This window comes from Chitinophaga hostae (assembly GCF_018224885.1).
In the GTDB taxonomy this organism is placed as follows: domain Bacteria; phylum Bacteroidota; class Bacteroidia; order Chitinophagales; family Chitinophagaceae; genus Chitinophaga; species Chitinophaga hostae.
In genome coordinates this window covers 115,343-159,266 of the sequence record NZ_JAGTXB010000022.1, presented here as the reverse complement: position 1 = coordinate 159,266, position 43,924 = coordinate 115,343, and the positions used below count along the sequence as shown (strand labels likewise).

The following is a 43,924-nucleotide window of genomic DNA, read 5'->3' as shown; positions in this document are numbered from 1 at the left end:
TTCACTTCTCCCGAAAGGAAAAATTCAGCAGAAAAAACATTTAAAAAATTTCTTTAGTAGAAAAAGATTCTCTTATATTTGCACTCCGAAAAACGGGGTAACCGTTAGGAAACGGTGGTTGTAGCTCAGTTGGTTAGAGCATCAGATTGTGGTTCTGAGGGTCGAGGGTTCGAAACCCTTCAATCACCCAAACGTAAAAAAGGCTTCTGTAAAAGGAAGCCTTTTTTGTTTTGTAAACTGCGCTGTTTAGTGGTATCTGGCTTTTTTATTCTAAATTAGTATATCGAAAAAAGAACCAACATCATGAGACCATTAACAGAAATAGAAAAGAGGGCACAGCTGGCGGTACAAAAAGTTCGGGCTGAAAGCCTAAGTAGTGGTAAGACGTTTATGATATATGATAAGGATCTCCCCGATGGAAAATACTATATGGAGTATCCTGATGGTTCTGTGAAAATTGTTACCCCTTCACAGAAGCTCAAAGATTTCATCGTAGAAAAGGTGTTAACCCGCAGGCAGGCCGATCTGGTTAGAGACGGACTTAACGCTCAATTTATATAATGCCTGTTTTATATATCATCGCAGGCTCAAATGGAGCAGGCAAATCTTCCGCTGGTCCATATTTGTTTCCACAGAGCCTTATAGAAAAACATCCTCCCTTTGATGGCGATAAATTGAAATCCCTCAAACAACTTGAATTTCGTAAACAGGTTGGTGGCTCCTATAAAGAGGCCGGCCGGTTAGCTGATGATTACGTGGATCAGGCCTTTGAAGCACAATACAAATCGGCTCTTGAACAAAAGCAGGAACGAGCATTTCTCACTTATAAATGAACTTCTTATAATTGATACCTCGCAAAAAATACCCATCCATCTCGCTACCGGAAATAATAAACAAATAACTTTACACCTCCCTCCTGCTGAAATGCCCGCCTGGTTTACACAATACCTCCCTGATATTTATCACCGCGGACTCACCAACTAGCCCGGAAATAAAAACGATTTACTTATTGCCCTTCAATTTTCTACATTTGCAATAACCTGAAAATCAATAACGCATAATGATATTTTTTCTCCCCCTCATTGCTGCCATCGTTGGCTGGTTACTCAACAGTCTCGCCGTCGCTTTACTCTTTCGTCCGTATACCCCGGTGAGGCTGGGCTTCTTCACCATTCAGGGCATATTTCCAAAAAGACAGGCACAACTGGCCAACAACCTCGGCGCCCTTGTTGGCAAACAGTTATTTTCTTTCGATGATATCAAATCCAAACTGACGGATCCCGAGAAAATTAAAAATATCATTCCGCTGGTAGAAGCACACCTCGATACTTTTCTACGCGAGAAACTCCCCAAAGCAATGCCTGTACTCTCCATGTTTATCGGCGACAGTATCGTAAACCAGATAAAAACACACCTGGTAGCCGAACTGGATACCCTCTTCCCTTTAATGATCGGACAATACCTCGATAACGTACAACAGGAGCTGGACCTGGAAAAAATTGTTTCTCAAAAAATCGCCGGTATCTCTTCAGATAAACTGGAAGCTATTACCAATAACCTGTTAGGCAAAGAACTGCAGGGCTTCAGATTACTGGGCGCCATCAGCGGCTTAATCACCGGGCTAATAGCCATGGGCATCTCTTTCTTATAACAGGATCACATACTTTTTCAGATCAGCCCTGGCAGCTGAAAGACAACTCTGTTAACTACTGTTAAAACCGCATCTTTGTTAACTACTGTTAAGACCTCTTAGCGGCGTTTTTTGCAATTTCCTGCGGACAATCATTCCGCTCATCACAATGTCAAACCATTCATACCAGCACCCCGATACATTTGTCCTTATCTGAGAAGAAAGTCCGGATTAAAATCAATAAGGATGAAAAAAAGTTACGCCGTACTTGTTGGTATACTTTTGTGGCAGATAAGCGCCTTTGCACAGGCGCCCAAATCTTCTGCACCCCAACAGGGACAAGGACAACAAGGAAGAGCAAATATGCCGCAGATCGGGCACTTATACGGTAAACTGGTGGACGCCAAAACCGGTAAACCCATTGAATATGCTTCCGTTACGATACTGAAACAACGGGACTCGTCCCTGGTAACCGGGATGCTAACTAAGCCCAATGGCGACTTCAGCCTGGAAAATCTTCCGTTTGGCCCCATGATCCTCCGTGTGAATTTCATGGGATATACCAGCATGCAGAAAAAAGTTACCATCACTCCCCAAACAACTGACCAAGACCTCGGTAATATAAAAATGACGCAGAATGTAAAAACCCTGCAGCGTGTGGAAGTAACCGGGCAAAAGAGCGCTTTTGCTATGGGCATAGATAAAAAAGTTTTTAACGTCGACAGAAATCTCAGCAGCGTAGGCGGTACCGCACAGGATGTGCTCAAAAGTGTTCCGGCTGTAAACGTAGACCTGGATGGTAATGTAACCGTTCGCAACGCTTCTCCCAATATTTTTGTAGATGGTAAACCCTCTACGCTTACACTGGATCAGATACCTGCAGATGCCATTGAAAGCATAGAACTGGTAACCAATCCTTCCGCCAAATACGATGCAGAAGGAATGTCAGGAATACTGAATATCGTATTGAAGAAAAATCGTAAAGCCGGCTTCAATGGTTCAGTGAATGCAGGTATAGGCACTGGTAATAAATACAACGGCGGTGGTAACATCAATATACGACAGGGTAAATTCAATGTATTTGCCAATTACAATATCAACGCCAACCGCAACTGGGCCGATGGTACCACCAACCGGAGCAACTATCGCAACGGCGCTGCAGCAGATACCAACTACCTCTTCCAGAACAGCAACAGTACCAGTAAACCGCTGTTCCAGTTCGGTCGATTTGGCGTAGACTATATGCTGGATAACAGGAACACGATCTCTGTGGCTCAAAACATAGTGGCAGGTGATTTCAAAAATACGGAAGATCTGCGCAGTACCTTCTCCGATAAAAATCACAACATAACAGGTATCAGTGATCGCTTAAATAATAATAATTTCAGCTTCCGCAACTATACTACCACACTGGGTTTCAAGCATACCTTTGCACAACCCAACAAGGAATGGACGGCAGACATCAACTATAACAGCAGCTCCAACAACCGCAATGGCGACTACCTCACACAGGCGCAAAGTCCTTTTGAAAAACCGCTGGGACAGGCACTATTGCAGAACAACACCACCTCCGGCAAAACAACTTTCATGACCTTCCAAACGGATTATACCAATCCGATCGGAAAGAACGGAAAGCTGGAACTCGGCGCCAAAGCTACTGTACGCAAATACACCAGCGTGTACAATGTGTTTGATAAAGATACCACCAGTGGTCTGTTTATCCCTAATCCGCAATTGTCTAATAACTATAAATACAACGAAGAAATTTATGCAGGCTACGTCAATTTTGCCAACACCATCGGCAACTTTGGCTACCAGGCAGGTTTGCGTGTAGAGCAATATGTATATGCAGGAGAAAATGAAGGCGCCAAATACAAACCCACCAAAGCGGTACCCGGCCTGTTTCCCAGCCTGTTCCTATCACAGAAATTAAAAAACGACCAGGAACTGCAGCTGAACTATACGCGTCGTGTAAACAGACCTAATTTCTTTCAGCTGATTCCTTACCGCGATTACAGCGATCCGCAAAATCAGCGTGAAGGGAATCCTAACCTTAAACCGGAATATACCAACAGCTTTGAGTTTTCTTATGTAAAGAACTGGGGCAACAGCAATTTCCTGGGAAGCCTTTATTTCAGGAATACCAATAACATGATTTCTACCATCAGCACGCCTATTGGCGCAGATACCCTGCTCACCCAGTATATCAACGCCAACCGGAGCAACTCCTACGGTGCAGAGCTGACCATGAAAAATCAAATCGTAAAGGGGTGGGATCTTACCAGTAACGTAAACCTGTATCAAACAGATATGAAGGTAAACGCCAACGGGCAAAACTTTGATAACAATGGCTTTAGCTGGTTTGCAAAAATAAATTCAGAAACAAAGCTCCCGGCTAATTTCACATTGCAGGTGAATGCCACTTACCAGGCGCCTACCATTGCATTGCCCTCGTCTGGCGGTGGTGGCGGACGCGGCGGTGGCGGCGGTGGATTCAATCAGATCCCTTCATCTGCACAAGGTACCATCAAAGGTTTCAGTACTGTAGATGTAGCAGTAAAAAAAGATTTTCTCAAAAACAAAGCAGCTTCGGTTACACTCAGTTTATCGGATATCTTTAATACAAGACAATACGAGCTAAACCAGTCATCGCCTGAGTTTGCACAGGATTATATCCGCAAACGCGAATCACGCATACTCAAACTGAACTTCGCTTATCGCTTTGGTAAGTTTGATGCATCATTGTTTAAAAGAAAAAAGAAAGACCAGGGTAACGACTCACAGATGGGCGACCCCATGCAGAATTTCTAAAACATATTAAAGAGGGTGAATGCAAACCACAGGCCGGTTAGTAGTGCTACAGCACTCTGCCGGCCATGTTTTTGTAGCTACCACTCATCATAATTAGTAAACGTTTTAGTCAACGCCTATTACTTTTATACCGTTGTTGTATCATTAATAAAGTTGCTAAATCCACGCATGCGAAGTTTTCTATTGCTCATGTTCGTGTTGTTTGTTGCGTCGTATAACGTCAACGCACAAACGACAATTCCCACTGCCTTGAAGGTCACGGGTAAAGTAGCAGACGTTGCTACCGGTAAACCGATCGAATATGCTTCCGTAGTATTGCTCAAACAGGCAGACTCCACTATGGTAACCGGCGCTTATACTACGCCTGCCGGCGGCTTCACACTTAATAATGTTGTTCCGGGTATTTATGTTTTACGCATCACCTTCATGGGGTATGAAAAACTGGAGAAAGCGATCCGTGTCGTAGCAGGAAAGAATACCTTCGCGGGCACAATGCGCCTGAACCCCGCGGGCAAAGTGCTGAATGCGGTGGAAATAAAAGCGGAAAAGCCCGCATTTTCCATGCAGATAGACCGGCAGGTATTTGACGCCGGGAATATGATCAACGCAGAAGGCGGCACGGGAACGGATATGCTAAAAAATATTCCCAGCGTAGATGTGGACATCGATGATAACATCACCCTCCGTGGCAAAAGCGTTACTATTTATGTAGATGGCAAACCCTCTCCTTTCGGCGACGCCAAAACCGCGCTGCAAATGATTCCCGCAGAAAGCATTGATCGCGTGGAAGTGATCAATAACCCTTCTGCTAAATTCGAAGCGAACGGCAGCGGCGGTATCATCAACATCGTCCTGAAAAAAGATAAGGCCATCGGTTATAACGTGATGTTTAACGCAGGCGGCGCTACGCGTGGTGAGGCCAACGGAAGCCTCAATGCCAGTTTGCGCATGAAACGCTTTAACTTTTTCGGGAACTACAATGGCCGCTATGAAAATTTAAGCGGCAGCGGCCTAAGCTCGCGCCATAACCTGGTAGCCGACAGCAGCAATACTTCCTACTTCTCACAGGCCAGCAAAAATGAAAATCATAACAGCAATAACGGTGGGCGTTTTGGGTTCGATTATTTCATGGATGATCACAACACCTTCACCATTTCACAAGGCCTGAACTTCAACCAAAGCGATAATGAAGACAACATTCTGCTGAATTACCTGGATGTAAAAAAAGATACATTACGCTACGGCAACCGTAGTAACAGCAGTAACAACCATAACAATAACGTTAATACCAACCTTAGTTACAAGCATACTTTCGGTAAAGAAAACCAGGAACTAACCGCCTATGTAAGCTACAGCGGTAACAAAGCCAACAATAACAGCGATTATAATACCCAATATTACTACACCGGTGTAGACACGCTGCCCAATGCCAATAAACAAAGCAATACCAGTAAAAACAGCAACCGCTTCTGGAATATGCAGTCGGACTTTACTTCTCCCTTTGGTAAGAAAGGAAAAGTGGAAGCCGGTGTTAAAGCCACATTGCGGCATATCGACAATAACTATATTGCCTCCCTCTTCGATTGGTCGGTGAAAGACTATACCATAAGTCCTATCCTCTCGAACCAGTACAATTATGAAGAAGATATTTACGGCGCATATATTAACGTTGCAAACGCCATCGGCAATCTTGGTTACCAGGTGGGTGTGCGCGCGGAACAATCTTACCTGAAAGGGTACTCTGTTACCCGTGATACCACGGTAAACAACCGCTTCTTCAACCTGTTTCCCAGCGTATTCCTGAAGTATAATATGCCTAAAAACCAGAACCAGAGCCTGGTATTTAACTATTCTACCCGGATCGACCGGCCCAATTTTGACCAGTTGCTGCCGTATATCAACAACTCCGATCCACAAAACATCCGTACCGGTAACCCGGAACTGCAACCCGCGCTGTCGCATAAATTTGAGGTCAGCTATTCTGTCTATTACCCGAAAACAAATAATTACCTGAGCACCAGCACGTACTATGCTCAAACCAACGATAACATTGACCGTATCAGCACACTGGATACCGTTTCCGGGGTAACCACCACCCGGCCTATGAACCTGGCAACCCAGCAAAACATAGGCGGCAACCTGTCTTACAGCCTCAATCTGACCAAATGGTGGAAGGTATGGGCCAACCTGAACCTGGAGTACAATAAACTCACCAGCATCACGGTAAACAACGAAAACTTCAGTTACGGGTTAAACGGTAATACCCAATTTCGTTTACCCGGCAGGTTTAGTGTGGAACTGGGGGGGCATTTCCGCTCTCCCCGTATACAGCCCCAGGGAACCTTTAAGGCCATGAATGGCATGGACCTGGGCATACGCAAGGAGTTCCTGAAAACCAGGGCGCTGGTAGTGGCCGTGAATGTTGCGGATATCCTGAATACCCAGCAGTTCAGCTCACATTATGAAACAGGTACCTTCATACAGGACTATGACCGTAAAAGAGCCACCCGCTTCATCCGGCTGAATGTGCGGTACCGGTTTGGCAAAATGGATCCAAATCTGTTTAAGAAAAAGAAACCACAGCCAGACGAAGAAGAGAAAAAAGAAGAGGAGAAGAAAGAAGAAGAGAAACCGAAGGAAAACGGGAGACTATGATCTATTTCTTCCCCGCCAGCATGGGCACAAAGGAAAAATTATCGAACAGCTCCTGTTCACTTTCTGTATCGCTGGTTTTAGTAATACGAAGCATGCGCTGTACCTCCTGTCCGCCTACCGGGATCACCATTTTACCGCCAATCTTCATCTGCTGCACGAGCTTTTCCGGGATATACGGGGCCGCAGCAGTTACCAGCACCTTATCAAAAGGGGCATAGGTAGATAATCCCTCGTAGCCGTCGCCATAAAACAGGCGAAGATTAGGATACTGGGACTTAAAAGGAAAGGATTTGAACAGGTCAAACAGCTTGCGTTGCCGTTCTATGGTAAAAACATTGGCTTTCAGTTCCGCCAGCACACAGGCCTGGTAGCCGCTGCCGGTACCTATTTCCAGTACTTTTTCGTAAGGCTTTATTTCCAGCAGCTGGGTTTGATAGGCCACCGTATACGGCTGTGAGATAGTTTGCCCTTCCGCTATGGGAAAGGCCCTGTCGTCGTAGGCAATACTTTCAAAAGCCGTGTCAAGGAAAAAATGCCGGGGAATATTGCCGATAGCCGACAGTACGCTTTCGTCTGTAATACCTTTCTGACGGATACCATCAACTAGCTGTTTACGTAATCCTTTTTGTTTATAAGTATCTTCATACCGCCTCATGGCCGCAAAATTAACCATTACAGGCGATTTTCAATGTATTTTGAAATGTGTAATTTCCCACATTCATTTTTTTATTTTTACTTTACAATCCATTTTAGCATTTACGGCATACAAAAAAAGTACCATGGATATAAATATTCAAACAAAAGTTTCGCAGTGGCTCAACGGTAATTTCGACGCTGAAACCGTGGCCACACTGAAAAAAATGCAGGAAGGTAACCCCGACGAACTTAACGATGCCTTTTACCGTAACCTCGAATTTGGCACCGGTGGTCTCCGGGGCATTATGGGCGTAGGTACCAACCGCATGAATAAATATACCCTTGGTATGGCTACCCAGGGCTTTGCCAATTATCTTAAAAAGACCTTTATCGGTGAAATTAAGGTGGCAATTGCGCACGACAGCCGTAACAATGCCCGTTTTTTTGCAGAAACCGTGGCCAATGTATTTGCAGCCAACGACATTAAGGTATTTCTTTTTGAAAGTCTGCGCCCTACGCCGGAACTGTCTTTCACCATCCGTCACCTCCAGTGCCATGGCGGCGTGGTACTTACCGCCTCCCATAATCCGAAGGAATACAATGGCTACAAGGCTTACTGGAACGATGGCGCCCAGCTGGTGCCCCCGCACGACAGCAATGTAATCCGTGAAGTGGAAAATATCGCTTCCCCGGACGACGTGAAGTGGACCGGCGGCGAAAGTAATATCACCCTCATCGGAAAAGAAGTGGACGCCGCCTACCAGAAAGAGCTGGTAAGCCTGTCTATCCACCCCGAAGTCATCAAACAGCAACATGATCTTAAAATAGTATATACGCCCATCCACGGCACCGGTATTACCCAGGTGCCTGCGGTACTGGAGCAGTACGGCTTTACCAATGTGCACATTGTACAGGAGCAGGCTACACCGGATGGCAACTTCCCAACCGTAGTATATCCTAACCCGGAAGAGTCCGAAGCCATGAGCCTGGGTCTTAAAAAGGCAAAGGAACTGGATGCCGATATCCTGCTGGGTACCGATCCGGACGCTGATCGTGTAGGCATTGCCGTAAAAGACCTGAAGGGAGAATGGATACTGCTGAATGGTAACCAAACCGGTGTACTGTTATTTAACTACATCGTGGAAGCCCGCAAAAACAAGGGACTGGCCAAACCAAACGATTATATCGCCAAAACAGTGGTTACTTCCGACCTGATTGATGTATTTGCCGCCAAAAACAATATTACCTGCTATAACGTACTCACCGGGTTTAAATGGATTGCAGACCTGATCCGCCGTAAAGAACCACAGGAAAACTTTATCTGCGGCGGGGAAGAATCCTATGGCTACATGATCGGCAACAACATCCGTGATAAAGATGCCATCTCCTCTGTAGCCATGATCTGCGAAATGGCCGCCTTTGCACGCAGCCAGGGCAAATCCCTGTTCGAGCAGCTGATCGACATTTATGTTCGCTACGGCTACTATAAGGAAAGCCTGATCTCCATTACCAAGAAAGGAATGAGAGGAGCAGAAGAAATTGCTGATATGATGCGCGGCTACCGCGAAAATCCGCCGGCCACCATCAATGGTTCTCCTGTTGTAACTTTGTACGATTACCAGCTGCAGCAGATCAGGGATATCAAAACCGGCGACACCCAGGCACTCGATCTTCCCAAATCCAACGTATTACAGTTTGTACTGGCAGATGGCAGCAAAATATCCGCCCGTCCTTCCGGTACCGAGCCTAAAATCAAGTTCTACTTCAGCGTTAACGCTCCATTAAAGAGCCCAGCCGATTATGATAAGGTAACCGCCGAACTGGATCAGAAAATAAATGGCATTATCCAGGATATGAAATTGAAGTAAAGAATTACGAATTGCGAATTACGGATTTGTGAGAAGATGGTAAACGCGAACATCCCCCACAAATCCGTAATCCGTAATTCGCAATTCGTAATTCTTTACTTCCCCCCACATGAAGAAACCATTCCTCACCCTGCTCCTTTTGCTGCAGCCCTGCTGTGGCATGGCACAAAAAAAAGTGCCTTTTTTCTCTATTCCGGATACTACCGTCAACTCACATGTATGGCTGCTCACCGGCACCACAGCTGCATTATATGGCGCCAGTCTGGCCGCCCTCAATACGGCCTGGTATAAAGGCTATCCCAGAACAGGCTTTCATTTTTTTAATGATATAGGAGAATGGAAGCAGATGGATAAAGCCGGACATATTTTCAGCGCCTATTTTATTGGTAAATACAGCCGGGAAATGTGGCGCTGGTCAGGACTTCCCCGTAAAAAACAAATATGGATAGGTGGTCTGAGTGGTTTTGCCTACCAATCTGTAGTGGAAGTATTGGATGGCTACTCTTCGGAGTGGGGATTTTCCTGGAGCGATATGGGCGCCAATGCCATCGGCTCGGCCCTGCTCATCAGCCAGGAACTGGCCTGGAACGAACAACGTATTCAACTGAAATTTTCTGCCCATCCCCAGCATTACGATGATCCGGTACTACAGGAAAAAGCCGACCAGCTTTTCGGCACTACCTTCTGGGAAAGAACGCTTAAAAATTATAATGGACAAACCTACTGGCTATCGGTAAACCCTTACTCTTTCAATAAAAACAGCCGTTTCCCCAAATGGCTCAACATCGCAGTGGGATACGGCGCACAAGGCATGGTAGGAGGCCGGGATAATACCTGGACCGATTCACATGGCATAGACCACGACTACAATCAACTCCGGCGGGTACGTCAATTCTACCTCTCCCCCGATATAGATTTCACGCGGATACCTACACGAAAAAAAGGGATAAGAGTATTGTTCCAGGTATTAAATATGGTGAAATTTCCGGCGCCCACGCTGGAAATCAGTTCAAAGGGCCGCGTGGTACTGCACCCGGTATATTTCTAATGAAGTTACTCGAAGTAAGCGGAAATGATCTCCTCTCCGTTCATCTCTACCAATACCATATCCTGTAAGGTAGTAGCCAGCGAATAACCAACAAAATCGACCGACAACGGGAAAGATTTATGCTTACGGTCCACCAACACGGCTGTCTGGATTTTTTTGGGAAGGAATTTCAGGAGCGGTTTCAGCGCATACAGCATGGTGCGGCCGGAGTTGGCAACATCATCTACTACCACAATTACCTTATCATTGAAGTCAATGTCTTCAGAAACAGCTACGTCACCGGGATGCTGTTTATCCAGCCGCAGCTCTATGATATGGGTTTTCAGGGGAGATATCTGTTCCAGTATAGCTGCAATCTTATGGGCGATGATCACGCCACGGTCCCAGATGCCGGCTAAAATAATATCAGTGCCATCGCTGTTCAGCTCATAGATTTCATAAGCGATGCGTTCAATTTTCTTTTGAATGATATCCTGTGTAAGAATGATGTTCCTGCTTTCCATGCCAGCAAAAATAAGAAATTCTTCCGGAGCGGAAAGCTAAAAGACAAAGGCTAAAAGCTAAAAGCTGAAACAATACTGCTCCCATCTAAAAAAGCCCTAAATTAGGGAGTCAAATCTGAGATAATGCGAATTGTACAAGAACTATTATTTGTAATCCTATTTGGGGCAGCGGTATATCTTTTTGCCCAAAAGGCAGGCCGGATAAGGAAAAACATCCTGTTGGGAAGGGACAAAGACCTCAGTGACCATCCTGACAGGCGTTGGAAAAACCTCCTGCTGCTGGCTTTCGGCCAGAAAAAAATGTTCCGTAATCCACTGGTAGCCGTACTGCACTTTTTTGTTTATGCCGGATTTCTGATCATCAACCTGGAAATCCTGGAAATTATCCTGGACGGTATCCTCGGCACACATCGTTTATTCGTTCCCGTATTGGGCAGCTTATACCCGGTACTCATCGGTTTATTTGAAGTATTGGCTGTACTGGTCATCACCGGTTGCGCCATATTCCTGGTACGCAGAAATATTTTAAAGTTGAAACGCTTTATCAGTAAAGATCTTGATGGTTGGCCGCGGTCAGATGCCAACTATATCCTGATTACGGAAATTGTACTGATGGGATTATTTCTTACCATGAACACTGCCGACCAGGTACTGCAGGCAAGAGGCGTTGCCCACTACCTTCCTACCGGCCCATTCTGGATTTCAGGGATGCTCTCCCCGCTGCTCAGCGGCCTGTCCGACGGTTCACTGGAAGCAGTGGAGCGCGGTTGCTGGTGGCTGCACATCGCCGGCGTGCTGGCTTTCCTCAACTACCTGCCTTATTCCAAACACCTGCATATTATCCTGGCCTTTCCAAACGCCTACTTTGCCAGCCTGGAGCCCAAAGGAGAAATGGAAAATATGCCGGCCGTACAACATGAGGTACAACTGATGTTGCAACCTGAACTGGCAGCCAATGCACCGGCCGCCGATGCCATGCCTAAGTTTGGCGCCAAAGACGTGATGGACCTTACCTGGAAAAACCTGCTGGATGCCTATAGCTGTACAGAATGCGGCCGCTGCAGCGCCGCCTGTCCGGCTAACATCACCGGCAAACTCCTGTCGCCCCGCAAAATTATGATGGATACCCGCGACCGCCTCGAAGAAGTGGGTCGCAATATTAAAGCCAACGGCAGCTTTACCGACGATCAGAAAACATTATTGCGTGATTATATCTCGGAAGAAGAATTACGCGCCTGCACCACCTGTAACGCCTGCGTAGAGGAATGCCCGGTGAGCATCAGTCCACTGGATATTATCCTGCAACTGCGCCGCCACCTGGTAATGGAAGAATCCAGCGCTCCGGCAGAATGGACCGGCATGTTCAGCAACATCGAAAATAACATGGCTCCATGGAAATTCAGCATGGATGACCGCGACAAATGGGCCACCGAATAACATTTTGACTGCAGGGGTCCTCCAAATCCCTGCAGTCAAATCTTTCTACTGCGCCCGCACAATCACATCTTTAGGCGATCCCGGGATACCATCCACCTGCCTGATCTTCTCCCCCATATGCCCAGTGCTTACATCCAGGTAATAAATGCTTCCGCTTACACCCACCAATAGTAAGTTACCGCTGTTCTGCAGTTTAAGCATGCTGATTGGTTTACCCGCAAAACCGGTGGCTAATTCCTTCACATCATTATTCAGCGGGTTGTAGCGATACAATTTATCACCACTCGCAAAATAAAATACCCCCACTGGCGAAGGAGCCCATAAAGTGGCAGCACTGATCTTATCTGCTATAACAGGTTTCCGTTTCAACAGTGCATGAAAAACAGGATCCTTGCCATTACTGATAAACTCCAGCGCAAACCGCAGCTCACGAATAGCCCCAGCGCTATCGCAGAAAGCATAACAATCGTTATCACTAAAACGCGCCATATACATCACGTTCATTTTAAGGTTCTTTGGCGTAAACATGGAATCCTTTACCACATAATTTGTATCCAGGTAAGTTCTCCAGTCCATCCGCACAAACTTTTGCTTTGTTTCCTCAAACCCCAGGTAATAGCCGTTGGTTTCCGGTGTATTGGCAATAATAGCCCGCCCCAGGGAATAGTTACCCGCCAGCGGTACCCCAAAATAACCGTAATAAGTGGCAAATGGCGCCGTTTCTGTAGCACCCACATACAAATGCCGGTTCATAATACCCGTAGGCACGCCCATCGTATTAGGAATAAACGCCTGCACCTGCAAAGGACCAGGTTTCGCATAAAAATTATCCGGCAATGTTTTCATCTTCTTCAGGTTGTTGGGATCCAGCTGCACGCCGCCGCTGCCACTGCTGAAAAGCGCCCAGTAAGAGGTGATCAGGTTGCCGTAGTTTGCATTCTGCATCATCATCAGTTGTAACGCCCCGGCCGGCAAAGTATCGTGATTAATATCGCGGTATACATCAGGCTGTACTTTTCCGTCTTCCTTTACAAAAGAAATAGCAGAAGCACTTCCATTATCACTCAGCACAATAGTACCCCTGGCAAAGGCAGTAGTGCCATTGATCACAAATTTGTAGTAATATTTCATTTCCGTTGTGCTGTCATAAACAATAAAGACAGCCGGAAAACGGGAGGCGCCCAAACCAAATACAATCCTCAGTTCCTGCCCGGTGTAATCCTGTGTACCCATTTGTCCCGGTATACTGATCTTCCATAAACCGGTATATTTCGTATTCCCGGAACCAAGTACGATTTTGGGTGCAATAATAAAGCTATCCCCTACCACCGCGTTATAGGCTGTATCAAAATTGCTGACAACCGGCTCTTTCAGCGGATGGTAATCGTAGTTGCCTTTGTCCTTGTAGCAGCCTGTTAATAATACCAGGATGCCGGCGATATATAAAAGTACATGTTTCATGTGCGAAATGTTTTTGATCATTGCGGTACAATACGGTTACCATTTTCATCACGGAAATAATACTTCCCGTCGGCGGCATTATATTCCAGCGGATACTGTTGTGTGTTGTTACCTTTATTATAGAAATAAAAATTGCCGGATGTATCTTTGCCAATAGCATATCCCTGATCTTCATAATCCACTGCACGGTTAATAGGATCAACCAGGAAAGCACGGAACCGGCGGATAAAATAAAGAGTTTGCGGAATCGACTGCCAGTCGCTCTGATCCAGCGGCAAATCAACGGTGCCCGAAGTGCGGATAAACAGCTCATATTTTATCCGCGAGTATTCTCCCAGCTCGCCTCTCCAAACCACCCACCAGGCAGGCTGTTCCAGCCGGTTGGAAAAAGTGATTTTTGCGGTATCCAGTGCCGGGAATGTATTCAGCAAATCACCGGATGCAATGATCTGCAGCTTAATGGTGACTGACTTTTTCAGCAACGCCGGGTCTGTTCCAAACAGGATTACCGGTACCCTGGCAGTACCGGAATCTGCCGGCATCCTGTAGGCAGTGTCCAACGCTTTGTAATGCGTACCCGCTATGGCGGTAGTAGCAGCATCCACTATTTTTATTTTAAACCACCTGTCGGCAGATACCCGCTTGCCGGATATCCTCACCGGCAGGTAGAGCGTGTCTGTAGTTCGGTCAGGGTACAGCGCAAAAGAAAAAAAGAAGCTGTCGACCCGTGTATGCTTTACCTCATTGGTGAAATCAAAATAAATATTATCAGGTAACTGATAGGTCAGGTCATGTTGCTTGCTGCATGCCACCAGCAACACCCAGCCCCATATGCTTATTGCAATTGTTTTTTTCATGTGCTTTATTTTATCGGTTACCATATGCGATTTCGTCGTCCGGAAGCGGTAATACAAAAATGCTGTTAGCGGCAGGTATCAGTTTCCCGTTGGCTCCTGTTATTGCCCTGTTCAGCCGTTTGTACATATAAAATACCTGTCCTTCCCCATAAAATTCCTTACGTGCTTCTTTCACTAACTCAGTATAAAACACCTCCGCTGAAGCCTCATTGGTATTGCGCGGGCCTATTCCCCGGTGCAATCTCACCTCATTAAAATAATCCCATGCCTGTTTGGGACTGGCAGCAAAACTGCATTCCGCGGCGATATAGTATATTTCGCTCAGGCGAATGGCAGGCCCCATCTGGTAGTGGATGTTAGCGTCGCCATCACGTTTGTATTTATCCAGTTGCAGGTAGTTCCCGTTTGATCCGGGCTGCTCGCTAAACCATTGCTTAAACCGGAAATCGTCACCTCCCACGCCACCGGTTTCATAAATATTCTGTCCTTCTATGCTGGATACCACGAGGCTGTTATTTTCTCCACGACGGTACATATCATTGAGCGTACCGGAACGATTAGGCATATAAAATCCAAACAGCAATTCCTTATAAAGTATCCTGTCTTTCTTTTCGTCGTCGCCATTCAGAAAATCTTCCTGCCGCGTCCAGGGGAACTTGCCGGCATTGATCACTTCTCTGGCATATAACAAAGCATTTGTTTTGTCATTTTTATAGAGATACACTCTTGCCAGTTCTCCGCACACGGCGTAGTAATTAAGCCGGTGACGGCGTTGCTGCACAAACATCTCCCCTGCATCTTCCGAAGAAGAATCCTTTATCGGGTAGCCTACCTTATAACCCGCCTGCAGAATAGGATCTGATTTTACCAGCAGCATTTTAGCCGCCAGCAAATCCTGTAGCGCGGAATCCAGTACAGCCGTTACCGTTAATAATGCGGAAGATTTTTTTGTAAAAGCGGTGACATAGGGAATGGCTTTCGCCGTGGCGCCGGTGGCAGCAGCAGGCGCAAAGAGACGGAGTACATCAAAATGGCAGTAAGCGCGCATTGCCAATGCTTCCCCCTTGACCAGGTTGTAATTGACAGGAGAAAGAAGGCCCTGTTTTTTATCTACCTGCGACAGGATAATATTGCAATTGGCAATTACCTCGTATAATCCTTTCCATGCCTGGTCCTTTCTCTCTATCAATCTTTTATTCTTATAATTATACAGCGATGCCTCTTTATAGCCAACCTGGTCCAACGCCGGCAGTGTATAATTCTGGGCCAGCACATCCGGTAATCCTCCCATCAGTTCGCGGCCATACAGGTCTTCCTGCGTACAACGGCTATAAAGTCCGTTGACAGCATCTTTAAAACCATCTTCTGTACTAAACAGATCATCTTCAGATACCTCCGACTGCGGTTTGATGTCCAGCCATTTTTTGCAGGAAACGGTAAGGGTGAGCAATGCAAGCAGAACGAAATACTTTTTCATATGCAATGATGTTAAAATCTTGTTTGAAGGGAAAAGGTGAAACTCCGGGCAAAAGGATAGTCGATACCTCTTTCCGCAGCTACGGTAGACCAGTAGCCGATATCATTCATGTTTAGCGAAAAGCGCAGGCTCTTCATTTTCAAACGCTCGTACAGGGCTTTGGGAGCTTCGTACGACAGGTACACCGCTTTAAATTCCAAACGGTTTTCCTTTTGTACAAAACGCGAAGAGGCTTGTGTAGTACTTTGATCCGCGATGTTTTTATAAAAGGTGATATCTCCCGGATGTTGCCAGCGGTCGGATAGTACACGGGCATCCACATTATACCTTGGGTCCGCATTCTCTACCCTGTCCAGCAACGTTTGATTATAATAATCACCACCGAATTTTGTATAGAAGCTCACTTCCAGCATAAAGTTTTTATAGACCACATTGCCGCCGAAAAAGCCCTCCAGTTGCGGCGTTTGATCACCAACAGGTACCGTATTTTTCACATTGTATTCATAGGTTTTGGTGCCGTCCGGGTTCAGGAATATCTCTTTCCCGTTTTCAGGATCAATACCCAGCGACTTTACCGCGTAAATGGTATTCATAGATTGTCCTTCCTTGTAACGCAGCAGGGCTACGGATTGCAGGTCGGGATTTTCACTTTGCTGCTTGTCAATATCATCATTGTAAGATTTAAGCGCATTAGAAATTTTGGTGATGACATTGGTATTATGCACCATGTTGGCATTTACATTCACAGACAATTCACGTTTACGCAGTACGTTTACCCGTACATTGAATTCGTAGCCTTTATTAACCATTTCACCGAGATTTTCTTTATACTGATAAAAACCAGTGGAAGGTGCTACGTTAATATCTGCCAGCAGATCTTTGGTGAGTTTATAATAATAACGGGGAGAAAAAAATACCCGGTCGTGCAGGAGGCCCAGCTCCATGCCCAGGTCGTAATTCCGTGTACGTTGCCACTTAAGACCCGCATTACCAAAGGCTTTGAAATGAGCGCCCACACCGGTGGAATACCAGTCGCCCTTGTAGTATTCGTACGTGGTGTTAGACAGGTAGGCGGGGAACGATACTTCCCCGGTTAAACCGGTGGTAGCTCTTAGTTTCAATTGTGAGATAATGGTATGCCGGAGGAATTTTTCGTTATGTACATTCCAGCCCAGGCCCAACGACCAGAAAGGCGCCATGCGCGCGTCTGCACCGAACTTAGAAGAACCGTCCACTCTTAATGTGGCGTCCATCAGGTAGCGGTTTTCATAGGCGTAATTGATACTTCCAAAAGCGCCCGCCAGTCTCTCTTCATAGGTTTCGCCGGTAGGCGCTTTATCTTTTTCATAGGATCTGGCGAAGGTGATATCTGTAAAGCGGTCGTTGGTAAAACCCTGTGCCTTGAATACTTTCAGGGAGGATTTGCTGTCCTGCATATTGATACCCAGCGAGGTATTAAAGAAGTGTTTTCCTACCCCCTTATTATAGTTCAGCACCAGGTTACCATCCAGCTGCATTTCATCCCTGTTGGAGAAAGTGTAGGTGCCGCGGTCTTTCAGGTCATCACCGGTTTTGTCGAAAAAGTCGTTGCTGAGTGGGGAAATAAATATATCGGCGGAAGACTTTCTTTTTGTCAGGCTAATTTCGGAGCGGAGTCTTAATGCGCTGGTGATGTTGTATTCCGCGGAAAATGCATCGATAAACTCGAGATATTCTGATTTATTAAAACTGCCGATAGTCGCTTCGTACATAGGATTCAGTACCGTGTTCAGCTTTACTTCGCCGGCGGCTGCGGCATCGCGGAACTTCCAGCTATCGACTTCCCTGAGCAATTTCCTGGTGGAATCTGTTTTTGGATAATACGGATTCATCCGCGCATAGTTGGAAAATTCGCGGTAAGGGGATTCGCGTCCGTTTACCTGTGAAATGGTGAACTGGTTGCGGAACAGCACCTTATTATTATTCAGGTTGTACTGCAGGTTAGTGGCCAGGCTGTAGCGGTCGCGCCCTGAGCCTTTCATCACGCCTGCATTGGTTTGATAACGGCCGTCGATGATATATTTCAGCGAGGAAGTACCTCCTTCCAGGGATACCGCGTGTTTATGTCCGAGGTCGGTGCTGAGTGGCTGCGAAAGCCAGTAGGTATTTACCCCGGCCAATACGTTGCGCCGTTTTGCATAATACTGCATCTGCAGATTATCGGGATCGTCGGCATCGCTGGTTTGGTATATCCCTGCCAGTCGTTCATATTCCAGTTTCTGTGCGCCATCCAGCAACTGATAGGCCGTCAGATCGGGCGTAGTAACGTTGAGTTCATAGTTATAGTAGAGGGTAAGCTTACCTTCTTTGGGAGGCCGGGTGGTGATAACGAGTACGCCGTTTGCAGCGCGGGAACCATATACGGCGGTGGCGGCAGCGTCTTTAAGCAAGGTTACCGCAGCAATTCTGCCGGGGTCGAGGTCGTAGATACTTTGTACAGGTACCGGGTATCCGTCGATCACGAACAGCGGCAGGTTGGTAATACTGCTAAGCTGGTTGCGGCTCAGCGTGGTGTTGGCGCCGGAGGGCATAGAGGTCGTTCCTCTCACATTGATATTGGGTAATGCGTTGGGATTGGAACCGGCAATATTGTTTTCCACCAGTTTAAAGGAAGGATCAAACGATTGTATACTCGCGAGGATATTCTGCGGATTAAATCGTTTTAGCTCTTCTCCCGTAATAGTAACAGCAGACCCTGTAAAGTTATCTTTTTTGATATTCTGGTAGCCATTTACCACCACATCTTTCAGCGATTGCATATCTGTGAGAAGGGTAACGGCAACGGGCATACGTTTACCAACTCTTATCTCCTGTGTTTTATAACCGATATAGCTAAATACCAGTATGGCATTTTCCGGTACATCTTTCAGTTCGAAGCGGCCGTCGGCATTCGTTTGTATGCCGGTGCGGGTCCCTTTTACCACGACGGTAACGCCGGGAATGGGGATACCGTCTTCCTGTGTTACCTGTCCTTTTACCGGAGGATGTGCTGGCGCTTCCTGGGGAGGCGCAATGGTTTCGTTTAAACGGGTCGCCGGTTTTTCGGGTGTAGAGGGAATAGGCTGCGGTGTGCGTGTGGAGGGTTTCTCCGCCGGCATTTCTTTCCGGTAAATCACAAAATAGCCGGTTCCCTCTTCTTCTGCTTCCAGGTTTAATGGCGCCAGGAAATGGCGCAGGTAATCCAGCATTTTTACATTGGCAGATATGGGGGCCGGCATGGCCGCTTTCATATCTTTGATGGTGTTGCCGGTATAGTTAATGCGCACCTTGTAGCGTGCTTCCAGCAGGGTCAGCACCTTTTTCAGCGGGAGCTCCTCCTGGGCGCAGCTCCTCGCTGCAGTATACGATACATTGTGCGGGCCGGGCAAAGATGCAGCCCTGGCAGGCAGCACACAGAGCTGCATCAACAGGGACACAGCCATGCAACCGCCAACACCCCTGGCGTAAAATTCTATCATAGTAATAGATTAGGTTGGTTGTTTAAATTATTACCTGTTATGATGGTTGATGATCATATTTATTGGCGCATAAGTATCCCCTCCCGTTGGCGGCGGGCAAAACATGCGATGCTTTTTCAGTTTAAATGTTACTGTTGGTTGATCCTGTAAGTATCCGTTCCCGTTTTTGTAACGGTAACATGTAATGACTTTGATAAAATTCTGAAAAACACTTCTACATTATCTGTAGGAATGGTTCCTGTAAATGTTTGCCGGCCCAGGCTTTCCTCCTGCAGTTCTATGGTGATACCCACGTTATCCTGCAGGGATTTGATAACTTCTGTGATAGGCGTATCGGTAAATAATAATTTTTTGCTTTGCCAGGAAGAATACACTTCCGGGTTTACTTTGCTGTTGGTCAGCTCATTGGTGGCGGCCGAGTAAGTGATCATATCTCCCGGTTTCATCACTATTGGCGCGGCTTTGCCGCTACCATGCTGATGCAGCTCCAATTTCACCACACCGTTGTTTAACACCACCTGCGTTTGCACGCGCCGGGTGTTTACGTTAAAAGCGGTACCTGTTACCTGGACATCCATATCCGGCGTATGCACTATAAAACGCTGCTGATTGTTTTTATGTCTGACAGCAAAAAAAGCTTCTCCGCTGATCCAAACCTCTCGTGGCGCCGAAGCATCCCACTTTTCCGCATAACGAAGGGAGGTGTTGACATTCAGTTTCACTTCCGAGCTATCGGGCAACAGGATGGTTTTCAGTTCACCCATCGCCGTTTGCTGCCGGATATCCCGGCCGGAAAACACCAGGAATGCAGCGGCATACAGCACCGCAATACCCGCCAGTACAGCTGCATAAGGCAACCAGCGCCGGTTCTTTACTTTCCCCATAATGGGGTGAAGTGTAAATATACCGGGCTTACCCGTTCGTTCAGTTTTGTCGATCGTTTGCAGTATCCGACTCCATGTTGCCGGTCCGTCTTCTGCCGAAGGCACAAAAGTAGCACTCCCCATTACCTGCAGCCATTGCCGGGCCTGCATTACCTCCTCACGCCTGTCAGGATTACTGCGGATCCAGTCCTCCCAGAAAGCCGTTGCGGTAGCATCCTGCTCCAGCACCCAGCTCCGGAAAGAAGGTTCCTGCAAAAAATCTGAAATAGTGAATTCCCTGAATCTCATTATCGATACTTATAGTGTAAAGCAGGCCGGTGATAAAATCTTAGCGCCGATGCCCAATTTTTTTTATTTTTTTTAACGGAGCCTCCCAAAGCCCTGCTGCAGGGCCCAAAATATAATGGTAACCAGTTTATCGCTGTGCTTCTTTAAAAACCGGAGCGCCTGCGATAACAATACATAGGTAGCATTTACGCTGAGCGACATCAGCGCCGCGGTTTCCTTGGTGTCCAGCCCCTGGAAATAGCGCAGGTGCAGTACTTCTTGCTGCCGCCGGGGCAACTGGTTAATTACCTGTACCAGCTTTTGCTGCTGCTCTCTTTCCGTTTCGTCTACAATCATGATCTGCTCGGGAGAATAACTGAAGTCCGCCTTATCCATCGACTGATCAAATAGCTGCGGTACATACAGGGGCTTCAGGCTGCGGATAATTTTCCTTTTCAGACTGGCCAGTAAATAAAAACGGATGGTATCAGTAATGGACAAACGCTCCCTGCTGAACCAGAGCGTCACAAAAAGATCATGGATACAATCTTTTACAATTGTTTCATCCGCATGAATCTTCATTCCATAATTATACAATGCAGGAAAATGTTGTGTGTAAATGAAAGACAAAGCATGCTTATCGCCTTCCACTACCTTGATCCATAACTCCTTATCATTCAGGCTGGCGTACAACTCAGTTGGATTTTAAATTTGTGCAGTTCTATTTTTTATCTATATTCAATTCGTCTTAAAGATATAAACAGTAATAATAGTAAGCAAGTGTCGGAAATTAAAGGTACTTCCGAACTTCAGACAGTTGCCTGACGCGCAGTCATTTGGTATTAATTTAAAAAACTAAGAATGCATATTAAGACAATGGCAGAATATGCCGCAAACGGAGAAACCCCGGAAGTCCTTTTTTGGGTGGGGTGTGCAGGGAGTTTTGATCAGCGGGCGCAAAAAATCACCAAAGCATTTACTACGATCCTCGACAAGGTAGGTATTCAGTTTGCGATATTGGGAAAAGAAGAAAGCTGTACCGGCGATCCTGCGAGAAGGGCCGGCAACGAGTTTATTTTCCAGATGATGGCGCAGAACAATATACAGCTGCTGAATATGTATGCCGTAAAAAAGATCGTGACTGCCTGTCCTCATTGTTTTAATACCTTAAAAAATGAATATCCGGCGCTGGGTGGCAACTACGAAGTAATTCACCATACTACTTTCCTGCAAGCCCTGATTGATGAAGGAAGGATAAAGATGCAGGAAGGCGGCACTTTCAAAGGGAAAAAGATCACCTATCACGATTCCTGTTACCTGGGGCGTGCCAACAATATATATGAAGCCCCCCGCAAAGTGCTGGAAACACTGGATGCTGAACTGGTGGAAATGAAGCGTTGCCGCAGTAAGGGCTTATGCTGCGGTGCCGGCGGAGCACAAATGTTTAAGGAAGAAGAAAAAGGCAGCACCCGTATCAATTTTGAACGCGGCCATGAAGCCGTAGCTACCGGCGCTTCCGTGATCGCCTCCAACTGCCCCTTCTGTATGACCATGTTAACAGACGGTATAAAAGAGGCCGGCAAAGAAGAAGAAGTAAAAGTGCTGGATGTGGCGGAGTTAATCGCCCAGAGCATGAAATGAATGACGAATTACAAATGACGAATTTTATCATCTTCCCGCAAATCCGTAATTCGTCATTCCTAATTCGTAATTCTTTAAATTTGCACTATGAATACTAATAACATCTTCCCTTCAGACTTCTCTCCGGTCTCCAGGGTGTGGATATACCAGAGCAACAGACCGTTCAATGAACAGGAAATACAGGAGATCAATGAGCAGCTGCATCAGTTTACCTCCCAGTGGAATGCCCACGGCGCACCGGTAAAAGGCTGGGGCCAGGTAGTGCTGGGCCAGGTGATTGTACTGATCGCAGATGAATCACAAACCACCGTAAGTGGTTGCAGCACAGATAGTTCTGTTCGGATCATCAAAAGTATAGAAAAACAGTACGAGGTGAATATGTTCGACCGCCTCCTGCTGGGCTTTATTGTAAAAGATAAGGTGCAGCTGTTGCCTATGGCACAGGTGGCTTATGCACTGGAAAAAGGCTATATCGACGAAAACACCATCTATCTGAATAATACCGTACTCACCCGGCAGGAACTGGATACACACTGGCTGCAGCCGCTGAAAGACAGCTGGATTGCCCGGAAACTGGGAGTGAAAGCGTAAACCGCCGTGTTATATTATTGGCCCTGTAACAGCTGGCTGTTACAGGGCTTTTATTTTCTCTTGCTGCCATTCTGTCATTTTGTTATTTTTATTACCTATTTTTGCCTTCCAAAATTTTTGTCAGGATGCTTGATCTGGATACCAAAGTGCATGATGAAAGTCGCCAGGGAGAAGCCTTTTCTCCTGCAACGACTGGCACCCAAACATATACTAAAAAATTCTACATTGAGAGTTATGGTTGTGCTATGAATTTCAACGATAGTGAAATTGTTGCTTCCATACTCGGGGCAGAAGGCTATGGCCCTACCAGGAACGCCGAAGAAGCCAGCCTGATACTGCTCAATACCTGCTCTATCCGCGAAAAAGCGGAGCAAACAGTACGCAAACGTTTAACTGAATTCAAAAAAATAAAACAACAAACACCCGGTATGCTGGTGGGCGTTTTAGGCTGTATGGCCGAACGCATTAAAGGCAAACTGCTGGAAGAAGAGAAACTGGTAGACCTGGTAGTGGGCCCCGATGCATATCGGAGTCTCCCTGCCCTGATAGCAGAAGCGGGGTCAGGCCAGAAATCAGTGAATGTTTTATTGAGCCGTGAAGAAACCTATGGCGACATCAGCCCGGTAAGACTCGATAACAACGGGGTTACCTCCTTTGTATCGATTATGCGGGGATGTAATAATATGTGCACCTTTTGCGTGGTGCCTTTTACCCGTGGCCGGGAGCGCAGCCGCGACGCCCATTCTATCGTTCGTGAAGCAGCAGAACTTTTTGCCAACGGATACCGCGAAGTAACACTGCTGGGGCAGAATGTTGACTCCTACTACTGGAACAACGATGACGGTAGCGAAACAGTGACCTTTGCCATGTTGCTCGAAAGAGTGGCACTGATCAACCCTTTGCTGCGTGTGCGGTTCAGCACCTCCCATCCAAAGGATATCACAGATGAAGTACTCTTCACCATGATGAAGTACGACAACATCTGTAATTACATACATCTGCCCGTACAAAGCGGCAGTTCACGTATACTGCAACTCATGAACCGCACCTATACCCGGGAGTGGTACATAAAAAAGGTAAACCGTATACGCGAACTGATCCCCGACTGTGGCCTTTCTACCGATATTATTACCGGGTTCTGTTCCGAAACGGAGGAAGACCACCAGGAAACGCTTAGTCTTATGGAATTTGCCCGCTACGATCTCGCTTACATGTACTTCTATTCCGAACGCCCCGGTACACTGGCCGAACGCCGCTACCAGGACGATGTTCCGGAAGATGTAAAGAAAAGAAGACTGGCGGAAGTAGTGGAATTATACCGCGGACACTCGCAGGCTTCTATGGAAAAAGAAGTAGGTAAAATCTTCAATGTACTGGTAGAAGGCACTTCCAAACGTTCAGATGAACAACTTTTTGGCCGCAATGACCAGAATAAGGTAATCGTATTTCCAAGGGAAAACTTTAAAAAGGGCGATTACGTAATGGTGAAAGTGGAAAGCTGCACATCCGGTACCCTGATAGGAAAAGCAATGCAATAGCAGTCCGTGGCCCATTGCCGGGGACTATATTTTTAACCATCAAACATGAATAACCGCTTATGGACATACAGGCTATAAAAAACAGGTTTGGCATTATTGGCAGCAGTCCTGCACTCAACTACGCATTGCAGGTGGCTGTACAGGTAGCCAATACCGATCTCACCGTGCTGATAAACGGGGAGAGTGGTGTTGGTAAGGAGGTTTTTTCACAGATCATTCATGCCCTGAGCGCACGTAAACATAATCCCTTCATAGCCGTTAACTGCGGCGCCATACCCGAAGGCACCATCGACTCCGAACTTTTCGGTCACGAAAAAGGATCATTTACCGGTGCGGTAGACAGCCGCAAGGGCTACTTCGAAACGGTGAACGGCGGTACCATTTTCCTCGATGAAATCGGTGAAATGCCCATGGGTACCCAGGCCCGCCTGTTGCGCGTACTGGAAACCGGCGAGTATATCCGCGTGGGGTCCTCCAAAGTACAGAAAACAGATGTGCGTGTAGTTGCCGCCACCAACAGGGATCTGCTGGAACGTACCCAACAGGGCAAGTTCCGCGAAGACCTCTACTACCGGCTCAACACCGTGCCGATACGCGTGCCTGCACTCCGCGACCGCAAAGAAGATATTCCTTTGCTGTTCAGGAAATTCTCGGTCGACTTCTCCGAAAAATATAAAACCCCTTCCATACAACTGGATGAAGAGGCTCGCAACATATTGGTGAACTACCCCTGGAGAGGAAATATCCGTGAACTTAAAAATATTGCAGAGCAGATCTCTGTGCTGTCGTCCGACAAACTGGTGACCGCCAGCGACCTGAAACGCTTTCTCCCGGAGCTGCCGGAAGTAAACCGCCTGCCTATGCTGGCAGCGCCGCAACAACAAAACAGCGATTTTAACAGTGAAAGGGATATCCTGTACAAGCTTTTCTTCGACATGAAAAAAGATGTGACGGAGGTAAAGAAAATGTTTTTTGACATCCTGCAGAATCCCAATAACATGCCGCATGCAGCAGAATATGCCGCTGATAATCATGTATTGCATAGTTATCCTTCTGCCGCTGAAATGAACGTACCTGCCAGCAGCAGTATCGGCACCGCCCAGCCTATTATCCTGGCGGATAATAAAATTGATCATCACGAAGAAGTAGAAGAAACACTGTCTATTGCCGACAAAGAGAAAGAACTCATTGTGAAAGCGCTGAAAAAACATAAGGGCAAACGCAAGGATGCCGCACTGGACCTGGGTATTTCAGAAAGAACGCTGTACCGCAAACTGAAAGAATATAACATCGCCGAATAAACGAATTTAATATCAGCACAACAATGATCCGCAATATCAAAGTATTTATATCAATAGCCATACTGGCGGTAACAGCCGGATGTAGCGTAAAATATTCTACCACCGGCGCCAGTATAGACCAGGACGCGAAAACGGTGAACGTGCGCTTTATTGAAAACAGGGCGCCGATCAATAACCCAACGCTGAGTCAGAAACTGACCCAGAAACTGCGGGATAAAGTCACCTCCCAAACCCGTTTAACCCAGGTGAATGAAAATGAGCCGAGAGCGGATTACGAGTTTAAAGCTACCATTACCGGCTATTCCTTTTCCAATGCGGCTGTAACCAACGTTGACCAGGCAGCCACTTCCCGTTTGAATGTAACTGTAAATGTTACCTTCATTAAACGGGTAGGCGACAAAAAAGGATTTACCCAATCCTTTTCCCGCTCTGCGGAGTTTTCAGCGTCCCAGTTGCCCAGCACAGTGGAAAATGGTCTGCTCGAAAACAATATTATCCCGGGTATCACCGATGATATCTTTAACAGGGCATTTGCGAACTGGTAATGCGTAAAGCATTTTTTACTACATTAGCAACCTATGACGGCAAACAGGATTATAGCGCATGTTTTTCTGCAACCATCACTTCACCAGGTGGATGAAGCAGTGATGGAGCGACTGGTAGCGGATCACCCGTATTTTTCTGCTGCCCGCCTTTTACTGGCGAAGAAAGTGTATCAGCAAACCGGCGATCTGCAAAGTGCCGCCGTAAAAAAAGCCCTGCTGTACAGCAATCACCAGCACTATGCCTGCCTGGCGATTACCGCAGTACAACAATTACAGGAAGTAGAAACCCGCGTTGCAGAGGTGATACCGGAAGATAGTCTCCCGGAAGAACCAATCGCTGCCGCAGATATAACCGAATCATTAGTGGACGAAATAGACGCAGCAACCGTATTGCCGGAAGTGGAAGATCGTATTCCAACAGTAATACCCGAAGATGCCCTTCCGGAAGACGAAACAAGGGAAACAGCAACTGAAACAAACGAACCAACAGCATACATAACTGACCAAATATCAGCAGAAACAATGGCTGCTGTAGCATTTGAGGCAGTAGTAGCAGAGCTGTCAGCCGAAAAGGCCGCTGCAGAAATATTCGAAAACGCGCCGCCGCTTTCCTTTGCAGATTTTGAACCTGGTCCTGTCATCAAAGCACCAACCGCTGATATGCCATTGCCACCGGTTGTTCCGGCTCCTGCAGAAAGCATAATGGCAGCAAACGACAGCGGGGATAGTGAAGACGGCGAAGCAAACGCAGGCCCCATCAAGATATTCCCGCTGGGAATAAACCTGGAGGTAGAAGAAACGGAGCTAATTTTCCAACCATTATATACAGATGATTATTTTGCCTATAAACGGCTAAAAAATCCGGAAGAGGCTGATGATTTAAATGAACAGGGGGCTGCAGAAATGAAAAGCTTTACTTCCTGGCTGCGCCAGATGAAAGATAATTTTGTGGGAAAAACCAGTAAAGACTGGTATCACCAGCAACTGCACAAAATTTATGAAGAAGATGATGAACCGGAAGTATCAGAAACAGTAGAGAAAATGGCCATGGACTCTATTGTATTTAATAATGATATTGTATCGGAAACCCTGGCGGAGATCTGGGTACGACAGCACCAATATGCCAACGCGATTAAGATATACCAAAAATTAAGTTTGCTTAATCCCGACAAAAACGCTTATTTTGCGCAGAAGATTTTAGAACTAAAGTCACAAACAGAAAAAAAATAAATATAAATAGTAATTTCTATGTTGATAATTTTTGGTATCCTGATCATATTAGCCTGCATTTTACTGGGCTTCTTCGTGCTGATCCAGAACCCTAAAGGTGGCGGACTCTCCGGCGCACTTGGTGGTGTTGGTAATCAGGTGATTGGGGTGCGTCAGACTACTGACGTGTTGGAAAAAGGTACCTGGATCCTGGCAATACTGATTGCAGTACTGTGCCTGACTGCTCCTTTCTTTATCGGTAAGAGCGGCAAAACACAGGTGGTGGCTCCCAGTGCAGTAGAAAAAGCTTCTGCAGGTGCGCCTATCACGCCACAAGCACCAGCAACGCCGCTGCCAAATACACCGGCGCCAGCTCCTGCTCCTGCTCCCGGCAAATAAATTAGATTTATCTGAATAATAATATTTAAAACCTCGCCGTTAAAAGCGAGGTTTTTTTTAATGGCGACTGGCAGCGTATCTTGAAAACCTGACTCACAGCCGTATTCGCTGAATTGTAACGTCCAACACGATCTATGGCTAAAAAAAGCAAAACATCCAGCGCAAAATCTGTCTGGATAAGACGGATACTGGTGATTGCCGGCTGTTTGGCTGCCGGCGCCCTCGTATATATCTCCTACCGTGTATTCGGCCCCAATACCAAAGCTTTTGGCGACAGCAAATACTTTTATGTACGTACCAACAGTACTTACAGTAATGTATTGGACGGACTGGAAGAACAGGGCATCATCCGTAACCGCAACAGCTTTAACTGGGTGGCACAGCAGCTCGACTACCCCTCCCGCGTAAAGGCAGGGCGTTATAAGATCAGCAGAGGCATGAGTAACTTCGACATTGCCCGGTTATTGCGCTCGGGGAAACAGAGCCCGGTGGTGCTGGTCATCAATAAACTTCGCACCAAAGACGATTTTGTACGCAAAGTAAGCAACAACCTGGAAGCCGACTCCAACGTGCTCCGCTCGCTTATGAGAGACGCAGTATACCTGCGGCAGTTTGGCCTCGACACCAACACCGTGATGTGCGTGGTAGTGCCCAACACGTACGAGTTTTACTGGAACACCGGCGCCGAAACCGTATTCAAAAAACTGGAAAAAGAAAGAGAAGAATTCTGGAATGCAGAGCGGAAAGAGAAAGCGGATAAACTGGGTCTTTCACAGAATCAAGTCACCATACTCGCTTCCATTGTAGAAGAGGAAAGCAATAAAAACGATGAGAAACCGCTTATATCCAGCGTATACCTGAACCGCTACCGTAAAGACATGCGCCTCCAGGCAGATCCCACCGTGAAATTTGCATTGCAGGATTTTGGACTGAAAAGGATCCGTGAAAATCACACCCTTTTCGATTCTCCCTATAACACTTACCGTTATTCCGGACTGCCTCCGGGCCCTATCTGTACCCCATCGGAGAAAACGCTGAATGCCGTTTTAAATACTCCGGAAACAGATTACCTTTATTTTTGTGCCAGGTCTGACTTCTCCGGCTATCACGCTTTTGCAGCCACCTATGCAGAGCACCTGGTAAATGCCAGGAAGTACCAGGCAGAATTGAATAAAAGAGGATTTTAAAAATATATTTACTTAATCCGGCAATTGGCAACCGGTAAGTACAGCGCAGACAAAACAACACTATCTCCGCCGCATTTACTAACTGCTAACAGCTAACAGCTAATCGCTAAATTGGCTTTCAAACCCGAAAACATCATCTTTCGTTCACGCCCTTACCGCCGCCTGGTGGAAAGGACTAAAACCCTCATCCTTCCTGGATTTGAAGGGTTGCCGTTGTATGATGTGCTGAAACATTTCGGGGAAGAAACAAAAAACAGGGGGCTGGGCGACCGCGCCAGGGCTATCTCATTTAACTTCCTGCTGGCTATACCGCCCTTTTTCATCTTCTTATTTACACTGGTGCCCTATGTACCGGTGAAAAATATTGAGTCCACACTATACGACCTGGCAGAGGATCTTACGCCGAACTACAATACTTATATGATTGTAAGAGGAATGATCCATGATTTCCTCTACACACACCGTAACGGGCTGCTCTCTATCGCTTTCCTGATGGGATTTTTTTATTCCTCCAATGGCGTAATGGGCATACTCCGTTCCTTCAGCAAAATCCAGGGCGCCGGTTTCAGGAAAAGGAAGTGGTGGCAAAACAGGCTCATCGCCCTGCAACTCACCGCTATACTGGTGGTGCTCCTGCTGATTACCGTAGGCCTGATCATTGCCCAGGGGGCTACCCTTCGATGGGTATTTAACCTCATAGGCATTAAAAGTACCCTGCTGAGGAATGTGATCGATATTGGCCGCTGGGTGGTGATCGTCATGCTTTTTTACTCCGTAAACGGTTTCCTGTACCGTATTGGCGCCGCTACCACCCGCCGGTGGAAATTTATAACCGCTGGCGCTACGGTAGCCACCATATGCATGATCCTGGTTACCGTTGGCTTCTCCTGGTTTGTAAACAACTTCGGTAATTACAATAAGATCTATGGATCAATTGGTACCATCCTCGTACTCATGCTCTGGATCTTCCTCAACTCCCTCATCCTGCTCATAGGCTTTGAACTCAATGCCAGTATCAGGGCTGTCAGCGACGAAAAAAAAGAAGAAAAAAAGAAGCAACTACCTGCTAATCAGGCATAACTCCTACCATTTCTATTTATACTTGTTAAAAAATTTTATTTTATATTTTTTTATTATATTTTACTTGATTATTTGCTCTTGAAAAAGCAAAAAAATACTATACCATTTCACTATATTTAGTCAGGACCTGAAAACCATTTGCTATGCTTAAGGCCACCTTTTATTTATCCTGCTGTACCGTTTTATTATCATCCTTTCAACCAAACAGGGAGGCGCCCCTGGAGCCTGGTGCACTTTTACCAAAATCAGAGATCACCTGTATGGATGTTTCCGGTAAGGAAATCTCTTTGGGAGCTGCCAAACTGACTAACGGATTGCTGGTTATTTTCGGGAGTAATGAATGTCCTTACATGCAGCGCAACCAGGACCGGTTGCGTCATATCTGCGGCTTTGCCCGCAAAAACAATATTGGTGTTGTGATCGTTAACTCCAACGAGGCAGCGCGTAATGGGAAAGAGTCTTTTGCAGCCATGAAACAATATGCTGCCACTCAGCAATTTACCTGGTATTATATTGTCGATAAAAACGCCCTGCTCGCGGATGCGTTCGACGCCAATCATACACCTGAATGTTTTTTATTCGATAAGAACAGCCGTCTCGCTTACAAAGGAGGGATTGATGACAGCCCGGGGAACCCCGACGCGGTAAAAGCACGCCTGCTGCAGAATGCTATCAATGAAATGCTGGCAGGGAAGGCGGTTACGCTGAACAGTACGCACAGCCTGGGTTGTAATATCAAAAGAAACCTCTGATAAAGTTTAGCCAGGTAGTTGTTTTCCGGAGATGAATACCGCAGCAACCGCCTGGCTAAACAATCATTTTATCATTACTGTCCTACCAGGAACACAGCATTACTGAACAACAGCTTACCATTTTCCCAGAAGCTCCTGAACAGCGGATTATCCGCCATTATCACCACTTCACCATTACCGATATCCTTTACGCCAAACAGCAACCCATCTTTCAATTGCTGCCTGGTATCTACACCTACAAAACCACTGAGATAGCTGTCTTTCTTCAATACCCCTACATTCCAGCCCCCGCTTTCTATAAATTCGTATAGCCGTGCATCCTGTTTCAGTGTGTAGTAAAAGGCAGGATAACCAAAGGCCAGCGGATGGGTGGTATCCAGCTGTACTTTATAAATGGCCCCGGGGATAAACTGCTTAATACTTTCCCTTTCCCTGTTGGCATATGGTTTTAACGCATCATATACACGTGCTTTGTCCTTATCCTTGTCTTTGCCCTCTTTATTTTCTTCTTCCTTCTTCAGCTTTATACCCCAGTCGGCGTTTGCCAGTTGAGCAGCAGCGCTTTCCAGTGCAATCAGTTTTCCCCCGTTGCTCACCCATTCTTTTAATCGTTCAGTGGCCGCCTTGTCACCAAATACTTTGTAACTACCTTCTGTTAAAATCAGCACGTCTGTTTGCTCCCAGTCGATATCGCTCATATTTCGTTCATTCACCACCGTTATAGGGAAATCCAGCTGCTGTTCAAAGAAATGCCATACCTCGCCCATACCCAACGACGAAATACCGGTACCTGACAACAGCGCGATCCGGGGTTTCCTGATATACCGGATCTTGTCTGATCCGAAATCCGTTCCCTTATCTACAAATCCGCTGCTAACGGCATCCAGGCTGATCTTAAACCGGTTAGCCTGGCTGGTGATATACTGATCAAACCACTCTCCTTTGCTGGTATTGCCGGAGCGGGTAATGATCAGTGTACCGGCAGGAAAGTCCTTCCCTCCCACGCTGAATGGAATTTCTGTAAACCGTACTTTGATATCGTTCTGTAACAACGCTGATAAAAATTTCACATCACGTAAACTATTCCATTGCGCGAGGTAGGCGTAAGGCTTCTGGGCCGACAACGGCGTGTTATTACGCGTGGCCGGCGCACCCGCTGCCGGGGTAAGCGGTTGTTTCACAGCATAAGAGGTTAGCCCGTATGCATACGGCAACGCCCAGGCAGTGATATCATAAGTCACGGAATCGGTTAAGCGCGACACCGGCTCAAACAACACCCGCAGCATATTGGAATGAGGTTGATATGCGCTGATCACCAGGTCTTCCTTGTCGATCGCAAATGTTTCAGTTTTACCCGTAAAATAATTGAAGCCACTGGCATTGCCTGCATTAGCGCCAAAACCGAAAGCAATATTATTTTTACGCAGCAACTCCGCCAACGTATTTAGCTTCTCTGTATTACCACCTGCCTTTACCACGTACGACTTGTACCCACCCTGTGGTGTTTTCAGTGCTGCGGTAAAATAATTGCCATACTCTGTGATCACTTTCGCCGCATTTTGCGAGGCTACTTCTATTGTCGAGATCCCCGTGGTGTAATGATGCGCAATACGGTCGATCAAGGTAAGAGTGTCACCATCTCTCTTTAACACAGCTACTCCTGCCCTGCCACTGCCGCCTTGCTCATAGGTCATACCCAGGGCGCCATTATACATAGGATAAGTGTCGCCATAGCTGGGATAAAAAAGATCGAAGCGTTCCCGGGTAAAATACAACCAGCCCTGCTGATCAAAATACTTCGCATTATTTTTACCGATCATCACCTGCAGCTGCCGCTGCCAGGGGGTAATGGCATCATGGAAAGGTTCTGCTGCCGGTGCAAAATAATAAGGCGCTTCTATTTCCTGTTCATGAAAATCCACGTGTACCTGCGGCATCCACTCGTTATATTTTGCGACGCGCTGTTGTGATTCTTTTTGTGTTTGCCATGCCCAGTCACGGTTCAGATCAAAATAGTAGTGATTAGCCCTTCCGCCCGGCCATGGTTCATTATGCTCCCTGGAATAGGGGCTCACATTAGGTTTGGCGCCACGGGCACTGTTATAAAAGTTCACATATCTTTCGCGCCCGTCAGGATTCAGACAGGGGTCTATGATCACCACGGTATTCTGGAGCCATTGCTGCGTTTGCGCGTTACCGTTATTTACCAGCTCGTATAATGTTTTCATGGCAGCTTCCGTAGATACTGCCTCATTACCATGTACATTATAACTTAACCACACAATCACCGGCTGATTGGCGCCACTGTTGCCTTTTGCATTGGACATATCCAGGCTATGCTGCCGGATTTCTTCCAGCCGGGGGAAATTTTCCGGAGAAGCCACGATAGCCATGATCAGCGGCCGGCCCTCATAGGTAACACCGTATTGTTCCAGCTTTACATTTTTGGCCGTAGCGGCTACCTGTTTAAAATAGTCTACCACCTTGTAGTGTGGGGTAAATTGAGTTCCCAGGGGATAGCCGAGAAACTGATCGGGCGTTGGCGCCTGTGCCTGAACAAGAATAAAGCCCAGCATAGCGAAAGCCAGTAATACATATCTGCGCATAAAAAGCCTGCAATTAGACCATTAAGTTAGGAATTATAACGCAACCGGAGGTGGGATATCCGTTTGCTTTATGATAAATTTCCTATAATTCCCCTGCATGTCTTAATTTCGATCCAAACACGATATCCATGCGTTACCTGATCCTGCTCGGGATGACGGTATGTACACTACACACCGCCTGTGCCCAACAAAAAATAAATGACCTGCATCCCTACGACTATACTATTGAGAAAGACATCAAGGTATTACACGGCGCCGTAGTATCAGCGCATCCGCTGGCCAGCAGGGTGGGCGCCATGATATTGCAACAGGGCGGTAACGCCGTAGATGCGGCTATTGCCACGCAGTTGGCCCTGGCGGTAGTATACCCGGGTGCAGGTAATATTGGCGGAGGGGGCTTCCTGGTAGGCCACCTGAAAAACGGGCGTAATATTGCTATCGACTACCGGGAAACAGCCCCGGCAAAAGCATACCGGGATATGTACCTGGATTCGGCGGGTAATCCTGTTACCCAGCTGAGTTTGGACGGCCCGCTGGCTGCCGGCATCCCTGGTACGGTGGCCGGCTTGTTTGCCTCCATGAAATATGCAAAACTGCCTTTCGTCAAACTCATTGATCCGGCTATTTTCCTGGCAGAGAAAGGCTTTGTAATCACCGCCGCCGACGCAGAGGGCCTTAATACTTATAAAGGTGACTTTGAAAAACTGAACACCACCAAAACAGTATTTGTAAAAAACGAACCATGGAAAGCGGGCGATACCCTCGTACAAAAAGAACTGGCTCATACGCTCACGCTTATACGAAATAAAGGCACCGCAGGGTTTTACCAGGGGGAAACCGCCGCTAATATGGTGGCAGAAATGAACCGGGGCAAAGGCATTATCAGTCTGCAGGACCTGAAAAACTATAAAGCCCGGGAACGGAATGCAGTAGCATTTAACTATAAAGGCTATACGATTGTTACCATGCCCCTGCCTTCCAGCGGCGGCATTTGTTTACAACAGCTGATGGGGATGGTGGAAAACTATCCGCTGTCGCAATGGGGTTTCCAGTCCCCCCAATCCATACAACTGATGGTGGAAGCGGAAAGAAGGGCTTATGCCGACAGGGCGCAATTCCTCGGTGATCCGGACTTTGTAAAAGTGCCGATGGCTAAGTTAACTGACAAGAAATACCTGGCCGCCCGTATGCAGGACTTCACTCCCGGCAAAGCCGGCTCCAGCGATCATACCAAAGCAGGCGTTTTCCCGGAAAGCGAAGAAACCACCCACCTCAGCATCATCGACGACGAGGGCAACGCCATTGCCGTTACCACCACGCTGAACGGGCATTTCGGCAGCAGAACAGTGGTCGCCAAATCCGGATTCCTGCTGAACAACGAAATGGACGACTTCAGCGTAAAACCCGGCGTACCGAATATGTACGGATTGGTAGGCACAGAAGCCAATTCCATAGCACCGCACAAGCGCATGCTCAGCTCCATGACGCCTACACTGGTATTGCAGCAAAACCAGGTGTTGTATTCGCTGGGAACACCCGGCGGATCGACTATCATTACCTCCGTGTTTCAAACACTCATAAATGCATTGGAATTTGGTATGTCGCCATCCGATGCCATCAACAAACCCAAATTCCACCACCAGTGGCTGCCCGACCAGGTTGCCGTGGAACCCGATTTCCCCGACAGTACCATACAATCGCTGGAAGGAATGGGGTACAAAGTGGTAAAACGCGGCTATATCGGCCGCACAGAAATCATCAAAAGAGCGCCTGAAAGCCGCTACCTGGAGGCTTCCGGGGATAAACGCGGCGACGACAGCGCAGCAGGATATTAATTCAAAATAATTATACCAATGTCCATTCAATCCATTTACTTACAAAGTGCGTTACAGCGACTGGAAACGCACCGGCAGCTGGGTGTTAAAACCATTGAAAGGCTTAGCACCGCACAGCTCCACTGGCAACCCGATGGGGAACCCAACAGCATTGCCCTGATTATCCAACACCTGCATGGCAACATGTTATCGCGCTGGACCGACTTCCTAACAACCGATGGAGAGAAATCCAACCGTAACAGGGACCTTGAATTTGAAGAAAACAATATTGCTGCCGAACAACTGTTACAACTATGGAACAGCGGCTGGGATTGCATGATGAAGGCGATCGGCAGTTTGCAGGAAACGGACCTCGACAGAACCGTTTTCATCCGCAACGAACCACATATCGTAATAGATGCCATCAATCGCCAAATGGCACATGTACCCTACCACGTGGGACAAATAGTGTATATTGGTAAAATGATCCTGAAAGATCAGTGGCAAAGCCTGTCTATCCCAAAAGGAGGATCTGCGGCATACAATAAGGATAAAATGGGGAATAAATAGTTCATGAAAATACGTATAGTCCTGGCCGTTATTTCCACTATGCTGGTAATAACAGCCTGCCAAGGCAAAAAAAACAACGAGCTGCTGATGAATAAAAAGTGGCGGGTGTACGATGTAAAAATCCCGCCGGAATCGCCTATCAGCAACACGCAGTACATACAGGCACAAGACCTGAAAAAAGGTTATTACCGGGATGCTTATTACCAGTTCCTGGATCATAACGTTTTTGTGGCTACCATCGCCGGCAGATCTGATACCGGCAAATATTTTATTCTCAGCAACGGCGCTATGATCTCTGTTACGGCGAAGAACGGCGACCGCAAAGTAGAAAACCTGGTCACTGTAACCAAACTCACAGATGATTACTTTGACATGCAGGTAACCTCCACCGATTTTCAGTTTATCTTATGTACTAAGAAAGAATAAACGTCATGTTATATACAGATAATACGCCCGGCAGAACAGTAGTACTGGAAGACCGCACCTGTCTCTTTTTTTCCGGGTTTGCTTACCTGGGGCTGCACCAGCTCCCCGCTTTCAAAGCGCTCGTGATAGAGGGCATTGAGAAATACGGAGCGCTGTTTCCCTCTTCCAGGGCAGGTAACTTACGTTTATCTATATACGAAGAAATAGAGCATGCGCTGGCGGTTCACCTGCAACAACAGGCTGCCACCGTATTTTCATCCGGCTTCCTGGCCTCCCAGGCTACAGTACAATATGCAGCCGGCTGCGGAGAGCTGCTGTATGCGCCAGGCAGCCACCCCTCGTTATGGTACCAGGAACCGCTTCTCCCTGCTATATCCCGGGAAGAATGGATCACCCATACCATTGAACTGGTTAATACACATCCCGACCATCACTTCGCTATTATTACCGATACCGTCAACCCGCTGACCAGCACTATTCACCCATTTCACTGGCTGCAGGAGTTGCAACGCAAAGTGCTGGTGGTAGCAGACGATTCGCATGGTATCGGTATCCTGGGTCCTGCAGGACAAGGAGCCGTTCATTTTTTACCACAATCGCCCGCCCTGCGTTACCTGATCACCGCTTCCACTGCCAAGGCTTATAGTCTCCAGGGCGGTGTTATTGCCGGGCATGCGGCAGACATCACCGCATTGAAAAAATTACCCATCTATTCGGGAAGCACTCCCATGATGCCCGCTCACGCACATGCCTGGCTGCATGCCGGTGAACTGGTCCGGAAAATGCGGATGTCGCTCCAACAGAATATTGCCTACCTGCTGCATCTCAGCGCAGGCAGTAGTGTGCATAATCCGCATGCCCTGCCTGCGTTTATTTTGCCGGCTGGTGACGGGCTTGTACAATATCTGCAGGACAGGGATATTATCATTTCCAGCTTCCCTTATCCGCAGCCGCACAGTGAGCCGGTAAACAGGGCGGTAGTGAGTGCCTTGCATTTGCAGGAAGATATGGCGACGCTGCATAGGTTTATCGGGGAGTATTTACATTAAGACTTAAGACGAATGGATATAAACGGCGAGAGGAGTACAATACATGTACTCCTCTCATTGTTTTTATAGTGCTCCCAACAGGCTATTTACTAACTCTTGTCGTTTTCGGCATTCTCAGTTCTACAACATACACACCCGCCTTCATCAATCGAAATGCGAACAGTGGGTTCACACTACCAACTTTGGTGGTCAGCGTTTTGTCAATCGACACAAATGCAGAAGGAATACGGTAATACATCAGGTAGTTCCAGTTAGTGCCTCCATTTGAATATTTGCTCAACGGGAACGGTGCAATTTCGAAATTACAGATCATAGCAGTGTCTGTATATTCAATTGGATGGAATCTTGCATAGTTCTCGAAAATAGGACGATCACCACGCTTGATGATCTCTCCTTTTTTAGGATTGAAAGGATTACCGTTCTTATCTGTTATTTTCAGAATTACAGAGGCACCACTTTCTTTCACCCTGGTAATAGTCATGGTAGGCTGCCCCATTGGAATGGTAGCAGATCCGTCATCCGGGAACAGGTTACAGTTGGCGGTTGTTTCTGTGATCAATGGCGGATCAATGGTGGTCATTGTCGCTATATTCTTGTACAGCTTTGAACCTGCTACGTTGGATACTTCAATGTCGTATTCATAAGTAACGCCAAGCGGCAAACTATCGGTAGCTCCATTGAATATAAACTGACCGCTGCTCAGGAATTCGTATGGTTTTAACTGCTTTAGCGTACGTTTTTTATTCACCTGTTCAATAGTGGTATCCTCTGCGGGATTTACAGCAGCAGTATATACGTATACCGGGTATTCTTTAAAAAACTCATCCGCATGTTTGTGCGTATCAGCCCTTCTTACATCCACTAATTTAATGGTCATAGGTTGGGTGGTACCATCCGCAAGAATGGCACTCGTTTTCTGGAATGGGTTTCCACGCTGGATAACGAGAGGAGCATCAGGCACATACAGTCCATCGCTTAAAAACCCTTCGTCTATTTTCTTACAACCTCCGGCCAGAATACCCAACAGGATAGCAGCTCCCAGTAATTTTTTCAGATTATATTTATCAGACATAATGTTAAGTTTATTGTGGTAAGACTACTTCCAGTAAAAAGCGTGTGTATTGGCTAATACGTGCAGTACGCCTGTTTTGGTGATGATACCCGTGGTTTGCAGCAGGTCTTCAATATCCCGGTCTCCCTGTGGGAAGTCATCCGGCAGCGGATCAGGATCCAGTCCGTTGATAATTTTTGCTACATAGATATACCGCACACCTTCAGACAGGATACCACCGTACTGGTCGGTTTTCTTTAACCTGATGTCAAAGTTTTCTCCTACCTTATTTTTATAGATCTGTTGTTCCAGGGAAAGATCTGAACGCTGGATCTTACCATCATACATATAGGCCATCAGGGAGTCGCGGACCTCGGGGGCTTTAAGACTATCCAGTGTATATAACACGTTTTCATCGTTCAGTTCATCCTGCAGTTCCTTGGTCCGAACTTTCAGAAACTGTTTGATAGAATAATCCGTAGGCGCCATGAAAGTGATGTTGCTATTAATCGTTTCTTTCAGGCCGGCCTTGTCTATCAGCAGGATCAGCGTATCAAAAAGCGGGTTCGCCTTGAGGTAATCATAGGTGGTTAAATCGGTATGGTCTTTCGTAAGACTTCCCCCTACAAAGTGGTCATCTTTTTTGCAGGCAGCAAACAACAGCACTGCCAGCAATAACACCCATCCGCCTTTTGTTGTTAATATGTTTGATTTTTTCATGTCAGTTCTTTTAAACGGTCATAATAATTTGCACTACTTCACTCTTCCCAGCCAGAAAGGATTTTGTGTAATAACATTGTTGTTCAGGAACAATACACGTCCTACCGGCCATTTCCAACCGCCCGCATCGAAGCGGCTCTGCGGGAAGTTACCGCCGGCAATCTCAGCATTCGTCAGCAAACCTGTGCGTACCAGGTCAAACCAGCGTTGGCCTTCTGCATATAACTCGCGGGAGCGTTCACGCATTACTTCCCATTTAATATCATCTATATCGTCCGGCGTCAGTAAATCCGCATGTGCCCTGGCTCTTACCGTATTGATATCTGCCAGTGCAGCGCTCATATTAGCCTGATCGGCATAGGCTTCGGCACGCAAAAGAAGCAGATCTGCATAACGCATTACAATGATGTTGGCGTCAACAGCCGCACCGGTGAAGGTAGCCGGGTTTTTGTAGTAAATATTCTCCCGGTTAGGTCCTGCAAATTTGCAGATCACAGAATTGTAAGGTTTATCCGCATCCAGTGTAGAGAAGAAATATTGTAAACGTACATCGGGCGTATTGTCGCCATAGAGGTTACCGATCAGCTCCAGGTTAGGTGCATCAGGTTTGCCGCTCTTTTGCTGGATAAAAGGTTCTTTCAGGGTAGAATAGTAGAAACCTTTCTCTACCTGTTGTTCACCATTTCCTACCTGCATATTAATTTCGAAAACACCTTCATTGGATTTACCATGGAATATTTTCGGATAACTTTCAGCAGGCAACAGTTGGTATTGACCGCTCGCTACCACTGAATCTACTGCGGCGATGGCATTGGTAAGGTCAGCAGCTACGCTCCCTTTATTCAGGAAATTTTTCCACATATATACATGGGCCAGTAAACCAAAAGCAGCGCCTTTGTTAGCTCTCACCGCTCTTTCTGAGCCATTGGTATATGCCATTGGCAACAGGCTGATCGCGTTTTTCAGATCTCTCACGCAACTGTCGAGTATAATTTTTTCATTTACACGCGGCAGGTTTACAGAATGACCCGGGTCATTATCATAAGCGAGTACCTGCGGCAGATCTCCCCAGATACGGGCCATATAAAAATAAGTGAAGGCACGGAGGAAGTAAGCTTCCCCCAGTAAACGGTTACGGGTTTTTGTTGGCTGATCCGTGAACTTCGCATCCGGAATTAAGGGTAAATGATGCAGCACCAGGTTGGCCTGTGTGATCACTTTATAATACGGCGTCCAGTCATGATATCCTTCCAGGTAGCTGCCGAGGAAGTCTGCATTATTAAAACCATCACCGCCTTTCACAAGAAATCCCAGGTCATACTGGTTATAATCTGTAAACTCAAAAGCGGGTAATGAGCCATAAGCAAAATGCGACATGTTCTGGTCATAAGCAGTATTAGACGTTAACGCTTTGCGCAATAAGGCGTAGTTACCTGCAATGCCTTGCTCTGCATCACGTTGATTCGTCCAGAATACAGACCCATAAGGCGAATTGATCGGGTCCTGGTCCAATAGCTTTTTACAGGATGTAAATGGAGATAATACCAATCCCGCCGCGAGTACCACGAAAATATGTTTAAGACAATTCATAACAACTTCTTTTAAAAATTAAAAACCAACATTTACACCCAGCGTAAATTTCCTCGGAATCGGATAGCCGCCACCGGTATAAGTACCTTTTTCATCCACCGCTTCTGCATCAGGCACACTGGCCTTCTGGAACATCTTCAGGTTATCCACTACGCCATAGATCTGCAGGTTACGTAAGCCGATATGATCCAGGAATTTGCGGTTGAAAGTGTAAGAGAGGTTCACATATTTGATACGCGCATAGCTGCCGTTTTCCACAAAGGCGGTAGAAAATGGCAGGAACTGGTAATAATAGTTTTTGCTGTAGGGTATTACCTCTGCAAACTTAGCATTGTCGCCATCTTTATGCCAGCTGTCGATAGAAGCAGGGTCTATGGCAGCAATCTGCGCATAATTGGTAGTCAATCCTATCAGCCTGTCGGACATATATTTGTTGTAGATATCACGACCCAGGAGGAAAGTAACATATACTTCCAGGTTAAAGCCCTTATATGAGAAAGTGTTGCTGAAACCGCCGGTAGCTGCAGGATTCGGATTGCCCCCGCGAACTTTGTCGTTCCAGTCCCACACATCGTAGTCACCATTCTGGTCCTGCCAAATGAAATCGCCTGCCTGTACGGTATGGTTACCATTCCAGTAGGTTAATTTTTCACCGGTATAGGGATTAAACGGAATATCTTTTTCAGATTTGAACACCCCGTTGCTCTTAATCATGTAAAACTCGTTGATGGCCCTGCCTTTGGTAAGTACATAGGTCATACCGGTGTTGTTATCGTTTACCATCAGGTCACGGTTACCATTCGGCAGTTTTACAATCTGGTTTTTTACAAAAGACAGCAGGAAGCGGGAGCTCCATTGCAAAGCACTGGTAGGAGGAAGTATACGGGCCTGGATATTAATCTCTGCGCCGATATTACGCACATCCACCGCATTCGTATTTACCTTATCGTAACCCGTGGTCGACGGCAGCAGCAAGTCGAACAGCATTTTAGAAGTTCCCCTGTTGAACGCGTCTGCTGTTACATTGATACGTCCGTTTAAAAAGCTCGCATCAAAACCGATGTTGGTTTGAAGCGCCTGTTGCCAGGTTAATCCATCCTGCGCCACACCTCCGCCGAAATTAGGGGTTACGGCATTTACACCGTTGTAGGTACCGCCGGTAGAACCACCATAGGTTCCCTGGTTAATGCTGTAGGTATTATAAGGCAGATAAAAACCTGTGGGCAAGCTACCGGTAACACCGAAGCTTCCCCTGATCTTAAACATATCCATCCATTTTTTTACCGGCTCCATAAATGGCTCATCTGTTACGTTCCAACCGGCAGATACAGACGGGAAGTAACCCCAACGGCTGTTACGGCCAAAACGGGAAGAGGCATCCGCCCTGTAGGCAAAGGATAACAGGTACTTCTCTTTATAATCATAGTTGATACGCGAGAAGAATGACAACATACCGGCTGACTCATAATTAGAGCCGGAAATGATGTTACCATAGGGATCTGTATAGGCCAGGTAATTAACATCAAAACCCTGCACTACTTTTATATTATCATTACCCAATGAGCCGCTGCCGATACCGGTGTATTCATTCTTTACATTATTGATCGTATTACCCAATAATATATTCAGGTGATGATCCTTGCTTACAATGTTGGTATTATAGTTCAGGGTATTATCCAGGTTCACATTTTCATAGCGTGATTTATTGCTTTGAGCGTATGAAAGCCCTGCTGCATTGAGAGCCCCTGGTCTGAAAATATCACGTGAGTTTACACTGGACTGTATGGAACCCATGGAAGCAAAGCGCAACTTGGGGGTAATGTCGTAGTTCAGCGAAAGACTGGCAGTGATATCATCATTAATATTTTTATCACGACCGGAAGAAAGATCACCTACATAATTTCGTTTATCTACGTCCGAGAGGTTAAAGAGCGAAGAAAGATATTGTCCATCCAATAATGGAATAACATTTTCTCCCGGGAATTGCCCGCGTCCACGGGACCTGTCACCGCGACTCAAACGGAACAACGCGTCCACGCTGAGTTTAGAACTCATTTTCACGCCCATAGCCGCAGAAACGGTATAGCGCTTAAAGCCGGTTCCTTTCACCGTTCCATCTTCATCATAATAGTTACCGCTGATGCGATAGTTCATCATATCGTTAGCGCCGGAAACAGAAAGGTCATAGTTCTGGATGATGCCCTTCTTGTAAAACAGGTCCTGCCAGTCAGTAGCGCCGTTGAATGCAGGATTCAGACTGTCTGTTAACAGCATTGGTGTTTCCAGCGCCATCCTGTCGGCATCCATGTATTTGGACATATACCCCAGTTTGAATTGTCTTTCTTCCGCACCACCCAACACTTTTTCAAACTTAGGCTGCTGCGTTAACCCTCCGTAAGTGGAGAAATTCACCTGCGGCTTGCCTGGTTTACCACGCTTGGTTTTCACGATCACCACGCCGTTAGCACCGCGGGAGCCGTAGATAGCCGCTGCGGAAGCATCTTTCAGGATGTCGATCGATTCAATATCGTTAGGGTTCAAACCGGCGATGTAGTTGGTTCCGGTGTTATCAAATGCCGCTGCATCATCCATGGAAATGGGAATACCATCTATCACAAATAACGGTGAGCTGAGTGTACGGGCCGCATCAGCGCTTCTACTGATAGCAGTGGTACCCCTGATCACAAACGAGCCACGAACACCCGGTTCACCGGTGAAGTTCTGTACGTTCAAACCGGCGGCACGCCCCTGCAGCAACTGATCAAAACTGGGCGACGGTAAATTCTCTATCTCCTTGCCTTTTACGCTGGAAACAGCCGCTGTT

At 46.7% G+C, this 43,924-nt stretch carries 34 protein-coding genes, 1 tRNA gene and 1 pseudogene (1 of these 36 only partly in view); 23 read left to right on the top strand and 13 right to left on the bottom strand.

What is annotated here, in order from left to right:
• Nucleotides 1-114 precede the first annotated feature (114 nt).
• From KE626_RS29510 to KE626_RS29485, 6 genes are all read left to right on the top strand, one after another.
• A tRNA-His gene (locus tag KE626_RS29510) sits at nt 115-188 on the top strand.
• 115 nt (nt 189-303) lie between these two features.
• On the top strand, nt 304-561 hold the full coding sequence (locus tag KE626_RS29505) for a hypothetical protein (protein WP_211976662.1): 258 nt from the start codon (nt 304-306) through the stop codon (nt 559-561).
• Nucleotides 561-833, top strand: coding sequence for a hypothetical protein (locus KE626_RS29500; protein ID WP_211976661.1), 273 nt, complete (start codon nt 561-563; stop codon nt 831-833). The genes KE626_RS29505 and KE626_RS29500 overlap by 1 nt, the downstream gene beginning before the upstream one ends.
• A 227-nt stretch (nt 834-1,060) precedes the next feature.
• Entirely contained in the window at nt 1,061-1,651 is a 591-nt protein-coding gene (locus KE626_RS29495; RefSeq protein WP_211976660.1) for a DUF445 domain-containing protein, read from the top strand.
• 225 nt (nt 1,652-1,876) lie between these two features.
• Nucleotides 1,877-4,441, top strand: coding sequence for a TonB-dependent receptor (locus KE626_RS29490; RefSeq protein WP_211976659.1), 2,565 nt, complete (start codon nt 1,877-1,879; stop codon nt 4,439-4,441).
• Between the two features lie 168 nt (nt 4,442-4,609).
• Complete coding sequence (locus tag KE626_RS29485) at nt 4,610-7,096, top strand: TonB-dependent receptor domain-containing protein (RefSeq protein ID WP_211976658.1); 2,487 nt, start codon at nt 4,610-4,612, stop codon at nt 7,094-7,096.
• A 1-nt stretch (nt 7,097) separates the two neighbouring features.
• On the opposite strand, the gene KE626_RS29480 is transcribed toward KE626_RS29485, so the two are convergent.
• Entirely contained in the window at nt 7,098-7,769 is a 672-nt protein-coding gene (locus tag KE626_RS29480) for a protein-L-isoaspartate(D-aspartate) O-methyltransferase (RefSeq protein ID WP_249207783.1), read from the bottom strand.
• A 106-nt stretch (nt 7,770-7,875) separates the two neighbouring features.
• Between KE626_RS29480 and KE626_RS29475 the strand changes: the two genes are divergently transcribed.
• Together KE626_RS29475 and KE626_RS29470 are read left to right on the top strand one after the other, a co-directional pair.
• A complete protein-coding gene (locus KE626_RS29475; RefSeq protein WP_211976657.1) occupies nt 7,876-9,600 on the top strand; it encodes a phospho-sugar mutase in 1,725 nt (574 codons plus the stop codon).
• A 109-nt stretch (nt 9,601-9,709) separates the two neighbouring features.
• On the top strand, nt 9,710-10,648 hold the full coding sequence (locus tag KE626_RS29470; RefSeq protein ID WP_211976656.1) for a DUF2279 domain-containing protein: 939 nt from the start codon (nt 9,710-9,712) through the stop codon (nt 10,646-10,648).
• Nucleotides 10,649-10,653: 5 nt separating this feature from the next.
• Here KE626_RS29470 and KE626_RS29465 read toward each other — a convergent pair whose 3' ends face one another.
• Nucleotides 10,654-11,151, bottom strand: a complete 498-nt coding sequence (locus KE626_RS29465) for a phosphoribosyltransferase family protein (protein WP_211976655.1) — start codon at nt 11,149-11,151, stop codon at nt 10,654-10,656.
• A 123-nt stretch (nt 11,152-11,274) separates the two neighbouring features.
• Between KE626_RS29465 and KE626_RS29460 the strand changes: the two genes are divergently transcribed.
• Entirely contained in the window at nt 11,275-12,588 is a 1,314-nt protein-coding gene (locus KE626_RS29460; protein WP_211976654.1) for a 4Fe-4S dicluster domain-containing protein, read from the top strand.
• Nucleotides 12,589-12,633: 45 nt separating this feature from the next.
• Here the strand turns inward: KE626_RS29460 and KE626_RS29455 are convergent, their stop codons facing one another.
• From KE626_RS29455 to KE626_RS29430, 6 genes are all read right to left on the bottom strand, one after another.
• On the bottom strand, nt 12,634-14,049 hold the full coding sequence (locus KE626_RS29455; RefSeq protein WP_211976653.1) for a PKD-like family lipoprotein: 1,416 nt from the start codon (nt 14,047-14,049) through the stop codon (nt 12,634-12,636).
• A 17-nt stretch (nt 14,050-14,066) separates the two neighbouring features.
• Nucleotides 14,067-14,906, bottom strand: a complete 840-nt coding sequence (locus KE626_RS29450) for a DUF4843 domain-containing protein (RefSeq protein ID WP_211976652.1) — start codon at nt 14,904-14,906, stop codon at nt 14,067-14,069.
• 10 nt (nt 14,907-14,916) lie between these two features.
• Nucleotides 14,917-16,383: a RagB/SusD family nutrient uptake outer membrane protein gene (locus tag KE626_RS29445; protein WP_211976651.1), complete on the bottom strand. Its 1,467-nt coding sequence runs from the start codon at nt 16,381-16,383 to the stop codon at nt 14,917-14,919.
• A gap of 11 nt (nt 16,384-16,394) precedes the next feature.
• Nucleotides 16,395-19,880, bottom strand: coding sequence for a SusC/RagA family TonB-linked outer membrane protein (locus KE626_RS29440; RefSeq protein ID WP_211976650.1), 3,486 nt, complete (start codon nt 19,878-19,880; stop codon nt 16,395-16,397).
• Between the two features lie 128 nt (nt 19,881-20,008).
• A complete protein-coding gene (locus tag KE626_RS29435) occupies nt 20,009-21,052 on the bottom strand; it encodes a FecR family protein (RefSeq protein WP_211976649.1) in 1,044 nt (347 codons plus the stop codon).
• A 72-nt stretch (nt 21,053-21,124) separates the two neighbouring features.
• On the bottom strand, nt 21,125-21,724 hold the full coding sequence (locus tag KE626_RS29430) for an RNA polymerase sigma factor (RefSeq protein ID WP_211976648.1): 600 nt from the start codon (nt 21,722-21,724) through the stop codon (nt 21,125-21,127).
• A 168-nt stretch (nt 21,725-21,892) separates the two neighbouring features.
• On the opposite strand from KE626_RS29430, the gene KE626_RS29425 reads away from it, so the two are divergent.
• The 10 genes and pseudogenes from KE626_RS29425 to KE626_RS29380 all read left to right on the top strand — a co-directional run bounded on the left by KE626_RS29425 (nt 21,893) and on the right by KE626_RS29380 (nt 31,274).
• A complete protein-coding gene (locus KE626_RS29425) occupies nt 21,893-22,672 on the top strand; it encodes a (Fe-S)-binding protein (protein WP_211976647.1) in 780 nt (259 codons plus the stop codon).
• Between the two features lie 87 nt (nt 22,673-22,759).
• Entirely contained in the window at nt 22,760-23,263 is a 504-nt protein-coding gene (locus KE626_RS29420) for a hypothetical protein (RefSeq protein WP_211976646.1), read from the top strand.
• A gap of 125 nt (nt 23,264-23,388) precedes the next feature.
• The gene (gene miaB / locus KE626_RS29415) at nt 23,389-24,801 is read left to right on the top strand and encodes a tRNA (N6-isopentenyl adenosine(37)-C2)-methylthiotransferase MiaB (protein ID WP_211976645.1); all 1,413 of its coding nucleotides are present in this window, start codon (nt 23,389-23,391) and stop codon (nt 24,799-24,801) included.
• Between the two features lie 59 nt (nt 24,802-24,860).
• Nucleotides 24,861-26,102, top strand: a complete 1,242-nt coding sequence (locus KE626_RS29410; protein WP_211976644.1) for a sigma-54 interaction domain-containing protein — start codon at nt 24,861-24,863, stop codon at nt 26,100-26,102.
• Between the two features lie 23 nt (nt 26,103-26,125).
• Nucleotides 26,126-26,617 (top strand): annotated as a pseudogene (gene lptE / locus KE626_RS29405) (LPS assembly lipoprotein LptE); the annotation flags it as partial.
• Between the two features lie 63 nt (nt 26,618-26,680).
• Entirely contained in the window at nt 26,681-27,877 is a 1,197-nt protein-coding gene (locus KE626_RS29400) for a hypothetical protein (protein ID WP_211976642.1), read from the top strand.
• 18 nt (nt 27,878-27,895) lie between these two features.
• Entirely contained in the window at nt 27,896-28,255 is a 360-nt protein-coding gene (secG, locus tag KE626_RS29395) for a preprotein translocase subunit SecG (RefSeq protein WP_211976641.1), read from the top strand.
• A 134-nt stretch (nt 28,256-28,389) separates the two neighbouring features.
• Nucleotides 28,390-29,442: an endolytic transglycosylase MltG gene (gene mltG, locus KE626_RS29390; RefSeq protein WP_211976640.1), complete on the top strand. Its 1,053-nt coding sequence runs from the start codon at nt 28,390-28,392 to the stop codon at nt 29,440-29,442.
• Between the two features lie 111 nt (nt 29,443-29,553).
• Nucleotides 29,554-30,522: a YihY/virulence factor BrkB family protein gene (locus KE626_RS29385; RefSeq protein ID WP_211976639.1), complete on the top strand. Its 969-nt coding sequence runs from the start codon at nt 29,554-29,556 to the stop codon at nt 30,520-30,522.
• 143 nt (nt 30,523-30,665) lie between these two features.
• On the top strand, nt 30,666-31,274 hold the full coding sequence (locus tag KE626_RS29380; protein ID WP_211976638.1) for a redoxin family protein: 609 nt from the start codon (nt 30,666-30,668) through the stop codon (nt 31,272-31,274).
• A 74-nt stretch (nt 31,275-31,348) separates the two neighbouring features.
• Here KE626_RS29380 and KE626_RS29375 read toward each other — a convergent pair whose 3' ends face one another.
• Entirely contained in the window at nt 31,349-33,880 is a 2,532-nt protein-coding gene (locus tag KE626_RS29375; RefSeq protein ID WP_211976637.1) for a M14 family metallopeptidase, read from the bottom strand.
• Nucleotides 33,881-34,008: 128 nt separating this feature from the next.
• Between KE626_RS29375 and ggt the strand changes: the two genes are divergently transcribed.
• From ggt to KE626_RS29355, 4 genes are read left to right on the top strand one after another with little or no spacing between them, the layout of a single operon-like run.
• On the top strand, nt 34,009-35,715 hold the full coding sequence (gene ggt / locus KE626_RS29370) for a gamma-glutamyltransferase (RefSeq protein WP_211976636.1): 1,707 nt from the start codon (nt 34,009-34,011) through the stop codon (nt 35,713-35,715).
• An 18-nt stretch (nt 35,716-35,733) separates the two neighbouring features.
• Nucleotides 35,734-36,264, top strand: coding sequence for a DUF1572 family protein (locus tag KE626_RS29365; protein ID WP_211976635.1), 531 nt, complete (start codon nt 35,734-35,736; stop codon nt 36,262-36,264).
• A 3-nt stretch (nt 36,265-36,267) separates the two neighbouring features.
• A complete protein-coding gene (locus KE626_RS29360; protein WP_211976634.1) occupies nt 36,268-36,690 on the top strand; it encodes a hypothetical protein in 423 nt (140 codons plus the stop codon).
• A gap of 5 nt (nt 36,691-36,695) precedes the next feature.
• On the top strand, nt 36,696-37,739 hold the full coding sequence (locus tag KE626_RS29355; RefSeq protein ID WP_211976633.1) for a PLP-dependent aminotransferase family protein: 1,044 nt from the start codon (nt 36,696-36,698) through the stop codon (nt 37,737-37,739).
• 82 nt (nt 37,740-37,821) lie between these two features.
• On the opposite strand, the gene KE626_RS29350 is transcribed toward KE626_RS29355, so the two are convergent.
• The 4 genes in view from KE626_RS29350 to KE626_RS29335 are tightly spaced (at most 33 nt apart) and all read right to left on the bottom strand, a layout consistent with a single transcriptional unit that may run on beyond the window.
• Complete coding sequence (locus KE626_RS29350) at nt 37,822-38,811, bottom strand: DUF5007 domain-containing protein (protein WP_211976632.1); 990 nt, start codon at nt 38,809-38,811, stop codon at nt 37,822-37,824.
• A 24-nt stretch (nt 38,812-38,835) separates the two neighbouring features.
• Nucleotides 38,836-39,510, bottom strand: coding sequence for a fasciclin domain-containing protein (locus KE626_RS29345; RefSeq protein WP_211976631.1), 675 nt, complete (start codon nt 39,508-39,510; stop codon nt 38,836-38,838).
• A 33-nt stretch (nt 39,511-39,543) separates the two neighbouring features.
• Nucleotides 39,544-41,100, bottom strand: a complete 1,557-nt coding sequence (locus tag KE626_RS29340) for a RagB/SusD family nutrient uptake outer membrane protein (protein WP_211976630.1) — start codon at nt 41,098-41,100, stop codon at nt 39,544-39,546.
• A gap of 18 nt (nt 41,101-41,118) precedes the next feature.
• Nucleotides 41,119-43,924, bottom strand: the 3' portion of a protein-coding gene (locus KE626_RS29335; RefSeq protein ID WP_211976629.1) for a SusC/RagA family TonB-linked outer membrane protein. The gene runs 350 nt beyond the window's last position; 2,806 of the gene's 3,156 nt are visible here — the last part of the coding sequence; the start codon falls outside the window, past its right edge; its stop codon occupies nt 41,119-41,121.

Bases quoted from the DNA above. Each gene is read 5' to 3' on its own strand.
- KE626_RS29500 (WP_211976661.1), top strand. From the start codon at position 561: ATGCCTGTTTTATATATCATCGCAGGCTCAAATGGAGCAGGCAAATCT.
- secG (WP_211976641.1), top strand. From the start codon at position 27,896: ATGTTGATAATTTTTGGTATCCTGATCATATTAGCCTGCATTTTACTG.
- KE626_RS29455 (WP_211976653.1), bottom strand. From the start codon at position 14,049: ATGAAACATGTACTTTTATATATCGCCGGCATCCTGGTATTATTAACA.
- KE626_RS29400 (WP_211976642.1), top strand. From the start codon at position 26,681: ATGACGGCAAACAGGATTATAGCGCATGTTTTTCTGCAACCATCACTT.
- KE626_RS29365 (WP_211976635.1), top strand. From the start codon at position 35,734: ATGTCCATTCAATCCATTTACTTACAAAGTGCGTTACAGCGACTGGAA.
- miaB (WP_211976645.1), top strand. From the start codon at position 23,389: ATGCTTGATCTGGATACCAAAGTGCATGATGAAAGTCGCCAGGGAGAA.
- KE626_RS29435 (WP_211976649.1), bottom strand. From the start codon at position 21,052: ATGAGATTCAGGGAATTCACTATTTCAGATTTTTTGCAGGAACCTTCT.
- KE626_RS29340 (WP_211976630.1), bottom strand. From the start codon at position 41,100: ATGAATTGTCTTAAACATATTTTCGTGGTACTCGCGGCGGGATTGGTA.
- KE626_RS29495 (WP_211976660.1), top strand. From the start codon at position 1,061: ATGATATTTTTTCTCCCCCTCATTGCTGCCATCGTTGGCTGGTTACTC.
- KE626_RS29425 (WP_211976647.1), top strand. From the start codon at position 21,893: ATGCATATTAAGACAATGGCAGAATATGCCGCAAACGGAGAAACCCCG.
- mltG (WP_211976640.1), top strand. From the start codon at position 28,390: ATGGCTAAAAAAAGCAAAACATCCAGCGCAAAATCTGTCTGGATAAGA.
- KE626_RS29475 (WP_211976657.1), top strand. From the start codon at position 7,876: ATGGATATAAATATTCAAACAAAAGTTTCGCAGTGGCTCAACGGTAAT.
- KE626_RS29490 (WP_211976659.1), top strand. From the start codon at position 1,877: ATGAAAAAAAGTTACGCCGTACTTGTTGGTATACTTTTGTGGCAGATA.
- KE626_RS29410 (WP_211976644.1), top strand. From the start codon at position 24,861: ATGGACATACAGGCTATAAAAAACAGGTTTGGCATTATTGGCAGCAGT.
- KE626_RS29355 (WP_211976633.1), top strand. From the start codon at position 36,696: ATGTTATATACAGATAATACGCCCGGCAGAACAGTAGTACTGGAAGAC.
- KE626_RS29380 (WP_211976638.1), top strand. From the start codon at position 30,666: ATGCTTAAGGCCACCTTTTATTTATCCTGCTGTACCGTTTTATTATCA.
- KE626_RS29350 (WP_211976632.1), bottom strand. From the start codon at position 38,811: ATGTCTGATAAATATAATCTGAAAAAATTACTGGGAGCTGCTATCCTG.
- KE626_RS29440 (WP_211976650.1), bottom strand. From the start codon at position 19,880: ATGATAGAATTTTACGCCAGGGGTGTTGGCGGTTGCATGGCTGTGTCC.
- ggt (WP_211976636.1), top strand. From the start codon at position 34,009: ATGCGTTACCTGATCCTGCTCGGGATGACGGTATGTACACTACACACC.
- KE626_RS29360 (WP_211976634.1), top strand. From the start codon at position 36,268: ATGAAAATACGTATAGTCCTGGCCGTTATTTCCACTATGCTGGTAATA.
- KE626_RS29485 (WP_211976658.1), top strand. From the start codon at position 4,610: ATGCGAAGTTTTCTATTGCTCATGTTCGTGTTGTTTGTTGCGTCGTAT.
- KE626_RS29465 (WP_211976655.1), bottom strand. From the start codon at position 11,151: ATGGAAAGCAGGAACATCATTCTTACACAGGATATCATTCAAAAGAAA.
- KE626_RS29450 (WP_211976652.1), bottom strand. From the start codon at position 14,906: ATGAAAAAAACAATTGCAATAAGCATATGGGGCTGGGTGTTGCTGGTG.
- KE626_RS29505 (WP_211976662.1), top strand. From the start codon at position 304: ATGAGACCATTAACAGAAATAGAAAAGAGGGCACAGCTGGCGGTACAA.
- KE626_RS29345 (WP_211976631.1), bottom strand. From the start codon at position 39,510: ATGAAAAAATCAAACATATTAACAACAAAAGGCGGATGGGTGTTATTG.
- KE626_RS29445 (WP_211976651.1), bottom strand. From the start codon at position 16,383: ATGAAAAAGTATTTCGTTCTGCTTGCATTGCTCACCCTTACCGTTTCC.
- KE626_RS29470 (WP_211976656.1), top strand. From the start codon at position 9,710: ATGAAGAAACCATTCCTCACCCTGCTCCTTTTGCTGCAGCCCTGCTGT.
- KE626_RS29420 (WP_211976646.1), top strand. From the start codon at position 22,760: ATGAATACTAATAACATCTTCCCTTCAGACTTCTCTCCGGTCTCCAGG.
- KE626_RS29375 (WP_211976637.1), bottom strand. From the start codon at position 33,880: ATGCGCAGATATGTATTACTGGCTTTCGCTATGCTGGGCTTTATTCTT.
- KE626_RS29460 (WP_211976654.1), top strand. From the start codon at position 11,275: ATGCGAATTGTACAAGAACTATTATTTGTAATCCTATTTGGGGCAGCG.
- KE626_RS29480 (WP_249207783.1), bottom strand. From the start codon at position 7,769: ATGGTTAATTTTGCGGCCATGAGGCGGTATGAAGATACTTATAAACAA.